This window comes from Longispora albida DSM 44784 (genome assembly GCF_000379825.1).
In the GTDB taxonomy this organism is placed as follows: domain Bacteria; phylum Actinomycetota; class Actinomycetes; order Mycobacteriales; family Micromonosporaceae; genus Longispora; species Longispora albida.
The window spans coordinates 702906-759581 of sequence record NZ_KB903813.1; the positions used below are offsets into that span (position 1 = coordinate 702906).

At 69.3% G+C, this 56676-nt stretch carries 49 protein-coding genes, 1 tRNA gene and 1 other RNA gene (2 of these 51 running past the window's edge); 30 read left to right on the forward strand and 21 right to left on the reverse strand.

The window, feature by feature from the left end:
* On the reverse strand, positions 1 to 247 hold the 5' end (the start) of the coding sequence (locus tag A3G1_RS0103395; RefSeq protein WP_018348060.1) for a FadR/GntR family transcriptional regulator. It extends 410 nt beyond the left edge of the window; only the first 247 of its 657 coding nucleotides appear in the window; its start codon is at positions 245 to 247; the stop codon falls past the left edge of the window.
* 49 nt (positions 248 to 296) lie between these two features.
* On the opposite strand from A3G1_RS0103395, the gene A3G1_RS0103400 reads away from it, so the two are divergent.
* From A3G1_RS0103400 to A3G1_RS0103430, 7 genes are all read left to right on the forward strand, one after another.
* The gene (locus A3G1_RS0103400) at positions 297 to 1553 is read left to right on the forward strand and encodes a CynX/NimT family MFS transporter (RefSeq protein WP_018348061.1); all 1257 of its coding nucleotides are present in this window, start codon (positions 297 to 299) and stop codon (positions 1551 to 1553) included.
* A gap of 104 nt (positions 1554 to 1657) precedes the next feature.
* Entirely contained in the window at positions 1658 to 2347 is a 690-nt protein-coding gene (mtrA, locus tag A3G1_RS0103405; RefSeq protein ID WP_026211776.1) for an MtrAB system response regulator MtrA, read from the forward strand.
* A 1-nt stretch (position 2348) separates the two neighbouring features.
* Complete coding sequence (mtrB, locus tag A3G1_RS32920) at positions 2349 to 4028, forward strand: MtrAB system histidine kinase MtrB (protein WP_018348063.1); 1680 nt, start codon at positions 2349 to 2351, stop codon at positions 4026 to 4028.
* The gene (locus tag A3G1_RS0103415) at positions 4021 to 5868 is read left to right on the forward strand and encodes an LpqB family beta-propeller domain-containing protein (RefSeq protein WP_018348064.1); all 1848 of its coding nucleotides are present in this window, start codon (positions 4021 to 4023) and stop codon (positions 5866 to 5868) included. Before mtrB ends, A3G1_RS0103415 begins: the two co-directional genes overlap by 8 nt.
* 145 nt (positions 5869 to 6013) lie before the next feature.
* On the forward strand, positions 6014 to 6721 hold the full coding sequence (locus A3G1_RS32925) for a ComF family protein (protein WP_018348065.1): 708 nt from the start codon (positions 6014 to 6016) through the stop codon (positions 6719 to 6721).
* 197 nt (positions 6722 to 6918) lie between these two features.
* The gene (gene hpf / locus A3G1_RS0103425; protein ID WP_018348066.1) at positions 6919 to 7533 is read left to right on the forward strand and encodes a ribosome hibernation-promoting factor, HPF/YfiA family; all 615 of its coding nucleotides are present in this window, start codon (positions 6919 to 6921) and stop codon (positions 7531 to 7533) included.
* 209 nt (positions 7534 to 7742) lie between these two features.
* The gene (locus A3G1_RS0103430) at positions 7743 to 8792 is read left to right on the forward strand and encodes a GNAT family N-acetyltransferase (protein WP_018348067.1); all 1050 of its coding nucleotides are present in this window, start codon (positions 7743 to 7745) and stop codon (positions 8790 to 8792) included.
* A 1-nt stretch (position 8793) separates the two neighbouring features.
* Here A3G1_RS0103430 and A3G1_RS0103435 read toward each other — a convergent pair whose 3' ends face one another.
* Entirely contained in the window at positions 8794 to 9882 is a 1089-nt protein-coding gene (locus A3G1_RS0103435) for a GNAT family N-acetyltransferase (RefSeq protein ID WP_018348068.1), read from the reverse strand.
* Positions 9883 to 10030: 148 nt separating this feature from the next.
* On the opposite strand from A3G1_RS0103435, the gene secA reads away from it, so the two are divergent.
* Positions 10031 to 12883 carry a preprotein translocase subunit SecA gene (secA, locus tag A3G1_RS0103440; protein WP_026211777.1) on the forward strand — a complete coding sequence of 951 codons (2853 nt, stop codon included), beginning with the start codon at positions 10031 to 10033 and terminating at the stop codon, positions 12881 to 12883.
* A 129-nt stretch (positions 12884 to 13012) separates the two neighbouring features.
* Here the strand turns inward: secA and A3G1_RS0103445 are convergent, their stop codons facing one another.
* Together A3G1_RS0103445 and A3G1_RS0103450 are read right to left on the reverse strand one after the other, a co-directional pair.
* Positions 13013 to 13558 carry an Rv3235 family protein gene (locus A3G1_RS0103445; protein WP_018348070.1) on the reverse strand — a complete coding sequence of 182 codons (546 nt, stop codon included), beginning with the start codon at positions 13556 to 13558 and terminating at the stop codon, positions 13013 to 13015.
* Between the two features lie 67 nt (positions 13559 to 13625).
* Complete coding sequence (locus A3G1_RS0103450; RefSeq protein WP_018348071.1) at positions 13626 to 13862, reverse strand: helix-turn-helix domain-containing protein; 237 nt, start codon at positions 13860 to 13862, stop codon at positions 13626 to 13628.
* Positions 13863 to 13950: 88 nt separating this feature from the next.
* Here A3G1_RS0103450 and A3G1_RS0103455 point away from each other — a divergent pair, with 88 nt between their 5' ends.
* A complete protein-coding gene (locus A3G1_RS0103455; protein WP_018348072.1) occupies positions 13951 to 14454 on the forward strand; it encodes a DUF6912 family protein in 504 nt (167 codons plus the stop codon).
* On the opposite strand, the gene A3G1_RS0103460 is transcribed toward A3G1_RS0103455, so the two are convergent.
* On the reverse strand, positions 14420 to 15409 hold the full coding sequence (locus A3G1_RS0103460; RefSeq protein WP_018348073.1) for a hypothetical protein: 990 nt from the start codon (positions 15407 to 15409) through the stop codon (positions 14420 to 14422). The two genes, A3G1_RS0103455 and A3G1_RS0103460, sit on opposite strands and share 35 nt — an antisense overlap.
* Positions 15410 to 15588: 179 nt before the next feature.
* Here A3G1_RS0103460 and pruA point away from each other — a divergent pair, with 179 nt between their 5' ends.
* From pruA to A3G1_RS0103480, 4 genes are all read left to right on the forward strand, one after another.
* Positions 15589 to 17214: an L-glutamate gamma-semialdehyde dehydrogenase gene (pruA, locus tag A3G1_RS0103465; protein WP_018348074.1), complete on the forward strand. Its 1626-nt coding sequence runs from the start codon at positions 15589 to 15591 to the stop codon at positions 17212 to 17214.
* An 82-nt stretch (positions 17215 to 17296) separates the two neighbouring features.
* Positions 17297 to 17656 carry a cupin domain-containing protein gene (locus A3G1_RS0103470; protein ID WP_018348075.1) on the forward strand — a complete coding sequence of 120 codons (360 nt, stop codon included), beginning with the start codon at positions 17297 to 17299 and terminating at the stop codon, positions 17654 to 17656.
* A 219-nt stretch (positions 17657 to 17875) separates the two neighbouring features.
* Positions 17876 to 20398, forward strand: coding sequence for a glycosyl hydrolase family 18 protein (locus tag A3G1_RS32930; protein WP_051110398.1), 2523 nt, complete (start codon positions 17876 to 17878; stop codon positions 20396 to 20398).
* Positions 20399 to 20562: 164 nt separating this feature from the next.
* Positions 20563 to 21699 carry a winged helix DNA-binding domain-containing protein gene (locus tag A3G1_RS0103480; protein WP_018348077.1) on the forward strand — a complete coding sequence of 379 codons (1137 nt, stop codon included), beginning with the start codon at positions 20563 to 20565 and terminating at the stop codon, positions 21697 to 21699.
* 158 nt (positions 21700 to 21857) lie between these two features.
* On the opposite strand, the gene A3G1_RS0103485 is transcribed toward A3G1_RS0103480, so the two are convergent.
* Together A3G1_RS0103485 and A3G1_RS0103490 are read right to left on the reverse strand one after the other, a co-directional pair.
* Positions 21858 to 23309 (reverse strand): AAA family ATPase, encoded by a 1452-nt coding sequence (locus A3G1_RS0103485; protein ID WP_018348078.1) that lies wholly within the window; start codon positions 23307 to 23309, stop codon positions 21858 to 21860.
* Positions 23310 to 23364: 55 nt separating this feature from the next.
* Positions 23365 to 24243 (reverse strand): SDR family oxidoreductase, encoded by an 879-nt coding sequence (locus A3G1_RS0103490; protein ID WP_245563429.1) that lies wholly within the window; start codon positions 24241 to 24243, stop codon positions 23365 to 23367.
* A 62-nt stretch (positions 24244 to 24305) separates the two neighbouring features.
* Between A3G1_RS0103490 and A3G1_RS0103495 the strand changes: the two genes are divergently transcribed.
* Positions 24306 to 25271 (forward strand): helix-turn-helix transcriptional regulator, encoded by a 966-nt coding sequence (locus tag A3G1_RS0103495; protein WP_018348080.1) that lies wholly within the window; start codon positions 24306 to 24308, stop codon positions 25269 to 25271.
* On the opposite strand, the gene A3G1_RS0103500 is transcribed toward A3G1_RS0103495, so the two are convergent.
* The 5 genes from A3G1_RS0103500 to A3G1_RS0103520 all read right to left on the reverse strand — a co-directional run bounded on the left by A3G1_RS0103500 (position 25268) and on the right by A3G1_RS0103520 (position 28602).
* The gene (locus tag A3G1_RS0103500; protein ID WP_083936711.1) at positions 25268 to 26224 is read right to left on the reverse strand and encodes a zinc metalloprotease; all 957 of its coding nucleotides are present in this window, start codon (positions 26222 to 26224) and stop codon (positions 25268 to 25270) included. The two genes, A3G1_RS0103495 and A3G1_RS0103500, sit on opposite strands and share 4 nt — an antisense overlap.
* A gap of 126 nt (positions 26225 to 26350) precedes the next feature.
* Positions 26351 to 26893, reverse strand: a complete 543-nt coding sequence (locus A3G1_RS0103505; RefSeq protein WP_040477323.1) for a DUF2087 domain-containing protein — start codon at positions 26891 to 26893, stop codon at positions 26351 to 26353.
* A gap of 21 nt (positions 26894 to 26914) precedes the next feature.
* On the reverse strand, positions 26915 to 27565 hold the full coding sequence (locus A3G1_RS0103510) for a nucleotidyl transferase AbiEii/AbiGii toxin family protein (RefSeq protein WP_018348083.1): 651 nt from the start codon (positions 27563 to 27565) through the stop codon (positions 26915 to 26917).
* Positions 27565 to 27897, reverse strand: coding sequence for a hypothetical protein (locus tag A3G1_RS0103515; RefSeq protein WP_018348084.1), 333 nt, complete (start codon positions 27895 to 27897; stop codon positions 27565 to 27567). The genes A3G1_RS0103510 and A3G1_RS0103515 overlap by 1 nt, the downstream gene beginning before the upstream one ends.
* A 24-nt stretch (positions 27898 to 27921) precedes the next feature.
* The gene (locus A3G1_RS0103520; RefSeq protein ID WP_018348085.1) at positions 27922 to 28602 is read right to left on the reverse strand and encodes a GNAT family N-acetyltransferase; all 681 of its coding nucleotides are present in this window, start codon (positions 28600 to 28602) and stop codon (positions 27922 to 27924) included.
* A 283-nt stretch (positions 28603 to 28885) separates the two neighbouring features.
* Here A3G1_RS0103520 and A3G1_RS0103525 point away from each other — a divergent pair, with 283 nt between their 5' ends.
* Entirely contained in the window at positions 28886 to 29680 is a 795-nt protein-coding gene (locus tag A3G1_RS0103525; RefSeq protein WP_245563430.1) for a tryptophan 2,3-dioxygenase, read from the forward strand.
* Between the two features lie 162 nt (positions 29681 to 29842).
* Here the strand turns inward: A3G1_RS0103525 and A3G1_RS0103530 are convergent, their stop codons facing one another.
* From A3G1_RS0103530 to A3G1_RS32935, 3 genes are read right to left on the reverse strand one after another with little or no spacing between them, the layout of a single operon-like run.
* Positions 29843 to 30802, reverse strand: coding sequence for an N-acetylglucosamine kinase (locus tag A3G1_RS0103530; RefSeq protein WP_018348087.1), 960 nt, complete (start codon positions 30800 to 30802; stop codon positions 29843 to 29845).
* Complete coding sequence (locus A3G1_RS0103535) at positions 30796 to 32025, reverse strand: family 4 glycosyl hydrolase (protein WP_018348088.1); 1230 nt, start codon at positions 32023 to 32025, stop codon at positions 30796 to 30798. Before A3G1_RS0103535 ends, A3G1_RS0103530 begins: the two co-directional genes overlap by 7 nt.
* A complete protein-coding gene (locus tag A3G1_RS32935) occupies positions 32022 to 32999 on the reverse strand; it encodes an ROK family protein (protein ID WP_018348089.1) in 978 nt (325 codons plus the stop codon). The genes A3G1_RS0103535 and A3G1_RS32935 overlap by 4 nt, the downstream gene beginning before the upstream one ends.
* Positions 33000 to 33390: 391 nt before the next feature.
* On the opposite strand from A3G1_RS32935, the gene A3G1_RS0103545 reads away from it, so the two are divergent.
* From A3G1_RS0103545 to A3G1_RS0103585, 10 genes are all read left to right on the forward strand, one after another.
* Complete coding sequence (locus tag A3G1_RS0103545; protein ID WP_026211779.1) at positions 33391 to 33900, forward strand: PadR family transcriptional regulator; 510 nt, start codon at positions 33391 to 33393, stop codon at positions 33898 to 33900.
* 257 nt (positions 33901 to 34157) lie between these two features.
* Positions 34158 to 35282 carry a peptide chain release factor 2 gene (gene prfB, locus A3G1_RS0103550; protein ID WP_018348091.1) on the forward strand — a complete coding sequence of 375 codons (1125 nt, stop codon included), beginning with the start codon at positions 34158 to 34160 and terminating at the stop codon, positions 35280 to 35282.
* Positions 35283 to 35297: 15 nt separating this feature from the next.
* Entirely contained in the window at positions 35298 to 35978 is a 681-nt protein-coding gene (ftsE, locus tag A3G1_RS0103555; RefSeq protein WP_018348092.1) for a cell division ATP-binding protein FtsE, read from the forward strand.
* 16 nt (positions 35979 to 35994) lie between these two features.
* On the forward strand, positions 35995 to 36870 hold the full coding sequence (gene ftsX, locus A3G1_RS0103560) for a permease-like cell division protein FtsX (protein ID WP_018348093.1): 876 nt from the start codon (positions 35995 to 35997) through the stop codon (positions 36868 to 36870).
* Between the two features lie 313 nt (positions 36871 to 37183).
* Positions 37184 to 38437 carry a M23 family metallopeptidase gene (locus A3G1_RS0103565; RefSeq protein WP_040477326.1) on the forward strand — a complete coding sequence of 418 codons (1254 nt, stop codon included), beginning with the start codon at positions 37184 to 37186 and terminating at the stop codon, positions 38435 to 38437.
* Positions 38438 to 38509: 72 nt separating this feature from the next.
* Positions 38510 to 38986, forward strand: coding sequence for an SsrA-binding protein SmpB (smpB, locus tag A3G1_RS0103570; protein WP_018348095.1), 477 nt, complete (start codon positions 38510 to 38512; stop codon positions 38984 to 38986).
* A 63-nt stretch (positions 38987 to 39049) separates the two neighbouring features.
* Positions 39050 to 39421: a transfer-messenger RNA gene (ssrA, locus tag A3G1_RS39400) on the forward strand.
* A gap of 302 nt (positions 39422 to 39723) precedes the next feature.
* On the forward strand, positions 39724 to 40098 hold the full coding sequence (locus tag A3G1_RS38060) for a hypothetical protein (protein ID WP_018348096.1): 375 nt from the start codon (positions 39724 to 39726) through the stop codon (positions 40096 to 40098).
* 63 nt (positions 40099 to 40161) lie between these two features.
* Positions 40162 to 40842, forward strand: coding sequence for a response regulator transcription factor (locus A3G1_RS0103580; RefSeq protein ID WP_040477327.1), 681 nt, complete (start codon positions 40162 to 40164; stop codon positions 40840 to 40842).
* The gene (locus A3G1_RS0103585; RefSeq protein WP_018348098.1) at positions 40835 to 41818 is read left to right on the forward strand and encodes a sensor histidine kinase; all 984 of its coding nucleotides are present in this window, start codon (positions 40835 to 40837) and stop codon (positions 41816 to 41818) included. Before A3G1_RS0103580 ends, A3G1_RS0103585 begins: the two co-directional genes overlap by 8 nt.
* Here A3G1_RS0103585 and A3G1_RS32945 read toward each other — a convergent pair.
* Genes A3G1_RS32945 through A3G1_RS32950 form a run of 4 tightly spaced genes read right to left on the reverse strand, consistent with a single transcriptional unit; the run spans position 41815 to position 44758 of the window.
* Entirely contained in the window at positions 41815 to 42564 is a 750-nt protein-coding gene (locus tag A3G1_RS32945) for an S-methyl-5'-thioadenosine phosphorylase (protein ID WP_083936714.1), read from the reverse strand. The genes A3G1_RS0103585 and A3G1_RS32945 overlap by 4 nt on opposite strands.
* A 50-nt stretch (positions 42565 to 42614) precedes the next feature.
* Complete coding sequence (locus A3G1_RS0103595) at positions 42615 to 43421, reverse strand: MetQ/NlpA family ABC transporter substrate-binding protein (RefSeq protein WP_018348100.1); 807 nt, start codon at positions 43419 to 43421, stop codon at positions 42615 to 42617.
* Between the two features lie 30 nt (positions 43422 to 43451).
* Positions 43452 to 44090 carry a methionine ABC transporter permease gene (locus A3G1_RS0103600; RefSeq protein WP_040477329.1) on the reverse strand — a complete coding sequence of 213 codons (639 nt, stop codon included), beginning with the start codon at positions 44088 to 44090 and terminating at the stop codon, positions 43452 to 43454.
* On the reverse strand, positions 44087 to 44758 hold the full coding sequence (locus tag A3G1_RS32950) for a methionine ABC transporter ATP-binding protein (RefSeq protein WP_018348102.1): 672 nt from the start codon (positions 44756 to 44758) through the stop codon (positions 44087 to 44089). The genes A3G1_RS0103600 and A3G1_RS32950 overlap by 4 nt, the downstream gene beginning before the upstream one ends.
* Before the next feature lie 489 nt (positions 44759 to 45247).
* Here A3G1_RS32950 and A3G1_RS0103610 point away from each other — a divergent pair, with 489 nt between their 5' ends.
* The 3 genes from A3G1_RS0103610 (at position 45248) to A3G1_RS32955 (ending at position 49638) form a co-directional block, all read left to right on the forward strand.
* Positions 45248 to 45838, forward strand: coding sequence for a YqgE/AlgH family protein (locus A3G1_RS0103610; protein WP_018348103.1), 591 nt, complete (start codon positions 45248 to 45250; stop codon positions 45836 to 45838).
* 85 nt (positions 45839 to 45923) lie between these two features.
* A tRNA-Ala gene (locus tag A3G1_RS0103615) sits at positions 45924 to 45996 on the forward strand.
* Between the two features lie 333 nt (positions 45997 to 46329).
* The gene (locus tag A3G1_RS32955) at positions 46330 to 49638 is read left to right on the forward strand and encodes an AAA domain-containing protein (protein WP_018348104.1); all 3309 of its coding nucleotides are present in this window, start codon (positions 46330 to 46332) and stop codon (positions 49636 to 49638) included.
* 20 nt (positions 49639 to 49658) lie between these two features.
* On the opposite strand, the gene A3G1_RS32960 is transcribed toward A3G1_RS32955, so the two are convergent.
* Positions 49659 to 52043 carry a UvrD-helicase domain-containing protein gene (locus tag A3G1_RS32960; protein WP_157640876.1) on the reverse strand — a complete coding sequence of 795 codons (2385 nt, stop codon included), beginning with the start codon at positions 52041 to 52043 and terminating at the stop codon, positions 49659 to 49661.
* Positions 52044 to 52241: 198 nt separating this feature from the next.
* On the opposite strand from A3G1_RS32960, the gene A3G1_RS0103630 reads away from it, so the two are divergent.
* Positions 52242 to 53495 (forward strand): PQQ-binding-like beta-propeller repeat protein, encoded by a 1254-nt coding sequence (locus tag A3G1_RS0103630; RefSeq protein ID WP_018348106.1) that lies wholly within the window; start codon positions 52242 to 52244, stop codon positions 53493 to 53495.
* Positions 53496 to 53547: 52 nt separating this feature from the next.
* Here A3G1_RS0103630 and A3G1_RS0103635 read toward each other — a convergent pair whose 3' ends face one another.
* Positions 53548 to 55182, reverse strand: coding sequence for a proprotein convertase P-domain-containing protein (locus A3G1_RS0103635; RefSeq protein WP_018348107.1), 1635 nt, complete (start codon positions 55180 to 55182; stop codon positions 53548 to 53550).
* A 615-nt stretch (positions 55183 to 55797) separates the two neighbouring features.
* Here A3G1_RS0103635 and A3G1_RS0103640 point away from each other — a divergent pair.
* Positions 55798 to 56676: the 5' portion of an alkaline phosphatase PhoX gene (locus A3G1_RS0103640; RefSeq protein WP_018348108.1), read on the forward strand. 279 nt of this gene lie beyond the right edge of the window; only the first 879 of its 1158 coding nucleotides appear in the window; the start codon lies at positions 55798 to 55800; the stop codon falls past the right edge of the window.

The following is a 56676-nucleotide window of genomic DNA, read 5'->3' on the forward strand; positions in this document are numbered from 1 at the left end:
CCGAGGACAGCTCACTCGCCGCCAGCACGTACGTGCCGGAGCCCTGGCGGCAGTCCAGCAGGCCGGCGTGGGAGAGGGCCTTGACGGCCTCCCGGAGGGTGTTGCGGCCCACGCCGAGCCGGGCGGCCAGTTCGGGCTCCGGTGGGATCCGCGCGCCGACCGGCCACTCGCCGCCGGTGATCTGTGTCCGCAGCTGGGCGATCACCTGGCTGACCAGCGGAGATCTCGCCGTCGACTCCAGTGGCATCCCGCACACTCCCTATCCCCAAGTCATCCCATGATTCTACGATTACCGGGTGGTAGCCGTAACCGTAGAGCAGAACAGCAAGCGGTGGCTGGCCGCCGAGGGCACCGGCCTGGTCCTGCTGGGCATCATTCTCGTCGCCCTGAACCTGCGGCCAGCAGTCACCAGTCTGGGCGCACTCCTGGACGAGGTCCGGGCCGGCCTGCACCTGTCGGGCACGATGGCCGGGCTGGTCACGACACTGCCCGTCCTGTCGTTCGCCGCGTTCGGCGCGCTCACCCCGGCACTGGCCCGCCGCTTCGGGCCGCACCGGATCCTGTCGTCCTCCGTCGCGCTGCTCGCCGCCGGGCTGGTCGCGCGGGCGCTGACCGACTCGGCACTCGTCTTCTTCGTGACCAGCGCCCTGGCTCTCGCCGGGATCGCTTCGGCCAACGTCCTCCTCCCCGGCCTGGTCAAGCACCACTTCCCGGACAAGGTCGGCCTGGTCACCGGCGCGTACACGATGACGCTGACCCTCGGGGCGCTGCTGGCCGCGGCCACCACCGTCCCGGTCGCCCACGCGCTCGGCGGCTGGCACGCCGGGCTGGCGATCTGGGCGGGCGTCGCGGCCGTGGCCGTGCTGCCCTGGCTGTTCCTCCGCCGGCGTGACCGTGGCCTGGACAGCGCCGCGGCCGCCCGGTCCGCCGTCAGGCCGTCCCGCACGGCGATCGGCTGGGCGCTGGCGGTCTACTTTGGCACCCAGTCGCTCAACGCGTACGTGATCATGGGCTGGCTGCCGCAGATCTACCGGGACTCCGGCTTCTCCGCCAACACCGCAGGCCTCCTCGTCGCCGGGATCATGGCCACCGGCATCCCGCTCGCGTTCTTCATGCCATCCCTCGCCGCCCGCCGCCCCGACCAGCGGATCGTCGTGGTCGCGCTGAACGCCTGCTATGCCGTCGCGTACCTCGGCCTGCTGCTCGCCCCCGTCCAGGGCGTGCTCGTGTGGACACTCCTGTTCGGCCTCGGCCAGGGCGCCTTCCCGCTCGCGCTCGCCATGATCGGGCTGCGTTCGCGGACGCCGGAGGGCACCGTGGCGCTGTCGGCCTTCGCGCAGAGCGCCGGGTACCTGATCGCGGCCCTCGGCCCGATGCTCGTCGGCACCCTCTACGCCACGACCGGCGGCTGGACAGCCCCGCTCCTCGTCCTCCTCGCCGTGGTCGCGGTCCAGGGCGGCGCTGGCCTCCTGGCCGGCCGCCCCCGGTACCTGGAAGACACTGCGCTCACGCACCGTGAAGACGCGGCATTCAGCCGGAAAGAGCCACAATGAAGCTGCCGTGACGACGGCCTGAATGTGGAGCGAAGGTCTCGGCGCAGCACCGATCCGTCGGCGGGTACCCTTGGGCACCCCTAGTAGATGGAAATATGGACAGCATGAGAGCTCGCGTACTGGTCGTTGACGACGACCCCGCCCTGGCCGAGATGCTGGGGATCGTGCTGCGGAGCGAGGGCTTCGCGCCGTCCTTCGTCGCCGACGGTGAACGTGCCCTGCCGGCGTTCCGGGAAGCCCGGCCAGACATCGTGCTGCTCGATCTGATGCTGCCCGGCATGAGCGGCATCGACGTGTGCCGCATGATCCGTGCCGAGTCCGGCGTGCCGATCGTCATGCTGACCGCCAAGAGTGACACCGTCGACATCGTGCTCGGCCTGGAGTCCGGCGCCGACGACTACGTCGTGAAGCCGTTCAAGCCGAAGGAACTCGTCGCCAGGGTCCGCGCCCGGCTGCGCAGCGGCGGGGACAACACGCCAGAGGTGCTGACGGTCGGCCCGGCCGGCTCCCAGGTGATCATCGACGTGCCGGCCCACACCGTGATCAGGGAGGGCGAGGAGGTCAAGCTGACCCCGCTCGAGTTCGACCTGCTGGTCGCGCTGGCCCGCAAGCCCCGCCAGGTCTTCACCCGCGAGGTGCTGCTGGAGCAGGTCTGGGGCTACCGGCACGCCGCGGACACCCGCCTGGTGAACGTGCACGTCCAGCGGCTCCGGGCGAAGATCGAGCGCGACCCGGAGCGGCCGGAGATCATCCTGACCGTGCGCGGCGTGGGGTACAAGGCCGGCGTCGCCTGACATGGAATTCCTGCGCCGGCTGCTGGAGCCGGGCCTGGCCCGGCTCACCAGGGCTTGGCACGGCTCCCTGCACCTGCGAGTCGTGTCGATCACCCTGGTGTCGTCGACGCTGCTCGTGGTGACCTTCAGCTGGCTGCTGGCCTCGCAGATCACCGCCGGCCAGGTCGGTACCCGGCTCGAGCACGCCAAGCAGGAGCTGGAGAAGGGCCGGACGTTCCTGGAGCCGCAGCTGGCGACCCGGACGGATCCCAAGGCGCCCGGCCTCAACGACCTGCTCGTCTACTATGCCCGGCTGCGGTCGGACAACCAGCCGGACGGCCGGGACAAGTACTACGTGCTGATCAAGCCGGACGCGACCATGGAGAACTTCAGGGTCTACCCGCAGTCGCGTCCGGAGACCCCCTCGGGGAAGAGCATCGAGTACCTGGTGCCACCCGAACTAGCCCGGCTGGTCGAGGGCGACCCCGGCAAGATCGGCGACGAGGGGACCGGGGAGGCGAACGCCTACCAGTACACCCGGATCGACCCGGACGGTAACGGCGAGCGGCCCTTCATCGTGGTCGGGACCAAGGTCCGGTCGGCGATGAACGCCGACTTCTACCTCTACTACTTCTTTCCGCTGAACGACGAGGTCGCCTCGGCCAACAGCGTGCGCAACACGGTGATCGTGGCGGGCGTGGCGCTGGTCCTGCTGCTCGCGCTGCTGTCGGCGCTGGTCACGCACCTCGTCGTCGGCCCGGTGCGGATCGCGGCCCGCACGGCGCACCGGCTGTCGGCCGGGCTGCTCGACCAGCGGATGGAGGTCAAGGGCTCCGACGACCTGGCTGGCCTGGCCACCAGCTTCAACCAGATGGCCGCGAACCTCCAGAGCCAGATCAACCGGCTGGAGGAGATGTCCCGGCTGCAACGCCGGTTCACCTCCGACGTCTCCCACGAGCTGCGGACCCCGCTGACCACCGTCCGGATGGCCGCCGACCTGATCTTCTCGAGCCGTGAGGACTTCGACCCGGCCGTCTCGCGCAGCGCCGAGCTGCTCCAGGCCGAGCTGGACAGGTTCGAGGACCTGCTCACCGACCTGCTGGAGATCAGCAGGTTCGACGCGGGGTTCGCCCAGCTGGACACCGAGGCCGTCGACCTGGTGCCGATCGTGCGGCGGGTCGTCGACCGGCTGCACACGCTGGCCGACCGGGCGGGCGTGGCGCTGGAGGTCGACGTGCCGGCCGAGCCGGTGATCGCCGAGGTGGACCCGCGCCGGGTCGAGCGGGTGCTGCGCAACCTGGTCGGCAACGCCGTCGAGCACGGCGAGCGCCGCCCGGTACTGGTCACCCTGGCCGCCGGCGAGGGCGCGGCGGCCGTGACGGTCCGCGACCACGGCATCGGGCTCAACCCCGGCGAGGAGAAGCTGGTCTTCAACCGGTTCTGGCGCGCCGACCCGTCCCGGGCCCGGCAGACCGGCGGTACCGGGCTCGGCCTGTCGATCAGCCTGGAGGACGCCCGCCTGCACAACGGCTGGCTGGAGGCGTGGGGCGCACCAGGCCTGGGCGCACAGTTCCGGCTGACCGTGCCGTTGCGGGCAGGCGACCGGCTGCTGTCCTCGCCGCTGCGGCTCGTACCGGCAGACGCCGAGGCCGAACTCGGCCCGATCCCGCCCGACGAGCCGCTGGAGAGCCGGCATGCGTAGCCGTCTGATCATCGCAGGGCTCGTGGCCGTGCTGGGCCTCGGCGGGTGCGGGGTGCCGGACTCCGGGCCAGCCATCGGGTACGGCCCGGCGCGCGGCTCCGCCCCGGGCAAGACGTCCGGCGAGGGTACCCGCTCGGGTGAGATCGACCCGACGGAGCCGGCCAACGCGGTGAAGGGCTTCATGGAGGCGGCGCTGGGCATGCCGGAAGCGAACGCCGGGCTGGTGAAGCAGTACATCGCCGAGCAGCCGAGCCAGTCGTGGAAGCCGGTCACCGAGGACGTCACGATCGTCAGCGGTACCTACAAGGAGGAGCGTCGCGAGGACGCCATCCCCGCCGCCGACGGCACCAGGAGCCAGGTGGCGATCGTTTCCTTCACCGGCCGGATCGTCGGCGTCCTCCACAACGGGTATCTGGACCGCACCGGCGCCGGCGACTACACCTACGAGTTCACGGTGCACGGCGAGTTCCAGCGCAGCAATCGTGGCAACCGCTGGCTGGTGACCAACCCGCCGGACAGGCTGATGCTGCAGCAGTCGGTCCTGGAGGACTCCTACCCCGAGGTCCTGGTCTACTTCCAGCTCAAGGACGCCGAGCGGCTGGTGCCGGACGCGCGCCGGATCCCGCCGAACATCGTCCTGCCCGACCGGCACAAGCTCCTGGCCAACTGGCTGATCGCTGGGCCGCGCCCCGGGCTGGGCGAGGTGGCGCAGACGGCCTTCCCCGCGAACACGCTGCTGCGCAGTGTGCCGGTCGAGTCGCCAGCCGGCGGCGGAGCGCTCACAGTGGACCTGTCCGTGAACGCGGACGTGCCGGACCGGGTGGAGGGGATGGTGGCGCAGCTCCTGCACACCTTCGGCCGCCCGCGGATCGACCTCCAGATCGGTGGCGGGAAGAAGCCGCTCGGCGAGGGCAAGCAGCCGACCTGGGAGACGTTCGCCGGGTGGAATCCGGTGGTCGGGCTGAGCAGGGCCAAGCCCGCGTACATCACGGACGGCAAGGTCGCGATCTTCAAGCCGGAGCAGCAGACCGGCCCCGGAGGCAACCAGCCCAGCCCCGGCAACGTGCCGAAGGTCCTGGCCGAAGGCAACGTGCAGGGCAAGGTCCTCTGGGCCGGATCCCTGTACGACTACGGCGTGCTCGTCGTCGCCGACGAGAACGGCAAGGCCCGCCTGAAGGTGGCCAACGGCACCCTCTCCGGTGTCCCCAGCTACACGACTCTCGACCAGGAGTTCGGCCCGCAGGTCACCAGCCAGCCGGAGATGTTCCGCCGGGGGTCGCAGTCGGTGGCGCTGGCCGGGGCCGGGTCGGCGCTGCTGCTGGTCACTACCGTCCCGCCGAAGGCGGAGCTGGTGACCGTCGAGGGCGGCGGTGACCTGCCAGGCACCGGCTCGATCACCTCGGTAGCTGTCGCGCCGGACGGCGTGCGGGTCGTCTACGTCCGTGGCAACCGGCTCTACACGGCCATCCTGGCGGGCAACCGGCTCGTCGGCCCGGCCGAGGTCCTCAGCGGCAACGGCAAGCAGGCCATCACGCAGCAGGTCTACGCCGCCTCCTGGAACAGCGAGTCGGGCGTGGTCGTCTCCGCTGGCAACAGCCTCTTCCAGGTGCCGTTCACCGGCCTGGGCGTCAAGCCGCTGGCCTCGCAGCTCTACACGGCCGCTGTCGACATCGCCTCCTACGTGCCGGACCCGGTGGCCCCGTCGGGCACGATCGCCGCCACGCATCCGACCGCGCCGGAGCCGGTGGTCGAGGTCGCCGACAAGGTCTGGCTCAAACCCCCCGCCACATCGGGGACCCCGGGCGGCAGGCCTGGTAGCAAACCGTTCCTCGTCAGCTGAGTCCTCTTCAAAACCCTTTCTTTTTACCTGCTGCGCGAGCGCACCCTGCTCACCCAGCACCTCCGCCTGCCCGGGTTATCCACAGCCCCCGCCAGCCTGTGGATAACCCGGCCCGGCCAGCTCCGCGGCACAGCATGCTCGGCTCATGCCCCTTCCAGCCCCCGTCAGCGACCTCCTCGACCTGGTCCTCCCGTCCGCGTGCCCCGGCTGCGGCGGCCCGGGACAGCTCTGCCATTCGTGCCACGCGCAGTTGGCCGTCCCTCCCACCCGCGCGGCCCCCGATCCCGTACCGGACGGGCTGCCGCCCTGCCTGGCCATCGGCGAGTACACGGGCGTGCTCCGTGACCTGGTCCTCGCCTACAAGGAGCGCGGCCGGCGCGGGCTGGCCCGGCCGCTCGGCGCGGCGCTGGCCCCGGCGGCCGCCTGGCTGGCCCAGGGCGGGCCGGTGCTCCTGACCCCCGTCCCGAGTACCAGGGCCGCGATCCGGAGCCGCTGGATGGACCACACGGCCCTGCTGGCCCGCTCGGCGGCGGCCACCCTCCGCTCAGCCGGGTACGAGGCCGGGGTGTCCCGGCTCCTGAGGGCGCTGCCCCGCCCCGACTCGGCCGGGCTCTCGGCCACCGAGCGCGCCACCGCAGCCGCCGCCGCGTACCAGCTCCGCGCGGGGCCCGGGACGGCTCGCCCACCGGGTCCCGTCGTGCTTCTCGACGACGTACTGACAACCGGGTCCACCCTCGCGGCAGTCGCACATCGGCTACGGTCTGTAGACATAGAGATCTGCGGAGCAATTGTGCTCGCAGCGACCCGCCGCCGGAGGGGGGTAATCGGCGAGGCGCAGGCCGAAACGCCATGACTCGCCGGTAGTTAAGAGAACAAGGGGTGACGAACGGCCGAACTCGCGTTAGCGTCTAGGGCCAGAGCACTCTTCATCCGGTGAGGAGGTCGGGCGGTAAGCACTATCCGGCTGGCGCCACCAGACAGGAGCGCCCAGTCGGCCCTCACCTGGGCAAACGTCCAGGTTACCCCAGATCGACAAGGGGGAGGTCTGCCGTGGAAATTGTCGTCAAAGGACTCAACGTCGAGGTGCCGGACCACTACCGCGTGCACGTTGCGGAAAAGCTGGCGAAGATCGAGCGTTACGACCACAAGGTCTATCGCGCCGACGTCGAGTTGTTCCATGAACCGAACAGGCGACAGCACGACAAGAGCCAGCGAGTGGAGATCACGCTCGCATCACGAGGTCCCGTCATCCGTTCCGAGGCATGCGGGAAAGACTTCTATACCGCCCTCGACTTGGCGGTCACCAAAATCAACGCCCAGCTCCGCCGAGCGGCGGACCGGCGCAGGGTGCACAGGGGGGCCCGCACGCCGGTGTCGGTGGCAGAGGCCACCGCCGCACTCAGCGCCCAGCAGATGGCACAGCTCTTCGGCGCACCGTCCGCAGTGGAGAATCCCGCAGACGGATACGACCAGGATGAGCACCTGCCGGGCCAGATCGTCAGGGAGAAGACCCACGCGGCCGAGCCGATCACCATCGACGACGCGCTCTCCCAGATGGAGCTCGTGGGACACGACTTCTTCCTGTTCCTGGACAAGGAATCCGGGCACCCCAGCGTCGTGTACCGGCGAAGGGCCTACGACTACGGCGTAATCCGCCTTACCTAGTGCCGGCCCGCTGAGAGCGAATCTTGACTGCGCATCACGGCCTCCCACGTACAACACCGGTACGAGGGAGGCCGTGATGCTTGCCAGATTCGCTCTCAGCGGGCCACCTCGCCTTCGATCAAGAGCGAGAGCAACAGCCAGATCAAGAGCTCGTATCAAGAGCTCGTATCAGGAGCGAAGTGGTGGGCTGGGTTAGGTAGGGTCCGGGAGTGATCATCCTTCGGCCGCTCCGTGAATCCGATGCCGACGACCTCGCGTTGGCCTGCAACGATCCGCTGATCCAGCGTTTCGTGCCGACCCTGCCCGCCCCGTACCAGCGCGACCATGCACTGTGGTGGATCACGCAGGGCGCGCCGACGGTCGAGGCGCACGGCGGTCAGGTGTGGGCGATCGCCGACCCGGCGACGGACCGGCTGCTGGGCAGCGTGGCCGTGCAGCCCGGCACCCTCGGGTACTGGGTCGCGCCGTGGGCCCGCCGTCGTGGTGTGGCCACCGAGGCGGCGAAGCAGGGTGCGGCGTGGGCGTTCGCGCGCGGCCAGCACCGGGTGGAGCTGATGACCCGCGCCGAGAACCACGCCAGCCAGCGGGTGGCGCTCGCGGCCGGCTTCCGCCCGGAGGGTACGCGGCGGGCGGCTGAGCGCGACCGCGACGGCGTCTGGCACGACATGCTGATCTGGTCGCGGCTGCCGGGCGACCCGCCGGGGCCGGTCGGGCGGCTCATCCCTGACCTGCCGGGTGGCGAGCTCACCGACGGCGTGGTCACGCTGCGCCCTGCCGGGCCAGAGCACGCCGACGACCTGTTCGGGCTGTGGACGCTGCCGGACGTGGTGGCGACCAGCGTGCCGCCCGAGGTACCGAGCCGCGAGGAGGTCGCGAGGCGCTGCGAGCTGGCCCCGGCCATGTGGCTGACCGGCAACAGCGTCGACCTGGTGATCCTGGACGCCGCCACGGGCGGGTTCGCGGGGGAGATCAGCCTGTTCTACCAGGAGCCGCCGACCGGTCAGGCGATGATCGGGTACTCGGCGTGGCCGGCCTTCCGTGGCCGCGGGTACACGACGCGGGCTGCGAACCTGATCGCGGAGTGGGCGTTCAAGCACGTCGGGGTGAAGCGGCTGATCGCCGGGACGAACCCGTCCAACGCCGGCTCGCAGAAGGTACTGGAACGGGCCGGGTTCAACCGGGAGGGCTACCAGCACTCCCGGTTGCCCGGTGCCGAGGGCACGAGGATCGACGACATCCTCTGGGCCCGGCTCCCGTAGGTCAGCGCGGGTCGGTGGCCAGGATCGCGGCGAGCCAGCAGTTCACGCGCTCGCCGCGGTGCGGGAGCCTGGCGCGCTGGAGACCCTCGATCGTGAACCCGGCCTTCTCCGCGACCCGGCGGGACGCGAGGTTGTCCTCGTGGGCCCGCCACTCGATCCGCTCCAGGCCGAGGGTGTCGAAGCCCCAGGCAGTGACGGCCCGCAGCGCTGCGGTCGCGTAGCCATTGCCGCGCGCCGACGGGCTGATCAGGTAGCCGATGTCGGCGGTCTTCGCGCCGTAGGAGTCGAGGCGCAGGTCGATGTTGCCCGCCCACTCGCCGTCCGGCCCGCAGATCGCGAACACTGCGGCTTCGCCGGCGATCCACTGCCTGCGGGTACGAGCGGGGAAGCTGGCCGCCATCTCCGCCGTGTAGCCGTGGGGGACGGACGTCCAGCGCAGGATGTCCTCGTCGAGGCATGCCTCGTGCAGGCGGGGCGCGTCGCGGTCCTCCACCGGGCGGAGCGTCACGCCGTCACCGGCGATGACCGGCTGCTCGGCGGAGAAGGCCCGGGTCTGCCGGCCGTCCACCGTCACCGGCTCGGCGGGTACCTCGCCGGGGAGCAGCGCACCCTCCCAGCCGTCGACCGGCTCGCCGTCCCGGTCGATCAGAGCCTTGCGCTGGACGGCCTCCATGACGAAGCCCGCCCGCTCGGCGACCAGCCGCGACGCGTGGTTCCCGATCTTGGCGCGCCAGAGCAGCCGCTGGATGCCGAGGTTGGCGAAGGCCCACTCCGAGAACAGCATCAGCGCGCGGGTCGTGACGCCACGGCCGCGGGCCCACGGCGTGACCCAGTACCCGACCTCGGCGACCCGGGCGTCAGCGTCGTGACCCACGACACCGATCGAGCCGAGCAGCTCGCCGTCAGGGGCGAAGATGCCGAACATGTCCGGGCTGGCCGACCTGACGAAGCCCTCCGCGTGCTCCGGCAGGTACGGCACTGGCACGCGGGTCCAGCGCTGGATCGCGGGGTCCTGGCAGGCCCGGTACACGGCTTCCGCGTCGCCCGGCTGCCAGGGCCGGAGGGTGAAAGTATCGGTGCTGAGTTCCATCCGCTGATCCTGCCGCACATCGCTCCCCAGTACGAACGTGATAAAACCGCTGATGAATGGATGAACCGTTAGTACGGGGTGGGGTCGTCAGAGGGGGGAATGCCGCCTACGATGGGTCCTGCGAATACCTCCCAGGGAGTGCTGACCCGTGTCGATTCTTGAAAAGATCCTTCGCGCCGGCGAAGGCCGCATGGTGCGCAGGCTGAAGGCCATTGCTGACGCCGTGAACTCGCTCGAGGACAACTATGTTGACCTCTCCGACGAGGAGCTGCGCGAGCAGACCACGCTGTTCAAGGAGCGGCTGGCCGAGGGTGAGACCCTCGACGACCTCCTGCCGGAGGCGTTCGCCGTCGTCCGAGAGGCGACCAAGCGCGTGCTCGGCAAGCGGCACTACGACGTCCAGATCATGGGCGGCGCCGCGTTGCACTTCGGCAACATCGCCGAGATGAAGACCGGTGAGGGCAAGACCCAGACCGGCCTGCTCCCGGCGTACCTGAACGCGCTGGCCGGCAAGGGCGTGCACATCGTCACGGTCAACGACTACCTCGCGCAGCGTGACGCCGAGTGGATGGGCCGGGTGCACAACTTCCTCGGCCTGACCGTCGGCGCGATCCTGCCGAACCAGACGCCGGCCGAGCACAAGGCCGCGTACGCGTGCGACATCACGTACGGCACGAACAACGAGTTCGGCTTCGACTACCTGCGCGACAACATGGCGTGGTCGCGGGAGGAGATGGTCCAGCGCGGGCACTTCTTCGCGGTGGTCGACGAGGTCGACTCGATCCTGATCGACGAGGCCAGGACCCCGCTGATCATCTCCGGCCCGGCCGAGCACGCCGCCCGGTGGTACGAGGAGTTCGCCCGGATCGTCGCCAAGCTCACGAAGGGCGAGGACGCCCACTACGAGGTCGACGAGTCCAAGCGGACCATCGCCGTCTCCGAGAAGGGCGTGGCCCGGGTCGAGGACCTGCTGGGCGTGGAGAACCTCTACGAGTCGGCGAACACCCCGCTGGTCGGCTACCTGAACAACGCCATCAAGGCCAAGGAGCTGTACAAGAAGGACAAGGACTACATCGTCAACGACGGTGAGGTCCTGATCGTCGACGAGTTCACCGGCCGCATCCTGCACGGCCGGCGGTACAACGAGGGCATGCACCAGGCCATCGAGGCCAAGGAGAAGGTCGAGATCAAGCAGGAGAACCAGACGCTCGCGACTGTCACCCTGCAGAACTACTTCCGGCTGTACGAGAAGCTGTCCGGCATGACCGGTACGGCGCAGACCGAGGCCGCCGAGTTCAACAAGGTGTACAAGGTCGGCGTGGTCTCCATCCCGACCCACCGGCCGATGATCCGGGTCGACCGCTCCGACGTCATCTACAAGACGGAGAAGGCCAAGTTCGAGGCCGTCGTCGAGGACATCGCCGAGCGCCACGAGCTGGGCCAGCCGGTCCTCGTCGGCACGGTGTCCGTGGAGAACTCCGAGCTGCTGTCCTCGATGCTCTCCAAGCGCGGCATCAAGCACTCCGTGCTGAACGCCAAGTACCACGCGCGTGAGGCCGAGATCGTCGCCCAGGCCGGGCGCAAGGGCGCCGTCACGGTCGCCACCAACATGGCCGGCCGTGGTACGGACATCCTCCTCGGTGGCAACGCCGAGTTCACGGCGGCTGCCGAGCTGCGCAACCGTGGCATCGAGGAGGACGACGAGAAGTACGCCGAGCTGTGGGAAGAGGCTCTGGAGCGCGCCGAGGAGACCTGCTCGAACGAGCAGGACGAGGTCATCGAGGCCGGCGGCCTGTACGTGCTGGGCACCGAGCGGCACGACTCGCGCCGGATCGACAACCAGCTCCGTGGCCGCTCGGGCCGTCAGGGTGACCCGGGCGAGTCCCGGTTCTACCTGTCACTGCAGGACGACCTGATGCGCCGGTTCCGTTCCGGTGCTGTCGAGGCCGTCATGGACCGGTTCAACATCCCCGAGGACGTGCCGATCGAGTCCAAGATGGTCTCCCGGCAGATCAAGGGCGCCCAGACCCAGATCGAGAGCCAGAACGCCGAGGCCCGCAAGAACGTCCTCAAGTACGACGAGGTGCTGAACAAGCAGCGCACCGTCATCTACGAGGAGCGCCGCCGGGTGCTCGACGGCGAGGACCTGCACGAGCAGGTCCAGCACATGATCGACGACACGATCACCGGCTACGTGCAGGGTGCGACCTCCGACGGCTACGCGGAGGACTGGGACCTCGAACAGCTCTGGACGGTGCTCAAGCAGACCTACCCGGTCGGCGTGACCATCGAGGAGCTGGAGGAGGAGGTCGACGGCCGCGACGGCATCGAGGCCGAGTGGCTGCTCGACAAGCTCAAGGCGGACATCAACCAGGCCTACGAGAACCGCGAGGCTGAGCTCGGCTCGGAGACCCTGCGTGAGCTGGAGCGGCAGGTCCTCCTCTCGGTGATCGACCGCAAGTGGCGCGAGCACCTGTACGAGATGGACTACCTCCAGGAGGGTGTCGGCCTGCGTGCCTACGCCCAGCGCGACCCGCTGGTCGAGTACCAGCGCGAGGGCTTCGACATGTTCAGCCAGATGCTCGAGGGCGTGAAGGAGGAGACGGTCTCCTACCTGTTCAACCTCGAGGTCCAGGTCGAGGAGCCCGCTCCGGCAGCGGAGCCCGGTGACATGGCCGTGCCGATCCCGGTGTTCGGCGAGTCCGAGGGTGAGGCTGAGGAGCCCGATCAGCACGTCGAGATCCACGCCAAGGGTCTCGGCCCGCGTGGCCCGCAGCAGCTGCACTACTCGGCTCCGGCGATCGACGGCGAGGCTGGCGCTGGCGGCGTCGTCCACCACGAGGAGGTCCCGGCGGCCTTCGGCGGCCCGGCCTCCCCGCTCGCGGCAGGCTCGAAGCGCCCGGCCGCCGGCCAGAAGGTCGGCAGCGGCCCGTCGCGTAACTCGCCGTGCCCCTGCGGCTCCGGCAAGAAGTACAAGAAGTGCCACGGAGCCCACGAGTAGGTGGTGCCGACCCGCTGAGCGAAAATCTGAGCTGCGCAACGCAAAAGCCCGTGTACAACCAGTACACGGGCTTTTGCGTTGCTTGTCAGATTTCCGCTCAGCGGGCCACCTCGCGTTAGATCAAAAGCATCACTTCAGGTCAGGTTTGCGGGGGCCGGTGGGGCGGATGGCTTCCAGGTAGGTGCAGATCCAGGACTCGTAGGGCTTTTCGAGGCGGAGGGTCATGGCCCAGATCCGGCCGGCCCGGCTCAGCATCGCGACAGCTTCGACGATGCCGGCGACGGGGGAGAAGACGCGCAGCGACTGGAGCGCGACCGGGCCGCTGGCGTCCTGCTGCTGGCTCAGGTCCAGGAGCATCTTCTGGTACGCGGCGGGGGTGCACCGGCGGCTGAGCTGCGGCGGGGTGCGGTGCCCGGTGAGGACTTCCCGGTAGAGCTGGAGGAACTGGGCCGCGGCGCGCTGGGCCGGGCCCTCGGCTTCGGTGACGACGCGGGTGCGGCGCGGCCGGGTTCCCGCGGGGCCCGCCGGGCGGCGGCCCGCTCCGGTACGCGGGGCGCGGGGGTAGTGGGCGGTGGGCTCGTCCGTGAGGCACCGGCCGCCGCAGCAGTGGCCGGCGCAGCACTCGTCCTGTTCGTACGGCGGCTCGCATGGTGGTACCGGACCAACCGTGATCATCCCCGAACCCTTCGTTTGCCTCCGTTTGCGTTCAGGTGTTTGTACTAGCTTCGGGCAGCCGATGTGGTCAGTTATCCGACAGGTCCGGTTCGCCGGTCAGCGGGTTGGCCTGGATCCATGCGGCCGTCTCGGCGTACATCCGCTCGATGTACCGCTCGAGTTCGACCCGCTCGACCCGCCACTGCCCGCGCCCGCCGATCTTGATGCCGCGCAGCTCCCCGCTGCGGACCAGGTGGTAGACCTGGGAGGCGGAGACGTTGAGCTGCTCGGCGACGTCGGACAACGGGAGAAACCGTGGCTCCATTGGTGTGTGCCTCCGCGGCGGGGGGTACGGTTTCCTTAGTTTGCCACCGGTTGCCGCCGGTCGCCCCCATAGGCCTAAGGAGAAGCAGATGCGGGTCTACATCCCGGCGACCATCCCGGTCCTGGCCCTGCTGCGGGACAAGGGCGAGCTGGGCGGGCCGCTGACCGCGCACGCCGTCACCCCGGCGCTCCGCGAGTGGTACGCCGAGGGGGACGAGGAGGAGCTGGAGTACGCCGCGTTCACGTCGGCGGCCCAGTCCGCGCTCCAGCTGCTGCGGCTGGACTCCTCAGCGCCGAGCCGCCGGGCGGTGATCTCCGCCGACGTGTCCGACATCGGCGTGCGGGTCACCCACGAGCTCGGGTCGAGCATGGTGGAGCTGGCTCATCCGGTAACCCTGAAGGGGGTTGCCGCCCTGCACATCGACGACGCGGAAGCGGAGGCGGACGTCGAGGCGGCAGTGGCCGTGATCCTCGAAGCCCTGGCGGGAGACGCCGACGCGCAGTTCACTGTGGACGGCACCGAGGACCACGACCTGTCGTGGTACGACGTTTCGGAGCTCAGTCAGCTTCTGGGTCAGTTTCCGGCTCAGTGACCTCGCGGCGCCTGGGCTTGAGCGTGCGGCCGTAGGCGATCATCGCGGCGAGCGAGCCGGCGAAGAACAGCACCATGCCCTCGGGCAGCCGGCTGCGCAGGTCGATCGTCATCAGGTCGCCGATCAGGCCGCCCATGCCGGCCACCTTGGTCAGCATGACCCGCCCGGCGATCTGGTTGAAGCCGATGGCCACGAGTGAGGTCAGCCCCGCGAAGCCACCGGCGGCCAGGTACGCGGGCCAGCGGTAGGTCACGCCGGACCGGCGCGCCCCGAAGGCCAGGTACCGGAAGGCGACGACGCCGGAGACGATCCCGGCCAGCAGCGCGGTGAACAGCATGACCCGCTGGCTGGCCGTGTGCTGGGCGTCGATCGTGTTGCCGGAGCCGAAGCTGCTGGTCAGCTTGGACTGGAAGAGCTGGAGCAGCACGTTAGCGATGAACATGCCGTAGAGGCCGGTGACGCCGGCCGCCAGTACCCGGGCCGGGCGGACCGCCGCGAGGGCCCCGCCGATGATTGCTGCGGCGCCCAGGCTGAGCAGCGCGACGGCGGCGATCCGGTTCTCCTTGATCAGGAGAGCGGTGAGCCCGGCGGCGACGAGCGCGGCGAGCAGGCCACCGGCCGCGCCGGCCACGACCCGCACGACGGGGGACAGCTGCCTGCGCTCGGCCAGCTTGAGGCTGGTGAACAGGCCAGCCGCCACGCCCAGGGCCAGCGCGGTCGTGATCGGGATGTAGAGCAGCGGAGCGGCGTCCATGACGGCAGAGTCCGCGTCGGCGTACCTGGCGATGGTCCCGCGCAGTGAGCCGAGCGTCGCGGCGACCCAGAACAGGCCGATGCCTGCCAGGATCAGCGCGCTGCCGGTACGCAGCTCCGGAACGGCCCTCGCGGGGGTGACCGGGGCCACAGTTTCCGGGTCTGCCGGTGCTTCAACGGCGACCTCGCCGGGTTTGCTCATCGGGCTTACTCCATCGACGCGGGGGTGACAGCATTCGAGGGTACGTGTGTGATCGGACGGCATGCCCTACCGGGCAAACGAGTGTGGCGCCCGCCGGGTAACGCCCGGCCACAAGACATGGGATGATTACGGGAGCCGTCACCGTAGTCGAGCTAACAGTCGAGCTATCAGGAGTAGCGATGGACGCCCTCTTCACCGTTCCCGAGCCTCGCAACGAGCCGGTGCGCTCGTACGCCCCCGGTAGTGCCGAGGCCGCCAGCCTCAAGGCCCGGCTGGCCGAGCTGGCAGGCGAGCAGATCCAGCTGACCTCGACCATCGGCGGCGAGCAGCGGATGGCCGGCGGCGAGGAGCTCGCGGTCGTCCAGCCGCACAAGCACGCCCACGTGCTCGGTGTCACCGCCAACGCGACGCAGGCCGACGCCCGGGCGGCCGTCGAGGCAGCCAAGGCCGCGGCGCCCATGTGGCGGGCCCTGCCGTACAGCGAGCGGGCCGCGATCTTCCTGCGTGCCGCCGACCTGCTGGCCGGCCCGTGGCGGGACACGCTGAACGGCGCCACGATGCTCGGCCAGTCGAAGACGGTCTTCCAGGCCGAGATCGACGCGGCGTGTGAGCTGATCGACTTCCTCCGGTTCAACGTCGCGTTCGGCTCGCAGCTGCTGGCCGACCAGCCGCGCTCGGCCGAGGGCATCTGGAACCGGTTCGACCACCGGCCGCTGGAGGGCTTCGTGCTCGCCATCACGCCGTTCAACTTCACCGCGATCGGCGCGAACCTGCCGATGGCCCCGGCGCTGATGGGCAACACCGTCGTGTGGAAGCCGTCGGTGACGCAGCAGTTCGCCGCGCACTTCACGATGCGGCTCTTCGAGGCGGCCGGTCTGCCCCCGGGCGTGATCAACCTGGTGACCGGCGACGGCATCGCGGTCTCCGAGGTCGCCCTGGCTGACCCGGACTTCGCCGGCCTGCACTTCACCGGCTCGACCGCCACCTTCCAGCACCTGTGGAAGACGATCGGCAACAACATCTCGCAGTACCGCGGCTACCCGCGGATCGTCGGCGAGACCGGTGGCAAGGACTTCATCATCGCCCACCCGTCGGCCAACGCCGCCGCCGTGCGGACCGCGATGATCCGGGGCGCCTTCGAGTACCAGGGCCAGAAGTGCTCGGCTGCCTCCCGCTCGTACGTGCCGCGCTCGATCTGGAACCAGATCAAGGACGAGCTGGTCGCGACGACCGAGGGCCTGAAGTACGGCGACGTCAGCGACTTCTCCAACTTCGGCGGTGCCGTGATCGACCGGCGGGCCTTCGACAAGCACGCCGCGGTGTTCGAGCGGGTGCGCGGCGCCTCGGCCACGAACATCCTGGCCGGCGGCACGGTGGACGACTCGGTCGGCTTCTTCGTCCGGCCGACCCTGATCGAGTCCACCGACCCGACGCACGAGATCTTCACGACCGAGTACTTCGGCCCGATCCTCGGCATCTACGTCTACGAGGACGGCGACTTCGAGAAGGTCGTCCGGCAGGCCGAGTCGGCCTCCCCGTACGCGCTGACCGGCTCGATCTTCGCCGACGACCGGCGGGTCGTCGACTGGGCGGCCAACGAGCTGCGCTTCGCGGCCGGCAACTTCTACATCAACGACAAGCCGACCGGCGCGGTCGTCGGCCAGCAGCCGTTCGGTGGCGCCCGCGCCTCGGGTACCAACGACAAGGCCGGGTCGTGGCACAACCTGATCCGGTGGATGTCGCCCCGGACCATGAAGGAGACCTTCGTGCCGCCGACCGACCACCGCTACCCGCACATGGGTTAGTTATTAGCGCTCTGTAACGGCCGGTCCCCTCGGGGGCCGGCCGTTCTAGGCTGGGGGTGACCGTTAGGGGAGGTGGGCAGCCATGACGCTCATCGACAGGAAGAACTTCGACAAGCCGGACGAGGTCCGGCCGTTCGAGGGCAAGGGCCGCGCCGAGGTGGTTTTCGTCGGTGACAGGACGATCGGCAAAGGCGTGTTCGAGCCGGGCTGGCGCTGGTCGGTGAACGTCAAGCCGATCGCTGGCACGGACTCGTGCCAGGTCTCCCACCTCACGCACGTCGTCGAGGGGCGGATGCGGGTGACCATGACCGACGGGACGGAGATCGAGCTGCATCCGGGCGACATCGCCGCGATCCCGCCCGGCCACGACGCCGAGGTCCTTGGTGACACGGCGTGCATCGCCTACGACTTCGGCGAGTTCGGCGACTACGCGAAGCGGTAGTGAGGCGTGTCTATCCGCCCGGCGCCCCGGAGGGGGTGGCGGGCGGATCTTCGTATTCATGGGCGCGAGTGGGCCGTTTTGATGATCAACTATTGACCGTCCGGATGAGCGGGTCTATCGTTCTCGATTAATTTAGGAAACATTCCTAAGAGATACGTCGATCTCCCGTACCCGCTCCCGAGGCCGCCCCCGCCTCGCTCCCCCGTGAAGGAGGGGAAGTTGTCCGGAAGGAAAGTGCTCCCCGCACTGGCCGCGGCGGCCACGGCGTTCGCCGCCGTCCTCGCCACCTGGAACATCGGTCCGTCCTACGCGTCGTCCGACGAGGACTGTCGCCCCGACGGCGTGTACCGCACCCCCGGCGTCAGCGCGCCCTACTGCCAGGCCTACGACACCAGCGGCCGGGAGAAGATGGGCCCCGGCGTCAACAAGCGCGTCATCGGCTACTTCACCAACTGGCGGACCGGCGTCAAGGGCGACCCTGCGTACCTGGTCAACAACATCCCGTGGAACAAGGTCACCCACCTCAACTACGCCTTCGCGCACGTCGACGGGCAGAACAAGCTCTCGGTCGGCGGGCCGGGCCCGAAGAACGCCTCGACCGGGATGACCTGGCCGGGCGTGCCCGGTGCCGAGATGGACCCGAGCTTCCCCTACCAGGGCCACTTCAACCTGCTGAACAAGTACAAGAAGCAGTACCCGAACGTGAAGACGCTCGTGTCGGTCGGCGGCTGGGCCGAGACCGGCGGGTACTTCGACGACAACGGCGCCCGGATCGCCTCCGGCGGCTTCTACACGATGACCGACAGCCAGGCGAGCATCAACACGTTCGCCGACTCGGCGGTCGCGTTCGTGCGGCAGTACGGGTTCAACGGGGTCGACATCGACTACGAGTACCCGACGTCCAACAAGGACGCCGGCAACCCGCTCGACTTCGACATCGCCAACCCGCGGCGGGCGAAGCTGATGGCCGGGTACGTCAACCTGATGCGGACGCTCAAGCAGAAGCTCGACGCTGCCGGGGCGGCCGACGGCAGGTACTACATGCTGACGGCAGCTGTGCCAGCCTCGGGCTGGCTGCTGCGGGGCATGGACGTGTACCAGGTCACGCAGTACATGGACTACGTCAACGTGATGACCTACGACCTGCACGGCGCGTGGAACGAGTTCGTCGGGCCGAACGCCGCGCTCTTCGACGACGGCAACGACAGCGAGCTCAAGGCCGGCAGTGTGTACAGCACGTACGGCGGCATCGGGTACCTGAACGGCGACTGGGCGCTGCACTACTTCCGGGGCTCCATGCCGGCCGGCCGGATCAACCTCGGGTTGCCGTACTACACCCGGGGCTGGGAGAAGGTCACCGGCGGGACGAACGGGCTGTGGGGGACCTCGGTGGGGTCGAACTGCCCGCCAGGTACGACGAAATGTGGTGCTGGTGCGATCGGCATCGACAACGTCTGGCACGACCTGAACGCCAGCGGCCAGGAAGAACCGGCGGGCAGCAACCCGATGTGGCACGCGAAGAACCTGGAGCGTGGCATCACCGGCGACTACCTGGACGACTACGGCCTGGACCCGAACCTGCCCAAGAACAAGCTGACCGGCACCTACACCCGCAACTACAACACGGCGATGCAGGCACCGTGGCTGTGGAACAACGACAAGAAGGTCTTCCTGTCCACTGAGGACGAGACCTCGGTGGCCGCGAAGGCCAAGTACATCGCGGACAACGGCTACGGCGGCGCGATGTTCTGGGAGCTGGCCGGCGACTACGCGTGGGACGCGGCCAAGGGCCAGTACTTCATGGGCAACACGCTGACGACCTCGCTGTACGACACGCTCCAGGCGTCGGCGCCCTACAACGCGACCAAGGCGAACCGGCCGATGCCCGCGAACACGCTGGACGTCGGGATCGACGTCTACGGCTTCCCGGTCGGCGACTCCAACTACCCGATCACGGGCAAGCTGAAGGTCACCAACAACTCCGCCACGGACATCCCCGGCGGAGCGAAGCTCGAGTTCGACATGCCGACCACGACGACGGCGGAGATCGGCCAGCAGACCGGCTGGACGATCTCGGTGGCTCCCGGCCGCAGCGGGCCGAACAACAACGGTGGCCTGAAAGCCGACTTCCACCGCGTCACGCTGACGTTGCCGAGCTGGCAGACGATCGCCAAGAACGGCGGCACGGGCGAGGTCACCATGACCTGGAAGCTGCCGGTGTCCGGCCCGTCCAACTACACGCTGACGTTCGGCGGCCAGTCGTACAAGCTCAGCGCCGACTACCCGAGGGGCGGCGGGACGGTCCCGACGACACCTCCGACGACGCCGCCGACCACCCCGCCCACGACTCCACCGACGACCCCGCCCACCACGCCTCCAACCACTCCGCCCACGACCCCGCCGACCAGCAACCCCGGCTGCACGGCCCCGGCCTGGAACGCGGGCATGGCCTACAGCGGAGGCGCACTGGTCTCCTACTCCGGCCACACCTGGCGGGCCAAGTGGTGGACGCAGGGCGAGACCCCCGGCGTCGCGGCGGTCTGGGAGGACAGGGGCACCTGCTCCGGTAACCCGACGACCACCCCGCCCGGCCCGTGCACCCTGCCGGCCTGGAACTCCACGGCCGTCTACAACGGCGGAGCCCAGGTCTCCCACAACAGCCGCAAGTGGCGCGCCAAGTGGTGGACCCAGGGCGAAACCCCTGGCCAGGCCCAGGTCTGGGAAGACCAGGGCGCCTGCTGACCGTTTGGACCCGCTGTAGCTGACGCTTGCCAGCCTCAGCTACAGCGGGCCACTTCAGGTCAGAGCAAGATCAAGAGCATTTTCTGGTACGACTCAGGTGTGCCCGCCGCCCGCCAGCGATCACAACCCCACCCCAGAGTGCCGAACATGCGTACGATGCCGGTGTGAAGCACATCGACACCGCGGAACGCAGGGCGCGCCTGGCTGCCAGGCACTTCCCGGCAGACACGAGCGCCGAGGCCATCACCAGCTCCCTCGTCGCGCTCCACTCCACCGACCCGGCCTCGGTGTACCTGTCGGTGATCGGGCGCGGCGGCACCGAAACCGGCCTCGAAGCCGCGCTGTACGAGCAGCGCTCGCTGGTCAGGATGGCCGGCATGCGGCGCACACTGTTCGTCGTTCCGGCCGGGGACGTCCCGGTACTCCAGGCCTCGACGACCAGCGCGATCGCGGCGAAGGAACGCAAGGGCCTGACCCAGTTCATCGTGGACGGTGGCTTCACGGCGCAGTGGCTCGCCGAGGTGGAAGGCGGCACGCTGGCCGCGCTGCGCGAGACGTCGGACGTGACGGCCTCGGAGCTGGGCGACCGCGTGCCCGGGTTGAAGGAACAGATCCCGGTCGCCGTCGGCAAGCCGTACGAGACGAAGCAGGGCGTGTCGACCCGGCTCATGTACACGCTGAGCGCGGAAGGGAAGGTCGTGCGCGGCCGTCCGCGCGGGTCGTGGCTCAGCGGGCAGTACCGGTGGTCGCTGGCTGAGCCGATCGCGGAGGTCCCCGTGGCCGAGGCGCAGGCCGCGTGGGTGCGGCGGTGGCTGGAGGTGTTCGGCCCCGGTACCGAGGCCGACATCAAGTGGTGGACCGGGTGGACCCTGACGGCGGTCCGGAAGGCGCTGGGGGCGCTCGGAGCCGAGCAGGTCGGGCTCGACGGCGGGACGGTCGGCTACGTCCTGCCGGGCGACACCGAGCCGGCGCCGGGCCCCAAGCGCGCCGCCGTCCTGCCCGCGCTCGACCCGACGCCGATGGGCTGGCAGGAGCGCGGCTGGTACCTCGACCCGGCGCACAAAGCCGAGCTCTTCGACCGGACCGGCAACATCGGCCCGACGATCTGGTGGGGCGGCGAGATCGTCGGCGGCTGGGCACAGCGCGGGGACGGCGAAGTCGCGTACCGGCTGCTGGCCACAGTGGACAAAGCCGCCGTGAAGGCGATCGAAGCCGAACTGGGCCGGGTCGGCGCCTGGCTGGCCGGGCACCGGGTCACGCCGAGGTTCCGCACGCCGCTGGAGCGCGAGCTCAGCGCCTGACGGCTCCCTTCGCCGGCCGGCCCGCCGCCGCCCCGCACACCCCCCGGCTACGCCTCAGAGGCTGGCTCCAGCCGCTACCGCGGCCACGCCCGCCTCCGGCTACGCCACGTGCCCCCGCTCCCGCCTCCGGCTACACCGCCCGAGCCCCCAGCTCCTCCTCAGAACTCCCGGTACAGCGTCTCCAGATCCACCAGCACGGCGCGCCCGTCTCTCCGAATGTCCTCCGTAAACCCGGCTCCGCCGTAACAAGCCAGCACAGTCCCCGTCGTGTCGTAGCCCTTGCCCGCCAGCAGATCCCGGGCTCTGGACAAGCGGTCGACGTGACGCCTGCCCATGACATCTCCCCACTTCGCCTCGCCGAGGGACAGGATCTTGCGGGGTATCCCCGGCTCCTGTGGAGCCAGCACGACGACGTCCACCTCGATCTGTGTACGGTTCGCCGGGTCGGGAACCACGCCTGAGCCGATCTCCGCAGGGAACCCGCCGAACAGCTCGGCCGAGGCGTCCACGGCGAAGTCGCGGCAGACGGCCTCGAAGTGCGGGCCGGCCACCTGCGCCAGGTACGTCTGGCGGAGGGAGGACCAGACGGCCTCCGCGCGGTTGATTTCCAGCTCTGGCCACCGCTTGCGCATGATGGCCTCGTAGAACGTGATCAGCGGCTCGACGATCCGGTACCTGGCGCGGCCCTGCCGGAACAGGTCCGGTTCCCTCGTGATCAGAGCGCAGTCCTCCAGGACGGCCAGCGGGTGCGTGATCTGGTCGGACCTGCGGCCGATGAAGCTGGCGATCCCGCCGTTCGTGCTGTTGCCGCTGGCGATCGCCGCGAGCACGGAGTGGTACAGGGCTGGATCGCGAATGTCGGACTCCTCGGCGAGCAGGTACCTCGCCTCGCGGAACAGGGGGGTCTGCGGGTTGAGGACTGACCGGACGACCCAGGAGTCGAAATCGTCCAGCCCGGCCGGCACGTCGCCCTGGACGAACTCGTGCCGGTAGGCAGGAGTGCCGCCCACCACCGCGTGTACCTGGAAGGCCAGCCGGGGATCGGTGATCCCCCAGAACCTCGCGGCCTCCCGGTACCGGAAAGGCTGGACCACCATCTCGAGCCCAGCCCGCCCCCGCAGCGGAGCGGAGCCTGACAGCAGGTTGCCCATCACCGACATGGCTGATCCACACAACGCCAGCCGGGCCAGGCTGGTGCGGCCCGTCCCGCCGGGGCCGAGTTCCCGCTGGATGATCGAGGGCAGCGCAGGGGATGTCCTGGAGAGGAAGGGGAACTCGTCGAGCACGACGAGCGTCGGCTCATCCTGGTACGCCTGGAACAGGTATGAGATCGCCTGATTCCAGTCGGCGAAGGCAGGCGGGACCTGCCGTGTGTGCCTGGCCAGCGCGTCGGCGAGCAGGCGTAGCGACTCCCCTTCGGTGGCCTCGGTCGCCGCGAAGTACATGCCTCCGGCTGCCTCGGCGAGCGCTTGGAGGAGGAAACTCTTGCCCTGCCGCCTTCGGCCGCTGATCACGCCGAGTGTGGCGTTCTGGGCGGGATTGGCCAGGAATCTCTCCAGTCCCTGCCACTCCCGGACCCGGTTGAAGACATGATCAGGCTTGCGCACCATGCGCCAAGCTTACAGAACCGTACTTCTCAGAAGTACGGTTCTGTGAGTTCGGCCCCTACCGGAACGCCGCCACGTTCTCCTCCGCCCACTGCCGGAACGGCAGCGCCGGCCGCCCGAGCAGGTCCTCCACCGTGGACGACACCGTCCGGCCCTCCTCCGGCGTGTTGCCGAAGGCCCACACGAAGAACTCGATCACCTCGTCGGGGAAGCCCTTCGCCTTCCACGCCGCCACCTGCTCGTCCGCCGTCAGCTCGAACAGCTCGATCTTCTTCCCCAGCGCCGCGCTGATCGCCGCCAGCTTGTCCGGCACCGACAACACCTCCGGGCCGGTGATCGTGTACGACCTGCCCGCGTGCCCGTCGCTGGTGAGGACGTGCGCGGCCACGGCGCCGATGTCGGACTCGTGCACCATCGCGCTCAGCCGGTCGGCGAACCCTTCCCGGACAACACCCTCGGCCTTGATCTGCTCGGCCCAGTCGAGCCCGCCGGACATGAACTCGACCGGGTGCAGGAACGTCGCCTCCAGGCTGCCGGCCTCGCCCGCCGCCTCCAGGGCCTCCTCGACGGTCCCGCGCTCGCCGCCGCGCAGCAGGGTCACCTTCCGCACCCCGGCCGCGACCGCGAGCTTCACGATGTCGTGCCCGTTGTCCAGCAGGCCGTAGTCGTCCCCGCCGAAGTTGATCAGGTGCAGGGCCGTCGCGCCCTCGAACACCCCGGCCAGCGTGGTCGCGTCCCGCAGGTCACCCGCGACGACCTCGACGCCTGCCGGGAACTTCCCGGCCGCCCTCGCCGGGTCGCGGGTCAGCGCCCGCACCACGTGCCCGGCCTCGGCCAGATGCCGGACCACCTCGCGGCCAACGTTGCCCGTCGCGCCAGCCACCACAACCGTCCGCACGCCCATCGCCATCTCCTGTCCCGTTGCTTCGACAACCACAAGAGGAACGGTAGAAGCCATTCAGGTCACTTCCTGACCGCAATTTCGGCCACACTCAGAACATGGCCAACACGAGTTCGCGTACCCTCCGCCTCCTGTCATTCCTCCAGACCCACCGGTACTGGCCGGGCTCCGAGCTCGCAGAGCGTCTCGACGTCTCCCCGCGCACGCTCCGGCGCGACATCGACCGGCTGCGCGAACTCGGGTACCCGGTCGACGCCAGCCGTGGCGTGGACGGCGGGTACCAGCTCGCCGCCGGGGCGGCCCTCCCGCCGCTCGTCATGGACGACGACGAGGCAGTGGCCCTCGCCGTCGGGCTGCAGACGTCCGCGATGGCGGGGGCTGAGGAGGCATCGGTACGGGCGCTCGCGAAGGTCATCCAGGTCATGCCGCCCCGGCTGCGCAAACGCGTCGACGCGCTGCGTGCCGTCACCGTGCCGGCCCAGTTCTCGTCCGGCCCCGTCATCGACGCGCAGACGCTCACCGTCGTGGCGCAGGCGTGCCGCGACACCGAGCGGATCCGCTTCGGGTACACCGCGCACGGCGGGGAGACGAGCCATCGCGAAGCCGAACCGCACCGGCTCGTCCCGTACGGACGCCGCTGGTACCTGATCGCCTACGACCTCACCCGGCACGCCTGGCGGAGCTTCCGCCTCGACCGGCTCACCGAACCGGCGCCGACCGGGCACCGCTTCCGGCCCCGCGACCTCCCGGCCGCCGACGCCGCCGAGTTCCTGAAGACGAGCCTGGGAAACCTGGCACCCGCGCCCACGTACCAGATAGAGGTTTTCATGCACGCAGCGGCCGAGACGATCCGCAGCCGCTTCGGCCAGTGGCTGACCGTCACCGACGCGCCCGGCGGCTGCCTGATCTCCATGACCACCGACTCGATGGACTGGGCCGCGCTGGCGCTCGGCGCGGCCGGGGCGGAGTTCGAGGTGCGCAGCCCGCCGGAGTTCGCCGAGTACATAAAGGACTGGGCGGCCCGGTTCACCCGGGCCGCCCAGTCACTCACTACGGGACACTAGGCCCGGTACGCGGTCCACTGGTCGCGCATCCGCTGCCCCTGACCCGGCGTGAACTCGTACATGCACGGGTCGTAGGAGTAGTCCATGAAGTTGTGGATCGGGTCCTCGCCCGGGGCGGTGCAGGTGTCCCGGCCGGCCGGGCAGCCGCTCGCCGAGCTGGCCTCGGCAGCGGTGTCGGCGACGTAGTCACCGGGAGCGGCGCAGCCACCGTCGAACGTGTGGTAAAGCCCCAGCCAGTGGCCGATCTCGTGGGTGGCGGTGTCACCCTCGTTGTAGTTGGCGGTGGTGCCACCCGGCAGGCTCTCGTTGAGGATCACGACGCCGTCGTAGGCCAGGCTGGGCGCGGTGTCCGGCAGGTACGCGTAGCCCAGGTTGGTGCCGAGGCCCGTCACGTACAGGTTGAGGGTGTTCATGCCACCCTCGTGCAGTGCCTTCTTCGCGGAGGCCTCGGCACCCGAACGGTCCATGTCGTACCACTTGCGGTTCACCGTGCGCGTGGTCTTCGTCAGGGTGAACTGGAAGCCGTGGGCGGCGAAGTCGCGGTTCAGCACGTTGATCTGGTCGGTGATCATGGACTGCGGCATGTTGCCGCCAGCCCGGGTCGTGTCCTTGGAGATCACGTGCACGACGACCGGCACGGTGACGGCCGTGGCGGTGAGGCCCGAGGACTGGACGCCCTTGGCGGAGAGCAGCTGGGCCGTCTCCTTCTCGTGCGCGCGACGCTGGTCAGCGGTGAGAGTGCCGCGCTCCGTGGCGTGCGAGCCGGCCTTCTGCCGTGCCACAGACACCGGCGCGCAGTCGGCACCGGCGGCCAGAGCCTGGGTCTCGGCGACGGCGCTGGCCGACACGAGGCCCAGCGCGAGCAGCAGACCGCTGGTCGTCGCGGCCAGTTTCTTGGTGGGACGCACAGGTCCTCCCCATCTTCGCGTGTGGCCGAGGGAAGCCACACTCATGGGGCGAGACGTTAGATTCCCTAACCTTTAGGGCACCCGAACGTTCACTCAAGAACCGCTTAAGATTGATCGACAAGCCGCCCGGGAGTGTTACAGCGCTCCCGGACAGTCATGGCCCGCCCGTCCTCAGTGGACGTCGACGAGCCCGCCGGACCGCCAGTACACCCCGGCGTCCCTGGTCAGGAACAGGTTGTCGACCATGTCCCGCCGCAGCTGGGCGTAGTCGTCCGGGTACCAGGCCCTCAGGATCTCGTTGACCTCGCGCTCCGGGTACCGCACGCCGGGCTCGAAGCTCAGCGCGACGTGCTCCAGCACCAGCTTGAGCTTCGCCCGCACGGTCGGCAGCCGCCTGATCCGCCCGTCCTTCACGAACGAGCGCAGCACCGCGTCCACCTTCGGATCCGGGTGCAGCGGGGCCTCCGGCTGCCGGTTCGCCGCAGCCTCCCGGATCGCACCCTTGATCGCCTCGGGGGCCGCCACGTACCTGCCGTCCACAGCGGACACCAGCCCGCCCTGCTCCAGCCGCTTGATCGCCTTCACCATCGCGGCGGGCGCCAGCCCGGAACCGGCGACGATCTCACTGGGCGTGCCAGCACCGAGGACGATGGCCGCGTACACCTTGAGCCGGTCGGGCTCGGCGAGCAGGCCGCACACTGCTTCCGGAGTCATGCCCCGAAATTAACCGACAGGTCAACCACTTAAGCCCCGCAACGCTGCCGCCCAGCCGAGCAGTCTGGCCCGCAGAAGTGCCGCCGCATCGACATCCAGGTCGTACGTGGCGAAGGCGCTCGCGGGGAGACGCTGCACGGCATCCAGTACCTCGGCGAAGAACAGCGGATCGAAACCCGGATCGTGCTCCTGGGCGAACCGGATCAGCTCCTCGGGCGTGAAGACGCCGGAAACGAGCGCGCCGTGGACGTCGATGTAATCGCGAACCGCACCGCGTCCGTAGAGTGCGCACATCTTGTTCGCCACGGCGTCAACGGGGTGCAGGACAGGGCCGACGGCGCGTCTGACCGGCTGCCGGGAACGCCAGTCGATGCCTAGTTCCAGTTTGCTGCGCGTTCCGCTGGAGAGCTCCACGGCGTAGACGCGGGCGAATGACGGGCTCTGCTGCTCGATCTCGACATCGAAGCCGACGCTGGTGAGAGCGCTGACGACAGCCTCGACGGCGGCAGGGAACTGATCCTCGGCAGCGGCGACCGTGAACAGGTCCACATCCTCGGACACCCGCCGGACCATGCCGTGAGCCTCGACCGCGTAGCCTCCTGCCAGGCAGAAGCCGTACTGTTCCGTGGCTGCCAGGGCGACTCTGGCGATGCGCTCGTGCAACGGGTGCACTATGCGACACCGAGCTGACTGAAGCGGGACTCCCACAGCGATCGCACCTGGGCGGGGAGGAAGATCCGCTTCCAGACCCGGGCCAGGGTCGCGCCATCCAGGTACGCCCGGAGCTGGCTGGCGCGCATCGCCTCGCGAAGCACGACCTCGTACATCAGGCCCAGCTCGGCGGGGTCGTCCAGGTTGTACCGGTGCTGCTCCGACCAGTCCAGTTCCAGCGGCAGCTCGACCACGCCAGATGTCGGCCCGGTCAGCTCGTCGAGGGAGTCCGCCACCACGTACGGGCGGCGGTCGGCGTACAGCACGCGCTTCTCTGGCGGGTGACCGGGCATGCCACCCAGGGTACTCGCGGCCGCTCAGCAGACCCGGGCTGCCGCGAACTCCCGGTACGTCAGGCCGAGGTGCCGGTAGAGCCGGATCGCCGCGTAGTTCCACCCGTCGACGACCAGGGCGGCCCGGCCGTACTCCTCGATCATCGACTGGAGCGTGAAGGCGCACACGTCGGCCGCGTACCCGCGCCCGCGCGCCTCCGGATGCGTCGCGACGCCGGTCAGGAAGCCGAGGGTCGGCGCGCTCCACGCGTCGGCCGCGCACGCTGCGAGGCGTCCAGCGCAGTCACGCAGGCCTGCCCAGCGCCGGACCCCGTCGACGCCCGGCCGGGCGTGCGCTGACGGCCACGCGGCGTCGAGCAGCTTGCCGATCGGCTTGTCGTCCTCGGCTGCCAGCCATCCGGCGCGCCCACGCTCCGGGCCGGTCGGCGGGCCGCTCAGGTCCATCCAGCCGAACTTGTCCACCAGGGTCAGGCAGGGCACCTGCTGGCAGAGGGCTGTGACGGCGGAGACGGCGCCGATCGGGCGGTACGTCGGCCCGATCTCCGCGAGCACGTCGGGAACGAGCGCTGCCAGGTCTGCTGGCGGTCCGGCGACGGCGAGCCGGTCGCGCCGGGAGAGTCCTGGGCTCGCGACGGCGATGGCATCGCCGTGGGTGAACGTCCGCGCGTCACCCTGTGCGGCCCAGACGAGTAAGGGGTCCTCCACGCCTCTAGCGTGCAGGGCGGGTGCGAGGAATCCGGCGGACCGGTGCCGGATTGTGATCTACGACGCTGAATGTGAGATCTCCGGCCGGCTGAGCATGAACGGGCAGCTACCGACCGCGACACCGGTCACAGTGGACGAACCCCGCCCGGCACCCCAGTGGCCGGCCCCACACCCGGGATTCCGCCCGGCAAAACCCAGCAAAACCCGCCAAACACTAAGATCATCAGGGTGTACTCTGAGCCGGCCGCCGCACCGGGCCCGATATAGCGGTACCGTGACGGTCGTGACCACAGAGACATACCCTTCGTTCGGCGAGCAGGGCGGCCGCCTCACCTACGGCAGCTACCTGCGCGTGCCGGAGCTGCTGGAACTCCAGATCCCCGAGTCGAAGCCCCCGGCCCACGACGAACTGCTCTTCATCACCATCCACCAGGTGTACGAGCTGTGGTTCAAGCTGGTCCTGCACGAACTCGACAACGCGCGCGACCGCATGCTGGCCGGCGAGTCCTACCTGCCGCGCGTCCGGCTCGAGCGCACCCAGTCGATCATGCGGGTCCTGGTCGGCCAGGTCGACGTGATCGACACGATGACGCCCCAGGACTTCCTCTCCTTCCGGGAGAAGCTCGCCCCGGCCTCCGGCTTCCAGTCGGTGCAGTTCCGTGAGGTCGAGTTCCTGTCCGGCCTCAAGGACCCCGGCTACCTCGAACGCTTCCGCGGGCTGACCCCCGCCGAGGAGGAGCGGCTGCGCGCCCGGCTCGCCGAGCCGAGCCTCTGGGACGGGTACCTCGCGCTCCTCGCCCACCACGGCTTCGACGTGACCAGCGAGGACAGCCGCGAGACCGCGCTCAAGCAGATCGCCAACGACCGCGAGAAGTACGGCCCGCTGTGGGACCTCGCCGAGGCCCTCGTCGCCCACGACCAGTCCCTCGCGCTGTGGCGCTCCCGCCACGTCCTGATGGCCGAACGCCAGATCGGCACCAAGCCGGGCACGGGCGGCAGCGCGGGCGGCCGCTACCTCCGCAGCCGCATCGAACTCCGGTGCTACCCCGAGCTATGGTCCCTCCGCTCGGCTCTTTGAGGTGCCGGCCCGCTGAGCGAAAATCTGAGCTGCGCAACGCGAAAGCCCGTGTACAACCAGTACACGGGCTTCCGCGTTGCTTGTCAGATTTCCGATCAGCGGGCCACCGCGCGTTAGATCAAGAGCGCAGATCAAGAGCATCATTTTGTACTGGTGACGGGGCTACGCGCCGCCCAGCGTGAAGTGCCCCCGCAGCGTGGCGTAGGCATCGTTCTCAGCATCCAGTGCGTCCAGCGCCCACAGGGCCGCGCCGAGCACCGGGGGAGCGGTCACGATCACGGGGGTCGCGCCGACCGGCAAACCGGCTCGGATGCCGGTGACCAGGAGGCGGGGTTCTGACTGGAGGACGCCTCCGCCGAGTACCACATCATGATCTTGAAGTTGGAGGGCTGTGGCCGCGACGCGCGCCTGGGCTAGGACCTCCTCGATCTGGCGGTCCACCCATGACAGCGCGACCGGATCTCCCGCGTCGGCCACGGTGAACAGGACCGGGGCGAGTTCGGGCAGGCGGCCGGGGTCGATCTCGCCGAGGTGGACGCTGATCGCCACCGCGCGGGCCGTCGGGCGGCCGAAGTGGGCCGCGACCGCCCCGGTCAGCGCGGTCGGCTCGCCCCGGCCCTCCTCGCCGCGGACTGCGGACCACAGCGCCATCCGGGCCAGGTGGTGCCCGCCGCCCCAGTCGCCGGACAGCTCACCCAGCGCCGGGAAACGGAAAGTGCGGCCGTCGGCTGCCACGCCGACGCAGTTCGTGCCGGCCCCGCACACCACCGCGACGGCACCCTTCTTCGTCGTACCGGCCCTGAGCAGCGCGAACGTGTCGTTGTCCAGCCGGATCTCCGCCGCCCACCCGGCCCTGGCCGCGCCATCGTTCAGCGTCGCGATCTCGTGTGGCAGGTCGGCGCCGGCCAGGTACAGCTCGGCCCGGTCGAGCGTGACGCCGGCCTGGGCCGTCGCCTCGGTGACGAGCTTGTCCAGGTACGCGATCGAGCCGTCGAAACCCAGGTGGAACGGCGAGGACCCGCCGCCGCGCACCCTGGCCAGCACCCGGCCTGCCGTGTCGCCGACCAGGACCTCGGTCTTCGAGTTGCCGCCGTCGACGGCGACGTAGTGCCGGACTACCACGGCAGGTGCCTGTCCTTCAGGATCGACGCCGTGAGCTGCTCGGCGAGCGCGTGCTGGCCGACGAGCGGGTGGGCGAGCAGCGCCCGGTACACCCGGTCGGCCCCGCCGAGGGTCGCGGCCAGCACGGCCAGCTCCTCGTACGCCGAGGTGTGCGCGACCAGGCCGGCCAGCTCCGGGGCGAGCGGCCTGACCGGCAGCGGCACGGCGCCGTTCGCGTCGACGGAACACATGGTCTCGATGACGGCGTCGTCCGGCAGGAAAGGCAGTGCACCGTTGTTGCGGACATTTGCCGAATGGATGCCCGGAGTCTCCCCGGTCAGCGCGGTAATCAGGCCGACGGCGGCCTCGGAGTAGAAAGCGCCGCCACGCTTGGCGAGCAATTCGGGCTTCGTATCCAATTTGGGGTCTGCATACATTTTCAGTAGTTCCGCCTCGATTGCGGCGACTTTCTGCCCGCGGGTTTCCGCACCCCGTTCCTCGGCGACGACTTCGTCGTGCTGATAGAAGTAGCGCAGGTAGTAGGACGGCACGTTGCCGAGCTGGGTGAGCACCTTCTCCGGCAGCATCAGCTCGGCGGCCAGCTCCGGCAGGTGGTCAGACAGCAGCTCCGGCAGCCGGTCCACCCCGTCGACGTAGGCAGCGCGTTCCCAGGTCAGATGGTTGAGCCCGACGTGGTCGAGCAGCACGGCCTCCGGCTCGACGCCGAGCAGCCGGGCGAAGCGCCGCTGGAACCCGATGGCCACGTTGCACAGCCCGACCGCGTTGTGCCCGGCGTCGAGCAGCGCCCGGGTCACGATGCCGGTCGGGTTGGTGAAGTCCACGATGACCGCGTTGTCCGGAGCCTGCCGGGCCACGTCGAGGACCACCGGTACCGTCCGCAGCGCCTTGGCCAGCCCGCCGGCCCCGGTCGTCTCCTGCCCGACGCAGCCGCACTCCAGCGGGAACGTCTCGTCGGTGATCCTGGCTTCCTGCCCGCCGACCCTGAGCTGGACGATGACCACGTCAGCCCCGTCCAGGCCCTCCTCGAGGCTCGTCGTCCAGCTCACCTTGCCCGCGTGGCCGTACCTGGCGAAGATCCGGCCGCCGAACGGGCCGATCATGTCCAGCCGGCCGGCGGCCGGGTCGACCAGCGCCAGCTCGCTGACACTCGTGCTCAGCCGGGCGAAACCGTCGATCAGCTCCGGGCTGTACGTCGACCCGCCGCCGATCACCGCGACCTTCATGCGTTCTCTCCTCGCGTCACTCGCTGCTCGTACTCCCAGCCCCCGGCCAGGCTCCCGCCCGGCCCCGGGCCCGTGTTCCCGCCTCGCGCATCCGGGTCCGCCTTGTTCGCGTTCGTGCCGTGCCCGCCCAGTGCCGGGCTCTCGCCCTGGATCAGCCGGTGCCGGACGGCGGTCAGTGCGGCGCTGACCGCGCCGCGGAGTACCGGGTCGCCGTCCACGTGGGACAGCGCGACCGGTACGGCGAACGGCCTGCCGCTCAGCTCTGCCTCGACCGCCCGGCGCAGCTCCTCGCCGCCGCGCCTGGCCAGCCGGCCGGCCAGCACGATCCGGGGCGGGTCGAGCACGGCCACGATCGCGACCAGCGCCGTGGCGACGCGCCGGGCAACCTCCACGATGGGCAGTCCGTCCGTCGCGGTGCCGCCGAGCATGTCCTGGAGTGCCCCGGTACCGACCGGGAGGTACCCGATCTCCCCGGCCCCACCCGAAGCCCCCCGCAGCAGCTCGCCCCCGAGGTCGATGGCGAGCCCGAGCCCGGCGTCCAGCCACAGCAGGGTGAACGGCCCGTTCTGGTACTCGCGCTCGGCGACAGCCGCCAGGTTCACGTCGTTGTCCACGTCGAGCGGGCAGCCGGCCAGTGCCCGCAGCCGGTCGGCCACGCCGGGCCCTGACCAGCCGGGCAGGTCGATATGCCGGATCTCCCCGGATGCCGGGTCGTACGAGCCGGGCACGGCGAGCTGAATGTGCTGTACGGACAGTGAGGACAGTGCGCGCTCGATCACATCCACTGTGAACTGCTGCCGCGTCTGTCCAGTGAGGTCGCTCACCTCCACGGCCACACCGGACGGTCCGACGGAGATGCCCGCCACGTGTGCGGCGTCGGGGTTGGGGGCGTAGATCTCGGCGTTCGGGCCGGGCCTGCCGGTCTCGTGGCCGGTGACGACGGCCAGCCCGGAGCCCACCAGACTGCGGAGCATCTCCGAGGCGGTCGGCTTGGAAAAGCCTGTCAATTCCCGCAAATCGCCCCGGGTGAGCCGGCCCTCCGCGAGAAGATGGCGCAGGGCCGCCCCCTCGTTCAGCGCCCTCAGATGGCGGGATGTCGCCATATAGCACCCCAGTAATAGTTAGTAAGACTGACTGACAATAACACCCGGCCGGGGTACCTGACTATGGCCGTCGATCTGTGCTCCGAACCGGCCTCCTGCGCTAAATGTCGGAAAAGGTTCCCTCATTACTGAGAGATGACGGCATTGGAATCCGAATGTGATCTTGCGAGCATCCGATTTGGACCGACTATCACTTCACTGTCTGTAATGGATTTCGCGCGTTGGCTGGATTTTCGCAGCTCAGAGCTGCACCATATGAGGTATGGCAGAAACTAGCCTTAATGCGACAGCCGCAGCCCTGTTGGGACTGCTACACGATGGACCGATGACCGGCGGCCAGCTCATGGCCGAGGCGGAGCGTCGACTGGGTGCCTACTGGACGATGACTCGTTCACAGGTGTACCGCGAGCTCCCGGTCCTGGCCGAGCGGGGTTATCTGACCCTCGGCAAGCCTGGCCCGCGTTCGAGCCAGCCTTACAAGATCACGGCCAAGGGCAAGAAGGAGTTCGGCAAGTGGCTCACCGAGCCCGCCGGGCGTGACCAGGTGCGTAACCCGGTCGTGCTCCGGACGGCGTTCAGCAGCCTCATGCCGAAGGCCGAGAAGCAGGACATGTACACCGAGGCCGTCACCTACCACAACACCGCCCTCAACGAGGTGCGCGAGGCAGCCAGGGAGGCCAAGAAGAGCGGCGACGAGTCGACCGCGACAGCGCTCGAGTTCGCCGTCGGTTACCACAAGGCCGTTCTGGCCTGGCTCAAGACGGCCGGCTGATCCAGCCTTCCGTCCGCAAGCCGGACCACGGGTCGTACCACTGCTGTCCGCCACTGAGCCGAGGTTCCCAACGGCTCAGCGGTGGCTGACACAGGCGGCACCCGCCGCCCGGTCCGACCCGGGACCCAACCAGACCGGGACGCGCGGGCCGGCCCTCCCCAGGGCCGGCCCGCCTACCGTTTCCGCCCCTCTCGCCATGAATGCCCCTTCCCAGTACCCGTCCGGCGGATTTCCCGCGGTGGCCGTACCCTGGGACGGTGACAACCACGCTGGAACTCGCCGAGGCCATCAAGGATCTCGACGGCAAGCTGCGCAGCATCGAGGCAGTCCTGGACGTAGCCAAGCTCCGTAAGGACAAGGCCGGCCTGGAGGAGGCGGCCTCCGCGCCGGACCTCTGGGACGACCAGGCGCGCGCCCAGCAGGTCACGTCGAGGCTGTCGTACGTCAACAGCGAGATCAACCGGGTCGAGGGCCTGCGCGGCCGGGTCGACGACGCGAGCCTGCTGCTGGAGCTGGCCGAGGCCGAGGACGACCCGTCGGCGCTGACCGACGTCGCCGAGGAGATCACCAAGCTCCGCAAGTCGATCGACGAGCTGGAGGTCCGCACCCTGCTGTCCGGCGACTACGACGCCCGTGAGGCGCTGGTCTCCGTCCGGTCGGGCGCCGGTGGCGTGGACGCCGCCGACTTCGCCGAGATGCTCCTGCGCATGTACCTGCGCTGGGCCGAGCGGCACGGCTACCCGACCGAGGTCTACGACACCTCCTACGCCGAGGAGGCCGGCCTCAAGTCCGCGACGTTCGCGGTCAAGGTCCCCTACGCCTACGGCACCCTGTCCGTCGAGGCCGGCACACACCGGCTGGTCCGGATCAGCCCGTTCGACAACCAGGGCCGGCGTCAGACGAGCTTCGCCGCGATCGAGGTCGTGCCGGTCGTCGAGCAGACCGACGACATCGAGATCCCCGAGGACGAGATCCGCGTCGACGTGTACCGGGCTTCGGGCCCCGGCGGCCAGGGCGTCAACACGACCGACTCCGCCGTCCGGCTGACCCACATCCCGACGAACATCGTGGTGTCCTGCCAGAACGAGCGTTCCCAGCTCCAGAACAAGGCGACGGCGATGGTCGTCCTCAAGGCGAAGCTGCTCGCGCGCAAGCAGGCCGAGGAAGCCGCCAAGATCGACGCGCTCCGGGGTGACGTGGCCGGCTCGTGGGGCGACCAGATGCGCTCCTACGTCCTGCACCCGTACCAGATGGTGAAGGACCTGCGCACGGAGCACGAGACGGGCAATCCGACCGCCGTGCTCGACGGGGACATCGATGGGTTCATCGAGGCCGGAATCCGCTGGCGCAAACAGCGCGAGCGGGCAGCCTCAGAATCGTGACGTAGACTGCCCGACGTGATCCGGCTTGAGCACGTTACGAAGACGTATCCGAAGGCGAGCAGGCCGTCGATCGAAGACGCGACAGTCTCGATCGAGAAGGGCGAGTTCGTCTTCTTCATCGGACCGACCGGCTCCGGCAAGTCCACGATCGTCAAGCTGATGCTGCGTGAGATCACCCCGACCAAGGGGAAGGTCTTCGTCAACGGCAAGGACATCACGAGCATCCGGCCGTGGAAGGTGGCGAACTTCCGCCGCTCGATCGGCTGCGTGTTCCAGGACTTCCGGCTCCTGCCGAACCGGACGGCCTTCGAGAATGTCGCCTTCGCCCTGGAGGTCATCGGCAAGACCAAGTCCGTGGCCCGCCGGGTGGTGCCCGAGGTGCTGGAACTGGTCGGTCTCGGCGGCAAGGAGCACCGGTTCCCGCACGAGCTGTCGGGTGGTGAGCAGCAGCGCGTGGCGGTGGCGAGGGCCTTCGTCAACCGGCCGCTGATCCTGCTGGCCGACGAGCCCACCGGAAACCTGGACCCGGACACGTCGATCGAGATCATGCGCCTGCTCGACCGGATCAACCGGACCGGCACGACGATCGTGATGGTCACCCACGACTCGAACATCGTGAACCAGATGCGGCGCCGGGTCATCGAGGTCGACGGGGGTCGCATCGTGCGCGACCAGGCCCGCGGCGTGTACGGCTGAGGACGAGAGGTAATCGATGCGTGCCAAATACGTCCTCGCCGAGGTCATGGTCGGCCTCTGGCGGAACGTGACGATGACGATCGCCATGATCCTGACCATGGCGGTGTCACTGACCCTGCTGGGTGTCAGCCTCCTGGCGGTGTGGAAAGTCGACGACATGAAGGAGTACTTCCACCACAACGTGGAAGTCTCGATCTTCCTGAAGAAGGACGCGACGCAGGACCAGCGCGACGGCCTGCGCGACCTGCTGAAGAAGGACGACCTGGTCGCCTCCGCGTCCTACGAGAGCAAGGAAGTCGCCTACCAGCGGTTCAAGCAGCAGTTCAAGGACGTTCCCGAGCTGATCAACTCGACCCCGCCGGACGCGATCCCGGACTCCTACCGGATCAAGCTCAAGGACTCCGAGAAGACCGACCAGCTCATCGCCGGCTACCGCGACAAGCCAGGCGTGGACACCATCGTCGACCAGCGCAAACTGCTCGACAAGCTGTTCAAGTTCATCGTCGGTGGTCAGAAACTCGCACTGGGCTTCGCGGCGCTGGTCGGCCTGGCGGCACTGCTGCTCGTCGGGAACACGATCCAAGTCGCGGCATACAGCAAACGGCGTGAGGTCTCGATCATGCGCCTGGTCGGCGCGTCCAACTGGTTCATCCAGGCACCGTTCGTGCTGGAGGCGGCGTTCGCCGGCGTCATCGGCGCGGTCCTCGCCTGGCTGATGCTGGTCGTCGGCAAGATATTCGTCCTGGACAGCGCGACGAAGTCGATCGCTTCGCTGATCTCACCGTTCCAGTGGGGCGACATCTGGATGATGCTGCCGCTGCTGGCCGCGGTGGCTGGGGTGGTCAACGCGATCGTCGGATGGATAACCCTGCGCTTCTACATCAAGGTCTAGGTAGTGCCGACCCGCTGAGAACGAATCTGGACTGCGCAGCGAGCCCTCCCACGTACAACACCGGTACGAGGGAGGGCTCGCTGCTTGCCAGATCCGCCCTCAGCGGGCCACCTCGCCTTAGATCAAGAGCGAAGATCAAGATCAAGGGCGTCATCTTGTACCCGTGCCGGGGCTGGGCGGGTGGCCGGCGGTAAATCCGCAGCTCAGCTGGCTTCGCGGCACGGTTGCTGTGGTTGCCGATGTTGGGGCGTTTGTCCAAGATCGGTAATAGTCCTCCCGTAATCTGGCTGTACGCGGGGGGACGGGGCTGACGATGCGACGTTCGGTGATGCTGCTGGTGGTGATGCTCGGGGCCGGGCTGGCAGTCCCGGCGTACGCCGACCCGGAGGCCGACCGGGAGCGGGTCGCAGCGCAGCTCGCCGAGGCGGGGGCGGTTCTCGAAGGCGCGACGGACCGGGCTCGTGAAGCTGCCCAGCAGCACGCCGCGGCCACGGCTCAGCTTCCGGCGGCCCAGGCCGCGGCGGCCGAGGCGCGCGGGATCGCAGCCGCGGCCTCAGCCGACTCCGAAGCTGCCCGCCGCGAAGCCGACCAGGCCCGGGGGGTGTACCAGCGGGCGACGGCCGCCTACGAGCAAGCCGCGAAGGAAGTCACCGACGCGCGTACCCAGGTGGCCACGTTCGCGAGCGCCGTGCACCAGGGCGGAGGCGTGCTGACGGTCAACACGCTGCTGGCCGCGAGGGATCCCCGCGAGCTGACGCACCGGCTGGAGTACCTGGACCAGATCGCCCGGCACAACTCGACCGCGCTGAGCCGGGTCACGTCGGCCCGGATGACGGCCCGGGTGAAGCAGAACGACGCCGACGTCGCCCGGCAGGCTGCCGAGGGTAAGGAGAAGGTGGCGGCCGAGAAGCTGGCGGTCGCCCAGCGCGCCGAGCGGGACGCGGACAACCGGGCGGCCGTTGCCCAGCAGCTCGTCGAGAAGCAGCAGCAGGCGATGCGGATCGCGAACGAGGAGAAGGACGCGAGCCTCGCCAGGTACGCGGAGTTGCAGGCTGAGAGCCAGCGCCTGGAACAGCTGCTCCGGGAGATCGCCGCGACCCCGGTCGCCCAGCCGGTACCGGAGGCTCCGGCGGCGGCACCGCCAGCGCCGTCAGGCGCCTACTTCCCGATGCCGGTACGCAACGCGTGGAAGTCCTCCGACTTCGGCTCGCGGTTCGACCCCTTCTACCACGTCTGGCAGCTCCACGCCGGCGTCGACTTCGCCGCTTCGGGTGGCGAGCCGATCTACGCGGTGGCCGACGGCCGGGTGGTGCAGGCCGGCTGGAACGGCGGGTACGGCAAGTACACGTGTGTCGCGCACGGCCAGTACGACGGCCGGGGCCTGGCGACCTGCTACGCGCACCAGTCCACGATCCTGGTCGACCACGGGCAGAACGTGCGCGCCGGGCAGGTCATCGGCCGGATCGGCACGACGGGAGCCTCGACAGGCGACCATCTCCATTTCGAGGTACGCCTGAACGGCGCGCCCGTGCAGCCGCTGGACTTCCTGCCGCCCTGCCTCTGCTGATATCCAGTCCTGGAATCCGGGGCACCGGGGATACCATTGGCCGGTTGTTCTCAGGAGGGAAAGGGCCGGTTCATGCCGAAGGAGCAGGGGCGCAAAGTCGTCTCGACCAACCGCAAGGCGCGGCATGACTACGCCATCCTCGACACCTTCGAGGCTGGCATCGCCCTGATGGGTACCGAGGTCAAGTCGCTCCGCCTGGGCCGGGCCTCGCTGGCCGACGCCTTCGCCGACTTCTCCGGCACCGAGCTGTACCTGCACGGGCTGCACATCCCGGAGTACGCGATGGGCACCTGGACCAACCACGCGCCGCGCCGGACCCGCAAGCTCCTCATGCACAAGCAGGAGCTGATCAAGCTGCACAACAAGGTCCAGGACGCCGGCGTCACCCTCGTGCCGCTGTCGATGTACTTCGAGAACGGCTGGTGCAAGGTCGAGCTGGGCCTGGCCAGGGGTAAGAAGTCCTGGGACAAGCGGCAGGACATCGCGACCCGCGACGCCAACCGCGAGATCCAGCGGGTGATGGGCCGCCGCAACAAGGGCATGGGCTGACACGGCTTAACCGGCGTGACAGCCCTCCGGGGCGCGCGCTAGGCTGGTGGCACAACACCATAAGGGGATGACTGGTTTCGACTTCGTGCACTGCGTCAGGGGAAGCGAGTCGAGGAAGCCAACGTTGGCTCGTTAATCATCGTTGGAAACCAACAAGCGCCGACTCTAAGCGCTCGCAGTTCGCTCTCGCTGCCTAAGCGATAGTGACTGCTGTCGGCCTAGGATCGCCTTCGACCTAGGTACCGGCATCAGCTAGAAGGCTCACCAAAGGAGCCCGGTGACGGGGCTCTCGCGGGACACCAAACAGTTACTGGGCCCGTCGTGCCAACTCGCTCACGTGATTGGCAGGGTCAAGCAGGGACACAGTGAGCTGCACTCGGAGAAGCCCTGATTATGTGACGAAGGACCCGGGTTCGATTCCCGGCATCTCCACTGGTCTCACTCTGCTCGCCCCTTTGGGGCTTCGCGGGGTGGAGACGCATGCTAGTCCGGGGGACTTCCCCCGTACCCCCGTGTGGCCTGGCCACGCGGGGGTTTTTGCTTTGTGTGCCGCTTGCGGTGGGGGCTCGCCGGGCTGCGCCGGCATCGGGCGGCTCGTCGCCCTTGGGGTGACATCGTGGTTTATGGGGCGTTTGTGTTGTCTGAGTGGTTGGGTGCCAAGGTTTCGGTCGGGCTCTAGACAGTGCGCGGTCGTGCCGTCACTGTTAGTGAAGACTTCATCGCCGGGGAGGTGTGCGATGGCCCTCAGCACGCGGCAGACCGGGTTGCTGGAAACCGCTCGACTCTACGAGCAGGCCCTGGCGGGGCAGGCGCCCGCCGCTCGGCTCGGTGTCCTGCTGGGGGAGGTCCGGCGGGCGCTGGCCGGGCACGATGACCTCGGTGAGCTGCTGGACGCGGCTCCGCATCTGGCGCGGCGGCTGCGGGCGCTGGCGACCGAGCACGCGAGGTTGCAGCGGCAGCTCGACTCGCTGACCGTACGGCTCGCGCAGGGCGTGGGGAAGCGGTTCGCGAAGGACTCGGCGGAGCTGCTGCGCGGGCTGCGGGTACATCAGCGGCGGGGGGCCGAGCTGTTGCACGCCGCGTACACGCTGGATCTGGGTGGAGAGACCTGAGCAAACCTAACGGTCCGCGAACGAGGGCCCTCGGGTGGCGTGGCGTGGCCCTAGGCTCGGGGTATGCGAGTGCTGGTCGTGGACGATGATCCGACCGTCAGTGACGTGGTCCGCCGGTACCTGGAGCGTGCCGGGCTGGAGGTGACGCTGGCGGCGGACGGTTCTGGTGCGCTGGCCGCCGCGAAGCAGGCCCGGCCCGACCTGGTCGTGCTGGACCTGATGCTGCCCGGGATCAGCGGGATCGAGGTGGCGAAGCGGCTCCGCCGGGACAGCGACGTACCGATCATCATGCTGACGGCGCTCGGCGAGGAGTCCGACCGGATCATCGGCCTGACCACCGGGGCCGACGACTATGTGACCAAGCCGTTCTCGCCCCGGGAGCTCGTGCTGCGGGTGCAGTCGGTGCTGCGGCGGACGGCACCGGTGGAGGTGGCCGCCGAGTCGCTGGCCGAGGGCGAGCTGACGGTCGACGTGTCCGGGCGGCAGGCGTGGCTGCGGGGCGAGGAGCTGGCGCTGACGGTACGCGAGTTCGACCTGCTCGTGTTCTTCATGCGGCACGCCGGGCGTGCGTTCCGGCGGGGCGAGCTGCTGGAGCAGGTGTGGGGCTGGAAGTTCGGCGACCAGTCCACTGTGACCGTCCACGTGCGGCGGCTGCGGGAGAAGATCGAGCCCGACCCGGCCAGCCCGGTGCTGTTGCAGACGGTGTGGGGCGTCGGGTACCGGTGGGGGCCCGCTCGTGCGTGATGTGCTGTTCACGTTCCTGATGGCGCTGGCCGGGTCGCTGGCGGTCGGTGGCGTGGGCGCGCTCGTGCTCCGGCGGCTGAGGGGCCGGTCGTTCACCGTGTACGTGTGCGTGCTGCTCGGGGTCGTGGTGCTGTCCGTGGCGGCCGGGGTGCTGGGCGCGGCGTACGAGATGTTCATTTCGGCGCATGACCTGCACGTGCTGCTGATCGTGATCGGTACGGCGGGGGCTGTGGCGCTGGGGGTCGCTGTGTGGCAGGGGCGCCGGCTGGCCGCCGAGTCGATGTGGACGGCGCAGGCCGAGGCGACGCGCAGGGAACTGGTGGCGTGGGTGAGCCACGACCTGCGGACACCGCTGGCCGGGATGCGGGCGATGGCCGAGGCGCTGGAGGACGGGATCATCGACGATCCGGCGACTGTGACGGAGTACCACCGAAGGATCAGGACCGAAACGGACCGGATGGCGGGGTTGGTCGATGATCTGCTGGAGCTGTCCCGCATCAACGCTGGGGCGCTGCGGCTGACACTGTCCACAGTGGCCATCGGGGACCTGGTGTCCGATGCCATCGCGGGGAGTGAACCTGTGGCTGCTGCTCAGCATGTGCGCCTGATCGCGGCGCGGGGCGACTGGCCGGCGGCGGTGGGCAGTGAGCCGGAGCTGTCGCGCGTGCTGTCCAACCTGCTGATGAACGCCATCCGGCACACCCCGGAGGACGGGTCGGTGACGATCACGGGTGGGAAGGATGGCGACGGTGCCTGGTTCGCGGTGACGGACTCGTGTGGCGGGATTCCGCAGGAGGATCTGCCGAGAGTGTTCGAGGTGGCGTTCCGGGGCGAGCAGGCCCGGACCCCGGGGGGCGGGGCCGGGCTGGGGCTCGCGATCGTGCGCGGGCTGGTCGAAGCCCAGCACGGGCACGTGGGCGTGGTGAACGTGGGCGGTGGCTGCCGGTTCGAGGTGCGGCTGCCGGTGCCCGGTTAGCAGGTGTGGGCGTCGGTCCAGGTGGTGACGGCGCGGAGGATGAGGGCCTTCATGCGCTCGGTGTTCTCGGCGAAGACCCGGAAGACCTCTTCCTGGGTTACCGACTCACCTGCGGACACGCCAGCGTCGTGGTCGGTGACGAGCGCGACGGAGGTGTAGCAGATCCCCAGCTCGCGGGCGAGGATCGCCTCGGGCATGCCGGTCATGTTGATGATCGTGCCGCCCTGGGCCGCGTACCACTGGGACTCGGCGCGGGTGGAGAACCGCTGGCCCTCGATGACGACCATCGTGCCGCCGTCGACGACCGGGAAGTCGGCGGCCTGGAGGACCGCCGCGCGGCCGGCCGGGCAGTACGGGTCGCCGAAGCTGGTGTGGTGTGCGCCCTCGTCGAAGAACGTGCCTGCGCGGCTGGTGGTGCGGTCGACGAGCTGGTCGGGGATGACGAAGGTACCGGGCCCGTGGTCCGGTCGCAGGCCACCGACCGCGCACGGGGCGAGGATCCGGCGCACCCCGAGGCTGTGCAGGGCCCAGAGGTTGGCCCGGTACGGGATCTTGTGCGGCGGGTACCGGTGGTCGCGGCCGTGCCGGGGCAGGAAGGCGACCGGGCGGCCCGCGACGGTACCGGTGACGACCGGGTCGGAGGGCCTGCCGTACGGCGTGTCGATGTCGTGCTCGGTGAGCTCGCCGTCGATCAGGGAGTACAGGCCGGAGCCGCCGATCACGGCGACCTCAGGGGTAGTCGTCATGCTGCACAGGGTAGACGGCGGCACCCGTGCGGGTACCGCCGTCTGACCGGTTAGAAGGCCGGGATGACCGAGCCCGCGTACTTGTCCTCGATGAACTTCTTCGTCTCCGGCGACTGGAGCAGCTTGACCAGCTTCTGGATCGCCGGGTCGTTCTCCTTGCCCTGCTTGACGACCAGCAGGTTCGCGTACGGGTTGTCCTTGCCGGACTCCAGCGCCAGCGCGTCCTTCGACGGCTTGAGCTTGGCCTCGATGGCGTAGTTCCCGTTGATCACCGCCAGGTCGACGTCGTCGAGCGAACGGGGGAGCTGCGCGGCCTCGATCGCCTTGAACTTGAGCTTCTTCGGGTTCTCCGCGATGTCCTTCTCGGTGCTCGCGCCCTCCTTGAGCGTGACCAGCTTGTTCGCGGCGAGGAGCTTGAGCGCCCGGCCGCCGTTGGTGGCGTCGGCGGGGATGGCGACCGTCGCGCCCTCCGGCAGCTCGGTGAGGGACTTGACCTTCTTCGAGTACGCGCCGAGCGGCTCGATGTGCACGGCACCGGCCGAGGCCAGCTTGACGCCGCGCTTGGCGGAGAAGTCGTCCAGGTACGGCTTGTGCTGGAAGAAGTTGGCCTGGATGTCGCCGGCGTCGAGCGCGACGTTCGGCTGCACGTAGTCGGTGAACTCCTTGATCGTGATCTTCAGGCCGTTCTTCTCCGCCAGGTTGTCCTTGACGAAGGTCAGGATCTCGGCGTGCGGCACGGGGGACGCGCCGATCAGCAGCTGGCCGGAGCTCTTCTTGTCGTCCGAGCCGCAAGCGGCCAGGCCGGTGGTGACGAGAGCGGCGGCCAGGAGACCGGTGATGATGCGACGACGGGACATTGTGCTTCCTTTTCTGTTACTGGGGTGGGGTTAGCGGCGGTCGAGGCGCTTGGCGAGCAGGTCGCCGCCGGACTGGACGAGCTGGACACCGACCACGAGCAGGGCGACGGTCGCGAGCAGCACGTCGGTTTCAAACCTCTGATGGCCGTACCGGATGGCCAGGTCACCCAGGCCACCGCCGCCGACCACGCCAGCCATCGCGGAATAGCCCACGATCGCGACGATGGTGACGGTCAGCGCCCGGATCAGGCCGGGGACGGCCTCAGGCAGCAGTACCTTCGTGACGAGACCCCAGCCACGCAGCCCGAGGGACCGGCCGGCCTCGATCAGCCCCGGGTCGACCTCGTGGAGGGCCGCCTCGACGAGCCGGGCGAAGAACGGGATCGCGCCGATCGACAACGGGACGACGGCAGCCTCGGGGCCGATGGTCGTACCGGCGATCGCCCTGGTCAGCGGCATCACGAGTACGAGGAGGATGACGAAGGGGAGCGAGCGGCCGACGTTGACGGCCGCGCTGAGTGGCCGGTACACGGACTTGGGGGCCCGGGTCAGCAGGACACCGAGCGGGACCCCGCCTGCGACCGTGACCAGAGTGGACAGGGCGACCATGTAGAGCGTCTCCTGCGTCGCGGGCAGGAGCAGGTCGGCCAGCTCGGTCAACGGCCTCATCGGGAGACTCCCTCGGTACTGATGATCTTCCCGGCCTCGATCACGGACACGGTGTCGGCGACCTGCCGGACCACGTCGTGCTCGTGCGTGATCAGGAGGATGGTCAGGCCCAGCTCGGTGTTCAGCTCGCGGAGCAGGCCGAGGATCTGGGCTGTCGTCTCCGGGTCCAGCGCGCTGGTCGCCTCGTCGGAGAGCAGGACGTGCGGGTCGGCGGCGAGGGCTCGCGCGATCGCCACCCGCTGGCGCTGGCCGCCGGAGAGCTGCGCGGGGTAGGACTTCGCCTTGTCGGCCAGCCCGACCCGGTCGAGCAGCTGGAGCACCTTGTCCCTGCGGGCCGTGCGGTTCAGCCCGGCGAGTTCGAGGGGCAGCGCGACGTTGTCCGCGACGGTCCGGCGGCGCAGCAGGTGGTACTGCTGGAAGATCATCCCGATCCGGCGGCGGGCCCGGGCCAGCTCCTTGCCGCCCAGCCCGGTCAGCTCCTGGCCGAACACGGTGACCGTGCCGGAGTCGGGGCGCTCCAGCAGGTTCACGCTGCGCAGGAGCGTGGACTTGCCGGCCCCGCTGCGGCCGAGGATGCCGTGCACCCGGCCGGGCTCGACGTGCAGGTCGACGCCGTCGAGCGCGGCGTGGTCGCCGTACCGCTTGACGACGTTCTGGAGCTTGATCACGATGCTTCCCTCAGGATGGATCCGTGCCGATGACGGGAATGACGGATATCGGGGCCGAAACTGCCGCGCGAAAGGCCCAGCTGGGGGCAGTCACGGCGTACGGAGATGCGAGAGGACCGCGCCAGAGACGGCGCTGATCAAGCCGGGCGGGCCGGCGAGGAGGGGGTTGCTAGCGCGTATCGCGGGCCAGCTGCGCGGCTGCCGTTAGCGGCAGCAGATACACATTCGACAGGTGCGCGGCATCATCACACCAACGACCATCCGGTCGAGGTGCGGCATCATGCGCAGGGCTGTCATGCCGGAAAGTTAAACATACGAACCCGGCTCACGTAGCCGATCGTGATCGGGCTCTCATGCACAGTCACCCTGTCCCGGACCCGTGCCCGATGAGCACCCCGCGCTGCCCAGCCGGGCACCTTGATCAGACCCGGAGCTAATTCCAGCCGAAACCCCCTCCCGCTGGGCCGGCTGGACCGCTAGGTTGCGAGTATGCGGCACGAACCGGACACGACCGGAGGGATGGCGGTGGGGTTGCTGGCTGGCCGGCTCCTCGTCGCTTCCCCGATGCTGCGCGACCCGAACTTCGAGCGGACCGTCGTGCTCCTCATCTCCCACGACGAGAGCGGGGCGCTCGGCGTCGTGCTCAACCGGCCGACCGAGGTACAGGTGAGCGAGGTGCTCCCGCACTGGGCGGACCTGGCCGGCACGCCCGGCGTGCTGTTCGAGGGCGGGCCGGTCCAGCCGGAGGCGGCGATCTGCCTCGCGCGTACCCGGCCGCACGTCGCCGCCATGCCCGGCTTCCTCCCCATCCACGCCGGCGTCGGCACCGTCGACCTGTCCGGCGACCCCGAGGCGTTCGGCGACCAGGTGCTGGGCCTGCGCGTCTTCGCCGGGTACGCGGGCTGGGGCGCAGGCCAGGCCGAGGGCGAGATCGAGGAAGGGTCCTGGCTCGTGTACGACGCGCTGCCCGGCGACCCGTTCATGCCCAGGCCGGACGACCTGTGGAGCCTCGTACTCCGGCGCCAGGGCGGCATGACCGCAGCCCTCGCCCACTACCCGGCCGACCCGGCACTGAACTGACGGGGACACCCAATTCGCGCTCCGCCGGGGGCCTGTGTAATATTGCCCAGGCGAACGCGAGAGCGGGAGCAGGCAAGACAAGCAAGGGGCTGTGGCGCAGCTGGTAGCGCACCACACTGGCAGTGTGGGGGTCAGGGGTTCGAGTCCCCTCAGCTCCACCCTTGTGCAAGACAAAGAACGCCCTGGTAGGAGCTGAACAGCTCGCCGGGGCGTTCCTCGTTTCCGCCGTGATCGGCAGCCGTGGCCACTGTGCCCCCGGAAAGCGTCGTAACGCGGTCATTCACGCCAATATCGGCGAAATCTCCCCAGGAGCTGGCAGTCTCGCGTCCGCCTGGTCGTGCCGAGGGCACTGATGGTCCGGTTCTCCGGAGAGGTCGTGGGTGGCTCCGGGTACGAACTGTCCGCCCATAGGCCCGTATCATTCGCCTTTGTGGACAGTGGGCGTCGGTGTCACGGTTGGCGGCTGGCGCGATCTGCGACGGGGGTGCGGGGTGCCGGACTGGCGCGACGAGGTGATCGGTGCCCTGGACCACTGGATCGGCCTGGAAAGCCGGACCGGAGCTAGGGAGGGCTGGACCAAGGTCGGCGAGGCCCGGCAGCTCGGCGACCCCGGCTGGTACACGGTGGACGCCCGCCGGGTGAACGCTGACCTGGACCAGGGGCGCATGCGTGTCGCCGGGACCGATCAGCCTGGTGAGCAGGACGGCTTCCCCGTACTCGAGACCGTCCAGGATGGGCAGACGGTCCGGGTGCGGATCGCCGAGTTCGCCAGCATCGAGCAGCCGCATCTGTGGTGTCACCGCCAGGCGGCCACCTTCCTGCTCACCCGGCTGCGCGATGGCATCGCCGCGCTGCCGGACGTGAGCCTCGCCAGTGATCTGGCGTCCCGGCGGCTGGCTGGTTACTCGACGGCTCCCAAGCAGCTCGCGGGCTTCTCTGCGGCCCAGCGGGAGGTCTACGCCGCGTGCTTCTCACCGGGCGTCCGCCTGGTCTGGGGGCCACCGGGTACGGGGAAGACCCGGATCCTGACCGAGGCGATCAGTGATCTCGCCGGGGAGGGCCGCACTGTACTCCTGGTGTCCGCCACGAACATCGCCGTGGACAACGCGCTGCTGGGTGTGGTTCGCAGGGGCGGCTTCCGGCGCGGCCAGCTTCTTCGTGTCGGCGTTCCGCACCTCGCGGAGATCGCGAACAACCCTGACGTGTGCCTGAACCAGCTCGTCCTCCAGGAACTCGCGCAGGCTGAGGACCGCCGGCTGGTGATCCAGGCCCAGCTGGTGGCGATTCTGGCACGAGAGGCGGAACTCGGCCGGGTCCAGCGGCAGCTGGCCGGGTTCGACCCGCACAAGTACCACCGCGTTTCCGCTCTCCTGGACGTCGAATCCCGGATACCGGGGCTGGCTGCTGCGGCGGCTGATGCCCGGCAGGTTCATGCGGACCTGGCGATCCGGAAGGAGGAGGCAGAGCGGAGGGTCGAGCGCGCACGGGTCCAGGTCGAGGAGACGGCCCAGGCACGGCGGGCGTACGCCGAGATCGCCCGGCTGCGCAAGGAGGTCTCCGCCTTGTCCGACGCGACCGACTCCCTGCACGCGACTCTGGTTCTGGCCAGGCGGGCCGGCGACACCACTGCGGCTCGGCTGGCGGTACTGACGAGCGGGTCCATGTTCTTCCGGATGCGTAACCGGGCAGAACTCCGGCGCCTGCGGCAGCAGCGGGAGGTAGATGCCGCCGAGCAACTGCGGGCCGAGACCGAGTGGAAGGACGCGCGGGCGCTTCTCGAACGTCGTGGCCGTGCCGTGGAGAGCCAGGTGTCGAAGCTGACGGCCGAGGCTCGCTACCAACCAGCCGACCTGGTGCAACGAGACCGGGAGCTTGCTGCGGCAGAGCAGGAAGCAGGAGCGGCGAGGAAGGTGGCCGCGGCGGCCGAAACGCGTGCGGCGGCTGCGCTGGATGCTCTCCTGACAGCCGAGGCCCAGCCGCGAGCCACCTCGGAGGAACGGAGCTGGGTCAGCAAGGTGGCTTCCGCCGGACTGCCGGAACTCGCGCGCCGCGCGGCCACTATGTCCGACCAGCGGGAGGCCGTCCTGAGTGATCGGTCCCGGCTGGAGCAGGAGCACGCCGAAGCCCATGACGAGGTGGACAAGCTCCGCCGTGGAGCGGAGACCAGCCTGATCAGCCAGGCCACGGTCGTCGCGACCACGCTGGCCAGATTCCGGAGCATGAAGGCGCTGCTCGACCGGCAGCACGACGTTGTGCTGATCGACGAGGCCGGCGCGGCGAACCTGCCGGAGGTGCTCCACGCCGTGGGGCACGCGGGCAGCACGGCGGTCCTCCTGGGCGATTTCATGCAGCTCGGCCCGATCATCTCGTCGGAGGTGCTCAAGGACCAGCGGCCCGACCTGGTCCGGTGGCTGCACAACGACGTGTTCGCGCACTGTGGCATCGGTTCGGCGGACGAAGCGCGCGCACGGACAGGGTGCGTCGCCCTGGACACCCAGCACCGGTTCGGCCCGGTGGTCATGACACTGGCGAACCGGATCGCCTACGACGGCCTGCTCAAAGCGGGGCCGAACCAGAAACCGCACGTGTCCGACGACCCGGAGATCGTGTTCGTCGACACCGACGGGCTCGGTGACCTGGCCAGGGTCCGCCCCACCAGCGCACGGGCCGGGTGGTGGCCAGCGGGATCGCTGCTCAGCCGGGTACTGGTCGACTACCACCTGGCCCGCGGCGAGCAGGTGGGGGTGGTCACGCCGTACAAACACCAGGCAGAGGCCACACTGGAGGCACTGCGTGACGCCGAGGGGCCGAACGGAACCACGACGGAGGTCGGGACAGCCCACCGGTTCCAGGGACGCGAGTTCCCCATCGTGGTTTTCGACCTGGTCGAGGACGAGTGGGACAAGCGGTGGATGTTCCAGGCCGAACGGTCGGGTGGTAGCTGGGCGCGGACGGGCGTCCGGTTGTTCAATGTGGCGCTGACGCGCACCCAGCACCGGATCTACCTGATCGGCAGCCGGACGCGGGTGGCCTCGGCCAGGCCGGGTAGCCCGCTGGGCCACCTGCACGAGCTGCTCGTGACGTGTACGGCCCGGGTGGTCAGGGCCAGCAGTGTGATCAGCGCCCAGGCGGGGGAAGTCCCGCCCGAAAAACTGGGGGTCTTCGGGAGTGAGCTCGCGGGGATCCTCGCCCAGCACGTCCGGATCAGCGACATCCACGACGAGCGGGACTTCAACGCGGCGATCAGCGGGTACCTCGACGGGGCCAAAGAGTCGATCTGGCTGTGGGCACCGTGGACGGCCCGGCGGGTCAGGACCCTGCTGCCTGCCCTGGTGGACGCGGTCGGGCGCGGCGTGCGGGTCACAGTCTTCACCCGGGGCGAGAGCGACCAGATGCAGCGGGGCAAGCTCGCGGAGTTTCTGGCGGAGGTCAGGGAGGACCTGCCAACGGTCGTCGCGGTGCACGAGATGCACCAGAAGATCGTGATCATCGACGAGCGCACTGTCCTGCTCGGCAGCCTGAACACGCTGTCACACAGCAGCACCCGTGAGGTGATGCTGGCCATCGAAGGCCGGAACTTCGCCCGGAAACTGCTCGAGCACGAGCACGCGAAGGAGTTTGTCCGCCAGCCTCCACGCTGTGGCAGGTGCGGGACCGCGGGCATGTTCGATCTACGGCGGCTCAAGGCGGACTGGGCCTGGGTCTGCCGCGTGCCGGCAGGGGTGGACGAGAAAGGTCACGCGAAGCACTGCTCGTGGAAGGACAGCGCGCTCCGCAAACGTCCACCCCTGGTGCCCTGAAGGGGGTCAGGATCTTCGGCTCAGCCGCCGGCGGGCTTGCGGTTATGCCAGCACATGACGCAGTACCCGAGGCCGCGGGCCAGGGCGTCGTCCGGGGAGATCCGTTCGAGTTCGCCTGGCGTGCCGCCACGCCGGGCGACGGAGCGCTGTCCGTCGAGCAGGCCTTGGCACAGGGTGCGGGAGTGGAACACCTGGCCGCCCTCGGAGACGATGACCTGACGGGGCAGGCCCTGAGCGGTGTGACGGCAACTCGCGCACTGTCCCGGGAGCATGTCGTGGAGGCAGCGGTCCTCAGCAGGGGCCGGTTTCCTGTTTTCGGGTGGCGCGGCCGGGATGGGTGCGGCGGGAACCGGGCTCGCCGGAGGCGGTGTGTCCCGGGCCGGTTCGTTGCCGGAGGCCGTGGGGGCTGCGGGTGGTGGGGTGGCTGGGGTGAGGCTGCCGAGCCAGAGCAGGTCGCGTGCCCTGGTCATGCCGACGTAGAGCTGCCGTTTGGCGAGGGCGAGTCGGTCGGGGTCGGCCAGGCCGCCACGGCCGGCGTCACGAAGGGCCTGGTCGTGGCGGGGGATCAGGACCGCTTTGAACTCCAGCCCCTTGGCGCGGTGGTAGGTGCCGACCTTCACCGCGTCGACCTGGTGACCCTCGTACTTCTCCAGGTTGATCGAGGGGATGCCGTGGGTGCTGAGCAGGCCGAGGTAGTGCTGGACGTCGTTGCGGTTCGCGCACAGGATCGCGGTGTCGGCTGGCACGCGGGTGGCGAGCTGGTCCATGAGCAGCCGGTCGTGTTCGTGCTGGGTGTCCGCGGTGGCCCGGAGTACCTGGCCGTCCTGGTAGCTCAGTTCGACGTCGGGCCGGCCGGTGGTGACGGTGCCGTCGAGGTCCTCGAAGCTCTCGCCCGACATGATCTCCAGGGCGGCTTCGAGGATGGCTGAGGCGTTGCGGTAGTTGACCCGGAGTACCTTGGCCCGGCCGCCCTGGATGTTCAGGCCAGCGTCGGAGAGCCGGAAGCCTCCCGGGTAGACGGACTGCTGGCCGTCGCCGATCAGCAGCAGCCGGTTCGGGCCGTCGCCTGTCAGGGCGTGCACGAGCTGGATACCCGTCAGGCTCAGGTCCTGGACCTCGTCGACGATGACGGCCCCGTATGCCGGGTCGGCCGGGCGGGCGCGCACGGTGTCGAGCGCGAGCTGGATCAGGTCGGCGAAGTCGTGGACTTTCTTCTCGCGCTGGAGGCCGGTGTACGTCTCGTACAGGTGCCAGACGAGCTCGCGGTGGTTCCGGCGGAGCGGTGTCCGGCGGCCGGGGCGGTCGAGGGCGAGGTACGCGGGGAGGCCGGTGATGCCGCGGCCCTTGATCACGTACTCGATCTCGTCGGCCCAGTAGTCCGAGTCGATCTCGATCTCGCCCAGCGTCGAGTGCCGTCCCGCCCGGCTCCACGCCAGCCCGAACAGGCCCTGTTTGCGGTTACGCAGGTTGACCGGTACGGAACGTTCCTGGAGCAGGCGAAGCGCCCAGCTGTGCAGGCTGCTGAACTCGATCCGCCCGGCGAGATCCGGGGCCATCCGGGAAAGGAGCTGTTCCTGCACGCGGGGCAGGTTGCGGACGAAGGTCAGGAACAGGATCTTCCCCGTCGTGCGCCGGGCCAGGTACGCGGCACGGTGCAGGCCGACGACCGTCTTGCCCGTCCCAGCCGGGCCGCTGATCCTGGCCGGGCCGTTCCAGTGCTGGGTGTGCAGCTTGTACTGGTCCTGCGGCAGGACCGTCATCCAGTTCTCGATCGGCCCGGCCTGAGCCGACTCCAGCTGAGCCCTGATCACGTCCTCGGCGGCGAACAGCCCCTGGTCGGAGAAGCCGGAGCCGGATGCGGGGCTGAGGTCGAGGTCGATGCGGGAGTAGCCGGTCAGGCTGCCGGCCAGGTGCTCCGCCGTGAGCCGGGTCAGCGTCGGCGACAGCCGGGCAGGCCGCCCAAGCAGGTCGGTATGGAGCTTGTCCAGCCCGACCACCCGGACAGCCCGGCGGATCTCCGCTGGGCGGTTCGCGGCGGTGACGAGGAGAGCCGACACGGCGATCGTCGCGATCCGTAGCTCCCGGAGGTGGTCCACGAGCTGGCTGGTGGCCGCGCGCAGCGTGTCGAGCTGGTCAGTACTGCCCTCCGCAGCAGTACTGGGCTCGGCGATGGTGACGGCGAAGATGCCGGGCGGGCCGATGAGCACGGCATCGGAACCGGTGCCGGGTGCCGGCCAGCCGTCCCGGAGGAGCAACGACCAGTCCTTGCCGGTCAGGGCGAGCAATGTGGACAGAGCTGCCCGGTGCTCCGTGGTGGCTGGGTAACGGTTTGCTAACTCGGTGGCCCGTCTTTGCTGCCGGGCGATCTCCAGCGCGCGCTCGCTGGCACGCCTGCGGTCAGCCATGACGAGGCAGGGGTATCGAACTGGAAAGCAGCATATCGCCACCATAGATGGACATGTCGCAATGCGCTGTCCCGTACCGCCAGGCCGGAGAAACCGGGGTAGCCTGCGCCGGTGATTGACCTGGGAGACGTTTCGGAGCCTCGGGCCGCCGAGCCCGCACGGGTACGGCGAGTGCCGATCGGGGGTTGGGTTCGGCGCGTGGTTGCCGGGCTGGTGGCGGTGTTCGTGCTGGTCACGTGTGTGGCTTCGGGCGTGCCGCGTCCGGGGTTCGCGGAGGTGCTGCCGGATCCGGTGACGTATGTGCGGGTCAGGGATCAGCTGGGGCGGATGCCGTTCGCGTACCTGCTGGACGGACATGTGCTCTATGTGGCGACCAGGGGGCGGGTCGAGGCCAAGGACCTGCGGAAGCGTGGCCAGCGGTTGTGGACGGTCGCGGAACTCGATGTCAGGGATACGCCCGATCTGCGGGTCGTGAACGGGATCCTGCTGGTCAGTTCCACAGAGGTTGTTCAGGGTCCGACCTGGAGCGGGGTCACCGCGCTGGATGCCAGGACCGGCGCTGTCCGGTGGGCCGCTGACGGCCGGGTGGGTGGAGTTACCGGAGACACGGTTCTACTGGACGATTTCGGGACTGCAGGGGTTGGGCTGTCGACCGGTGAGCGACTCTGGAAGTCCGAGTCGGCCGGGGTGTTCCAGCTGGGCGCTGACGGCAGCCCGGCCCTGCCGTTGCGGCTCTTCGTCGTTCGCGGCGGCATGGACATGGATGACAGCGGCTGCTGGAACACCGAGACGCTGCGGGTCCACGACCCGGTCACGGGGAAAGAGCTCAACTCCCGGCAGCTCCGGCGTGAGCTGGTGAGCACAGTGAAGGGCGGTTGCTGGTTAGAGGGGCCGCAGCGGCAGATTGTGCCAGTGGGCACGGAGATGGCGCTGGTTGCCGGCAACAAGGGCATGGTCGGTGTCGACCCGGTGACCTTGCAGGACACCTGGCGGATGGAGATTTCCCGGCTGTACGGAGACTCCGGTCCGTGGGCGTGCGGGGAGTTCGTGTGTGGTGTGCGGTTCGGCAGCTGGTACACCCCGGAGACTTTTGTTGTGCGGCGCAGTGACCGCCGTGAGGTGTGGTCCGGCAGTGACCAGCGTGCGGTGGTTCTGCCGGGCGGGCACATGGTCGCGGGGCAGTACACGGTGCCGGGCGTGGTGTTCCTGGACGAGCGGGGAGCGGTGCGCGGGCAGCTGCCCAGGTGGAAGGCGCTGGTGAACTCGCCGCGCGGGCCCGTCGTGCAGTGGTCGCAGGAGAGGACGTCGTGGGTGGGCCGGGTCGATGTCGCGAGCGGCAAGGTCCAGCCGGTCGGGGACATCGGGGTCACGGGGAACGACTGCCAGGCGAGCGCGGAATACCTGGTCTGCCTGGACAACCGGAACGCGCTCCGGGCCTGGTACCTGCCGTGAGACAGGCTTCCGCGGCGGGTGCCGGGACCCGCCGCGGAAGTGTGAGCGGGGACTACAGGGTCAGGGTCCAGCTGTCGATCCTGCCGGTGTCAGCGGTGGCCGCGTCCTGCACGCGGAGGGTCCACGTGCCGTTGCGGGCCTCGCTCGACAGGTTCACTGTGTAGGTCTGGTTGATGTTGTCGGCGCTGCCTCCTGCCCGGTTGTGCAGGACGTAGGTGCTGCCGTCCGGCGCGACGAGGGTGACGACCAGGTCTCCGATGTACGTGTGAACGATGTGGACCTCGACCTTGGAAGCCGTCGAGGCGTTGCCCGAGCAGCTGGCGATCGCGATCGTGCTGTTCACCGTCGCGTTGTCGGGGATGTTCACGTCGGTGCCGTTGGTACCCGGGGCGCAGGTCGGCGGGGTGCCGCCGCCCAGGTTGAGGGTCCACGTGTCGATCCGGCCGGTGTCGGCGCTCGCGTTGTCGTTGACGCGCAGGTTCCAGGTGCCGTTGGCGACCTCACCCGACAGGTTCACCGTGTAGGTCTGGTTGATGTTGTCGGCGCTGCCGCCCGCCCGGTTGTGCAGGGTGTACACGGTGCCGTCCGGCGCGACGAGCTCGACGAGCAGGTCACCGATGTACGTGTGGACGATGTGGACCTCGACCGTGCTGCCCGTACCGGCGTTGCCGGCGCAGCCCGAGATCGTGATCGGCGAGCTGACGGTCGCGTTGTCGTTGATAGCGAAGTCGGTGCCGTTCGTGGCGGAGCAGCCGGGGATCGGTGCCGAGTTGACGGTCCACGAGTACGACGTGCTGGCCGTCTTGGCCGGGCTGGAGCTGTCCGTGGCCGTCACGGTGACGTTCGACGTGCCAGCCGTCGTCGGCGTACCGGTGATCTGCCCGGTCGACGCGTTGATCTGCACGCCGGCCGGGAGCCCGGTGGCGGAGAACGTGTACGGGGCCGTGCCGCCGCTGGCCGTGTGGGTCACCGGCGTGATCGCGGTACCGACGGTGCTGGTCTGGTTGCCCGGGTTGCTGACGGACATGCCGCCGGGCGGGGTCTGGCAGCCGCCGATGGTGTTGGCGGCGGTGCAGATGTCGGCGGCGAAGTGGCCGACCTCGGTGTACACGCCGGGCTTGCCGGGCCGGGCGCAGCCCTCACCCCACGAGGTGATGCCGACCTGGCGCCAGGTGTTGGTGGCGTCCCTGCGGAACATCGGGCCGCCCGAGTCGCCCTGGCAGGTGTCGACGCCGCCGTTCGGGAAGCCAGCGCAGATCTCCTCCGCGTCGACCAGGCCTGAGTAGCTGCCGCCGCTGGCCTTGCAGGTCGCGTCGTTGATGAACGGCACGTCGGCCTTGAGCAGGTAGCGCTGCTGGCTGCCGCCCTCGCTCGCCGCGCCCCAGCCGGCGACGGTGAACGTGCCGCTGTTGAGGGACAGGTCGGTGGCGACCTGGAGCAGCGGCACGCCGGTGATCGGCTGCGACATCCGGATCAGCGCCCAGTCCTTGCCGGTGCCGTTGTATCCGGGCGCCTGGAGCACGTAGTTCGACTGGCGCGTCGTCCGGTTCGGGTCCTGGAGATCGACGGCGCCCTGGGTGATGGTGATCGAGGTGTTGTTGCCCGTCCCGTTCACGCAGTGCGCGGCGGTCAGGACGAGTGTCGGTGTGTACAGTGCGCCGCCGCAGCCCATGGACAGCCTGACCATCCACGGGAACTCACCTTGCGCTGCCGGGGTGCCACCGACGACCTGAGGGGTTGGGTCCTCGGCGTGGGCCGCCGTAGCGGCGAACCCACCAGCCAGCACAACGATGAACGCGACAGCGGCGGCTCGGAGTCCTTGCCGGATTCTTCCGGTTCCAGACATGAGTTTCACCGGTCCTCCCTATAGCTCGGTCCGACCCGGGACCACAAGGGACGCTCACCTGGTGGTCGGCCCTCGGCGGCCCGGGTGCAGGTGAGGCCGAAGGTAGCGCGTACGGAGTGAACGGAACAGACATACACTTGGGTCTATATATCCTGTACTGTTGACGGCCGTCGTGAATGGACAATGCGCATCATTCCCAGCCAATGATTCCGGGATATCCGGCGATGTTCAGGCGGTCGTCGCCGGGATGTGGCCCGCAGGTGACTTTCGGAACCGGGGCGAATCCGGTCTTCCGGAGCTAGAGATCATGTGATGATGATCCGGTGTGGACTCTGACGGAGCGGACATCGACTGTTCACGTGGTACTCCTGCCGGCGTTCGGGAACTCGTTCCTACGCTCAGTCGCGAAAACGCCCCGCGCAGTGAGTGTTCAGTGAGGAGTTTCCGGTGAACCCCATGAACCGCCGTACCGTTCTCCGTACCGCCGTCATCGGTGGCGGCAGCGTCGCCTTCTCCGGTGCGCTCTGGTCGGGGGCCGCGCACGCGGCGCCCGCGCAGAACGCGGCCAGCCCGTACGGGCCGCTCCAGGCCGCCGACGCCAACGGCATCCAGCTCCCGGCCGGGTTCACCAGCCGGATCGTGGCGCGCTCCGGCCAGACCGTCTCGGGTACCTCGTACACCTGGCACAACGCCCCCGACGGTGGCGCGGTGTTCGCCGACGGCAGCGGCTGGATCTACGTGTCCAACTCCGAGATCAACCCGGGTGGCGGTGCCTCGGCCATCAAGTTCAACTCCAGCGCCGCGATCACGGGGGCGTACCGGATCCTGTCGAACACCCGGCAGAACTGCGCCGGCGGCAAGACGCCGTGGAACAAGTGGCTGTCCTGTGAGGAGGTCAGCCTCGGGTACGTGTACGAGTGCGACCCGTGGGGCAGCGCCGCGGTGCAGCGCCCGGCGCTCGGCAAGTTCAAGCACGAGGCCGCAGCCTGTGACCCGGTCCGGCAGGCGATCTACCTGACCGAGGACGAGAGCAACGGCTGCTTCTACCGGTTCCTGCCGTCGACCTGGGGCAACCTGGCCTCCGGCACGCTCCAGGTGCTGAAGGCCGGCACGGCGACCTCCGGCTCGTTCACCTGGGCGACCGTGCCAGACCCGGACGGCTCGCCGACCGCCACCCGCGACCAGGTCTCCGGCGCCAAGCGGTTCAACGGCGGCGAGGGCTGCCACTACGCGAACGACACGGTCTGGTTCACCACCAAGGGCGACAACCGGGTCTGGCAGGTCAACCTGCTCAACAGCACCTACGAGCTGGCGTACGACGACGGCCTGGTCAAT

Excerpts from the sequence above, each read along its gene's own strand:
- mtrA (WP_026211776.1), top strand. The coding sequence starts at position 1,658 with ATGAGAGCTCGCGTACTGGTCGTTGACGACGACCCCGCCCTGGCCGAG.
- mtrB (WP_018348063.1), top strand. The coding sequence starts at position 2,349 with ATGGAATTCCTGCGCCGGCTGCTGGAGCCGGGCCTGGCCCGGCTCACC.
- A3G1_RS0103415 (WP_018348064.1), top strand. The coding sequence starts at position 4,021 with ATGCGTAGCCGTCTGATCATCGCAGGGCTCGTGGCCGTGCTGGGCCTC.
- A3G1_RS32925 (WP_018348065.1), top strand. The coding sequence starts at position 6,014 with ATGCCCCTTCCAGCCCCCGTCAGCGACCTCCTCGACCTGGTCCTCCCG.
- A3G1_RS0103435 (WP_018348068.1), bottom strand. The coding sequence starts at position 9,882 with ATGGAACTCAGCACCGATACTTTCACCCTCCGGCCCTGGCAGCCGGGC.
- A3G1_RS0103445 (WP_018348070.1), bottom strand. The coding sequence starts at position 13,558 with ATGATCACGGTTGGTCCGGTACCACCATGCGAGCCGCCGTACGAACAG.
- A3G1_RS0103450 (WP_018348071.1), bottom strand. The coding sequence starts at position 13,862 with ATGGAGCCACGGTTTCTCCCGTTGTCCGACGTCGCCGAGCAGCTCAAC.
- A3G1_RS0103455 (WP_018348072.1), top strand. The coding sequence starts at position 13,951 with ATGCGGGTCTACATCCCGGCGACCATCCCGGTCCTGGCCCTGCTGCGG.
- A3G1_RS0103460 (WP_018348073.1), bottom strand. The coding sequence starts at position 15,409 with ATGAGCAAACCCGGCGAGGTCGCCGTTGAAGCACCGGCAGACCCGGAA.
- pruA (WP_018348074.1), top strand. The coding sequence starts at position 15,589 with ATGGACGCCCTCTTCACCGTTCCCGAGCCTCGCAACGAGCCGGTGCGC.
- A3G1_RS0103470 (WP_018348075.1), top strand. The coding sequence starts at position 17,297 with ATGACGCTCATCGACAGGAAGAACTTCGACAAGCCGGACGAGGTCCGG.
- A3G1_RS0103485 (WP_018348078.1), bottom strand. The coding sequence starts at position 23,309 with ATGGTGCGCAAGCCTGATCATGTCTTCAACCGGGTCCGGGAGTGGCAG.
- A3G1_RS0103495 (WP_018348080.1), top strand. The coding sequence starts at position 24,306 with ATGGCCAACACGAGTTCGCGTACCCTCCGCCTCCTGTCATTCCTCCAG.
- A3G1_RS0103500 (WP_083936711.1), bottom strand. The coding sequence starts at position 26,224 with ATGAGTGTGGCTTCCCTCGGCCACACGCGAAGATGGGGAGGACCTGTG.
- A3G1_RS0103505 (WP_040477323.1), bottom strand. The coding sequence starts at position 26,893 with ATGACTCCGGAAGCAGTGTGCGGCCTGCTCGCCGAGCCCGACCGGCTC.
- A3G1_RS0103515 (WP_018348084.1), bottom strand. The coding sequence starts at position 27,897 with ATGCCCGGTCACCCGCCAGAGAAGCGCGTGCTGTACGCCGACCGCCGC.
- A3G1_RS0103535 (WP_018348088.1), bottom strand. The coding sequence starts at position 32,025 with ATGAAGGTCGCGGTGATCGGCGGCGGGTCGACGTACAGCCCGGAGCTG.
- A3G1_RS32935 (WP_018348089.1), bottom strand. The coding sequence starts at position 32,999 with ATGCTCCGCAGTCTGGTGGGCTCCGGGCTGGCCGTCGTCACCGGCCAC.
- A3G1_RS0103545 (WP_026211779.1), top strand. The coding sequence starts at position 33,391 with ATGGCAGAAACTAGCCTTAATGCGACAGCCGCAGCCCTGTTGGGACTG.
- ftsX (WP_018348093.1), top strand. The coding sequence starts at position 35,995 with ATGCGTGCCAAATACGTCCTCGCCGAGGTCATGGTCGGCCTCTGGCGG.
- A3G1_RS0103565 (WP_040477326.1), top strand. The coding sequence starts at position 37,184 with ATGCGACGTTCGGTGATGCTGCTGGTGGTGATGCTCGGGGCCGGGCTG.
- smpB (WP_018348095.1), top strand. The coding sequence starts at position 38,510 with ATGCCGAAGGAGCAGGGGCGCAAAGTCGTCTCGACCAACCGCAAGGCG.
- A3G1_RS38060 (WP_018348096.1), top strand. The coding sequence starts at position 39,724 with ATGGCCCTCAGCACGCGGCAGACCGGGTTGCTGGAAACCGCTCGACTC.
- A3G1_RS0103580 (WP_040477327.1), top strand. The coding sequence starts at position 40,162 with ATGCGAGTGCTGGTCGTGGACGATGATCCGACCGTCAGTGACGTGGTC.
- A3G1_RS32945 (WP_083936714.1), bottom strand. The coding sequence starts at position 42,564 with ATGACGACTACCCCTGAGGTCGCCGTGATCGGCGGCTCCGGCCTGTAC.
- A3G1_RS0103595 (WP_018348100.1), bottom strand. The coding sequence starts at position 43,421 with ATGTCCCGTCGTCGCATCATCACCGGTCTCCTGGCCGCCGCTCTCGTC.
- A3G1_RS0103600 (WP_040477329.1), bottom strand. The coding sequence starts at position 44,090 with ATGAGGCCGTTGACCGAGCTGGCCGACCTGCTCCTGCCCGCGACGCAG.
- A3G1_RS0103610 (WP_018348103.1), top strand. The coding sequence starts at position 45,248 with ATGCGGCACGAACCGGACACGACCGGAGGGATGGCGGTGGGGTTGCTG.
- A3G1_RS32960 (WP_157640876.1), bottom strand. The coding sequence starts at position 52,043 with ATGGCTGACCGCAGGCGTGCCAGCGAGCGCGCGCTGGAGATCGCCCGG.
- A3G1_RS0103635 (WP_018348107.1), bottom strand. The coding sequence starts at position 55,182 with ATGGTCAGGCTGTCCATGGGCTGCGGCGGCGCACTGTACACACCGACA.